We start from the raw sequence: 57,671 nt of genomic DNA on the forward strand, positions 1-57,671 counted from the left end.
ACCTTTAATGCCTTTTGGTGCAAAATTCTTAATGGAAAAATATCAAATTCCTGAGGGAAAAAATTTAGGCACCAAACTTAAAAATATTGAAGAGGAGTGGGTAAATAATAATTTTAAATTGTCTGAAAAGCAGATTAATAAAATAGTAAGCCGCTAGACATATTTAACGTCAATAATTTCAAAATTTTTTGTCCCTGCTGGGGTATTAATTTCAACAAGATCTTTTTTATTTTTTCCAATTAATCCTTTTCCTATGGGAGATTGAAAATAAATAAGTTTTTGTTTCAAATCAGCTTCGTCTCTTCCAACAATTTTATAATTAATTTTTTCACCCGTATCTAGGTTCTCTAGAAAAACAGTAGAGCCAAAAATAACCTTACCATCATTATTTAATTTGGTTACATCAATTACATTTGCTCTTGCAATAATGTCATTAATTTCTGTTATTCTTCCTTCATTATGAGATTGCTCTTCTTTCGCAGCATGATATTCAGCATTTTCTTTCAAATCTCCATGAGATCTAGCTTCTGCAATTGCAGCAACTATCTCAGGTCTTTTTTTTTCTTTTAAGTAAACTAATTCTTCTTTAAGTTTTTCTAACCCGTTAAGTGTTATTGGTTCTTTATCCATTTTATTTCCATTTTGCTATAGGGGGAAGGGACATCAGAATTCCTTCCACATTACCTCCGGTTTGTAATCCAAATTTTGTACCTCTATCATATAATAAATTAAATTCAGTATATCTACCTCTTTTGATAAATTGTAATTCTTTATCTTTTAAAGTCCATTTTCTCTTTAATTTTCTTCTTATAATTTTATTAAAAAGCATTTGAAAAGTAACACCAGTATCCCTTACAAATTTAAAATCTTTTTCAAAATTATCATTTTTATAATCAAAAAAAATTCCACCTATACCCCTTGGTTCTTTACGATGGGGTAAATAAAAATATTCATCACACCATTTTTTATATTTTTTATAATAATTTTTGTTATGTCGATTACACATTATTTTTAGATCATTGTGAAAATCTTTTTTTTCTTTTTCATCTTTTTTAGATGGAGTTACATCCATTCCGCCACCAAACCATTGTTGTGTTGTAGAAATAAATCTAGTGTTAAAATGCATTGCTGGTATTAAAGGATTTTTCATGTGCATCACTACTGATATACCAGAAGCCCAGAATCTTGGATCTTTACTTGCACCCCGTATATTTTTTTGAAATTTTTTAGGAAATTTTCCGTAAACTTTTGAAAAATTTACCCCAACTTTGTCAAATATTTTTCCATTTCTTAATATTCTATACTCGCCTCCACCTTCGTCTTTATTTGGATTTCTTTTCCATGTTGTTGAAATGAATTTTGTTTTATTATTTTCTAATTTAGCGATATCATTACAGAAAGCATCTTGAAGTAGCTTAAACCAATTACTTGTAAGATCTTTTTTAATATCTAGGTCCATTTTGTTTGCTTTAAGCATTCTGCTAAAATAATTGCAACAGAAGATGCTAAGTTTAATGATCGTTTATTAATTCCCATTGGTATTTTTAACCTATGCTCTATAGTTTTGTGGACTTTCTCAGGCACTCCAGCACTCTCACGTCCAAATAGGATGGTGTCATTTTTTCTAAACTTAAACTTTGTATAAGATATAGAAGCCTTAGTGGTCATTAGTATAATTCTATCTTTTTGTTTCTCAGTAAAAAATTGATCTGCACTTTGATAAAAATTGATATCTTTTTCATCCATATAATCCATCACAACTCTTTTAAATCTCTTATCTGATAGTAGGAATCCACATGGTTCTATAATCTCCAGTTTGGCTCCAAGACATGCGCATGTTCTTATTATAGCAGCAGTATTTTGGGGTATATCAGGTTCAAATAATGCAATTTTTACCCCTTGATAACTTGAATTATGTGTCATTGTATCCATAGAAAAAATACTATTTTATTATAAATATTCATATATTAACTAACTCTAATTTAAATTCTAGATGTCTGAAAAAAAACCAGAGAGAAGAGATTTTTTATTTACTGCAACGTATGCCATTGGCGCTGTAGGTGCTGGTGCTGTTGCCTGGCCATTAATTGATCAAATGAATCCAGACGCTTCAGTTAAAGCGCTAGCAAGCACAGAGGTTGATGTAAGTAATGTGAAACCGGGTAAAACAATTACAGTTTTATGGAGAGGTAAACCAGTTTTCATTAGAAGAAGAACACAAGAAGAAATTGCTGAAGCAAGAGCAGTTAAAATGGAAGATTTGATACATCCTGAAAAAGATGAAGATAGAGTTCAAAATCCAGAGTGGTTAGTGATGCTTGGTGTTTGTACTCATCTTGGTTGTGTGCCTTTAAACGATAAAGGTGATTATGATGGTTGGTTCTGTCCATGTCATGGTTCTCATTATGATACATCTGGACGAATTAGAAAAGGTCCAGCACCATGGAATATGGAAGTTCCAAAATATGAATTTGTGAATGCTAACACGATTAAAATTGGATAAAGAAAGACAAGTATGAGTGATCACGATTACACGCCAAATTCAAAAGTAGGTAAATGGTTTAATGATAGGTTACCATTACTTACTTTAGCAAATCATTTAACAGACTATCCAACTCCAAAAAATTTAAACTATTGGTGGACATTTGGTGGAATATTAACTTTTTGTTTAATTACTCAAATTGTTACAGGGTTAACCTTAGCAATGCATTACATTGCTCATGCTGATATGGCATTCGATAGTGTAGAGCATATTATGCGAGATGTTAATTATGGATGGTTAATTAGATATATACATGCAAATGGTGCTTCAATGTTTTTCCTAGCAGTTTATATTCATATTTTTAGATCACTTTTTTACGGCTCTTATAAAGCTCCGAGAGAAATTATATGGATTATAGGTATTGTTATTTATTTGTTGATGATGGCAGCTGCTTTTATGGGCTATGTTTTGCCATGGGGGCAAATGAGTTTTTGGGGAGCAACGGTAATCACGAATTTATTTAGTGCAATTCCTCTAGTTGGTGAGGGGATTGTTACTTGGTTATGGGGTGGCTATTCAGTAGACAATCCAACATTAACTAGATTTTTTACGCTGCATTATTTAATTCCGTTTTTGATTTTAGGTTTAGTTGTTTTACACATCTGGGCTTTGCATGTTCCTGGAAATAATAATCCAGTAGGAATTGATATAAAAAAACCATCAAAAGATACTGTACCTTTCCATCCATATATTGTTATTAAGGATGGATTTGCATTATTAATGTTTATGATTGTTTTTGCATTTTTTGTTTTTTACACTCCAAATATATTGGGACACGCAGATAATTACATTGAGGCAGATCCACTAGTAACGCCTGCACACATAGTTCCAGAGTGGTATTTGTTACCATTTTATGCAATTTTAAGATCGGTACCTGATAAACTTTTAGGAGTTGTTGCAATGTTGTCAGCTATTTTAATTCTAGCTGCACTTCCATGGCTTGATACTTCAAAGATTAGATCTGCTGTATTCAGACCTCTTTATAAACAGTTTTATTGGATATTAGTCGCAGACGTACTTATTCTAGGTTACATGGGAGCTATGCCAGCAGAGGGACTTTATTTATTGATTGCCAGAGTTGCAACAGCTTATTATTTTTTACATTTTCTAGTCATACTTCCAGTTCTTGGCTTTAAAGAAAAAACATTACCAGTTCCATTAAGTATTACTGAGCCAGTTTTAGGTGGGTCACCAAATATGGCTGCTGCAAGAAGTAAAGAAAGTTCAAATAACTAAAGTGAAAAATTTATTTAAAATTTTATTTATTTTTTTATTTACCTTTAATTTTACATCATTGAATTCTGCTGAAAAAGTTGAGTATTTAAAAACTGACTGGAGTTTTAAAGGATTATTTGGAAAATTTGATAGAGGAGCTCTGCAAAGAGGCTATCAAGTTTATACTGAAGTATGCGCCTCATGTCATTCAATGAAATATTTAAGTTATAGAAACTTAGCAGAGAAGGGTGGACCAGAGTTTACTGAAGCTGAGGCAAAAGTGATTGCTGCATCTTTTGAAGTAACTGATGGACCTAATGCAGATGGTGAAATGTTTCAAAGACCAGGAAAGTTATCAGACAAGTTTGTAATGCCTTATGAAAATGTTGAAGCCGCTAAAGCTGCTAATGGAGGTGCTTATCCACCAGATATGTCTGTGCTAATCAAGGCAAGAGGTGGTGGGGCAGATTATATATACTCATTGTTACAAGGATATGAAGAACCACCAATAGGAATAACTTTAGACGATGGTGTTTATTATAATAAGTTTATGTACGGAAATATGATCAAAATGTCTGCACCATTGTCTGATGGTGCCGTTGAATATTCAGATGGAACTCAGGCATCGGTACAGCAGATGTCAAAAGATGTGACAACATTTTTAATGTGGGCTGCAGAACCGCATTTAGAAGCACGTCATCAAATGGGTTTCAAAGCAATTGTATATTTAATTATTTTAACTGTATTAGTTTATTTCAGTATGAAAAAAATATGGTCACGTGTTGAATCTGAAGTTTAATACATCACCATCTTTAACTATATAGTCTTTACCCTCAAGCCTCATTTTGCCATTTGTTTTAGAATTAACCCATCCATCATTTGCAATAAAGTCTTCATAAGATACAGTTTCAGCTCTTATAAATCCTTTTTCAAAATCTGTATGAATTTCTCCTGCTGCTTTAGGAGCTGTACAGTTTTTTTCGATAGTCCATGCTCTTGTTTCTTCAGGACCAGAAGTAAAGTAAGTATCTAATTCTAAAATTTTGTAACCTTTTTGAATTAATAGATCTAAACCTGTTTGATCTAAACCAATCATATCCATATAATTTTTACGTTCATCTTTATCTAATTCGTTAATCTGATTTTCAATATCTGCAGATATAATTAGAGTATTTTCTTCACCAAATTTATTTATAAAGTTTTTTGTATATTCATTTCCATTTTGAACACTTTGCTCGTCAACATTACAAACGTAAATTTTAGGTTTTATTGTTAACAAGCCACTTTGATTTAAAGTTTTTTTGTCAAATTTTTCTTTTAAAACTGATAAATCTTTATCATTATTGATACAATCTTGAGCAATTTCTAATATCTTCAATTGTTCTTCATCAACATTTTTTTTGTTACTTTTTTCAAGTCTTTTTTGTACAGACTCTAAATCTGCTAACATCATTTCTGTTTCAATTATTTCTAAATCTCTGATGGGGTCTACAGTGGGGTTAACGTTTTGAATATCATCAGAGTCAAAACATCTAATCATATGTATTATCGCATCAACTTCTCTAATATGGGATAAAAATTTATTTCCCAGTCCTTCTCCTTTAGATGCTCCTTTTACTAATCCAGCGATATCAACGAAAGAAATAGTTGTATTAATTATTTTTTTTGATTTCGATACACTTGCAAGATTATCTAATCTTTTGTCTGGTACTGGAACTACCCCAACGTTGGGATCAATAGTACAAAATGGAAAATTTGCAGCTTGCGCTTTGCTAGAGTCTGTTAATGCATTAAAAAGTGTGGACTTACCAACATTAGGTAGACCCACTATACCACACTTAAAACTCATTTTTTATTATTTACTGTACTTGAAAATAGATCTAATTTTTTTTTAATTAGAACTCCAATAGAGTCAGTTATATTTTCAGAAATTTTATCAATACCTACAAGTTCCTCTTCATCAAAATTCTGAAGAACAAAGTCACCAATTTCAATAGGTGTTTTTGGTTTTCCAATTCCAATTCTCACTCTTGAATAATCTTTGCCTATGAACTTATCAATTGATGCAATACCATTATGACCTGCGCTAGACCCACCAAATTTTGCTTTAATTTTTCCGAATTCAACATCTAAATCATCATGAAAAACAATTACTTCTTCAGCATCAAATTTGAAATACTCTAGGAGTTCTCTTATGCATATCCCAGAATTATTCATAAAGGTAAGAGGTTTTATTGCATAAATTTTTTCACCTTCAATCTCACCTGTGGTAAGTAGCCCTTTAAATTTCGGCTTTTGTTTAGATAAACTAAATTTTTTATTTATTGCATCAATAATTTTAAAACCAACATTATGTCTATTATTTTCGCTGTCTGGTGTTGGGTTACCAAGACCTACAAATAAAAGCATAATTTATTGGAATTTAAATCTTTGATTAATTGATTATTTTTTTTCTTCAGCAGGTTTTTTATCTTCACCTTCTTTTTTCTCACCTTCAGCTGCACCCTCAGCTGCTGCTCCCTCAGCTGGTGTTTCACCCTCTGCAGCCTCTGCTTCAGCAGGTTTTTCTGGTTCCTTCATAACAGTTGGTGCTGCTAATGTAGCAATTACGAAATCTCTTCCTTGAATAGTTGGAACAACATCATTGTCTAAATTAACAGATGAAATTTTAAAACTTTCACCAATTTCAATTCCATCTAAATCAAGAGTTAATTTTTCTGGAATTTTTTCACTTGGACATTTTAATTCAACTTTTCTTCTAACAATATTTAATACCCCGCCTTTTTTAAGACCTGGAGATTTTTCATGGTTTATAAATTCAACTGGAACTTCTATTCTGATTTTAACACCCGGCACAACTCTTAGAAAGTCTACGTGAATAGGTTCATCAGTAAGCACATCATAAATTACTTCTCTAGGTAAAACATTCTGATTTTTACCATTGCATGAAAGAGTAATAATACTTGATAGGAAATTTTCCTTTTCAATTGTTGATTTTAAAATTTTTTTGGAGATAGAAACTTTCTCATTTTCTTCTTTTCCACCGTAAATAATAGCTGGCACGTTACCACTTGATCTAATGGCACTTAACTGACCTTTGGTCTTGTTGTCTCTTACAGTAGCTTCTAGTGAAATCATAAAAACACAGGTTTTTAGCCCAAGTTAAAGAATAACTCAAGGTAATTATTTGAATAAATCAGATACAGAGGTTGAATTTGATATTCTTTTGATAGCCTCTCCCATCAATCCAGAAATTGATAAAACCTCAATATTTTTAGCACTTTTAACTTTTTCCAAGTTATCGATTGTGTCAGTGATTACTAAATTTTTAATTACTGAATTTTTGATCTTTTTGACAGCTTCTCCACTAAGCACACCATGAGTTATATAAACATATACTTCTTTAGCCCCTCTGTCTTTAAGAGCTTTTGCAGCATTTACTATAGTGCCTCCGGAGTCTATTATATCATCAACAATAATACATGTTTTATCTTTTACATTTCCAATTACGTTCATCACTTGAGATTGTCCTGGCTTAGGTCTTCTCTTATCTACAATAGCTAAACCCACATTTAATAATTTTCCAAGCGCTCGCGCTCTTTCTGTACCACCTACATCTGGTGCAACACATAGTAAGTTTTTACTTTTAATTTTTTTCTTTACATGTCTTGCAAATATTGGAGTTGCAAATAAATTATCAACTGGAATATCAAAAAATCCTTGAATTTGACCTGCATGCAAATCGACAGTTACTACCCTGTCTGCGCCAGCTTTAGTTATCAAATTAGAAACTAGTTTTGCGGAGATTGAAGTTCTTGGCACAACTTTTCTATCTTGTCTTGCATAACCAAAGTAGGGGATTACCGCTGTAATATTTTTTGCCGAGGATCTTTTTAAGGCATCAATACAAAGTAATAATTCCATTAAATTATCATTCGCTGGTGAGGATACTGATTGGATAATAAAAATACTGTTGCCTCTAATATTTTCATTAATTTCAATATAAATTTCTCCATCAGAAAATTTTCTAATGCTAGAGTTTACAAGTTTAGATCTTAAAAACTTGGCAATTTTTTTTGAAAGTGGTTTGTTGCTATTTCCGGATAATAATTTCATTAATAACTCAATTAATCATAATTACAGATATATTTCTACCATAATCATCATTTTTTAGTTTTAAAGATCTTCTAGCGCTAAAAAAATTATTTTTTTTCACATAAGTATCCTTATCAATCAGATCTATTTTATTAATTAAATTTAATTTAAGTTCACTTCTAACATAACCCTTTAAATCAAAATAAATCATTTTTTTTTTAGAGGAAAAAAATTTATTGTTATTTTTATTCTTTATTAAAAATTTTTTTTTAAACTCCAACCCAACTTCATAGTTTTTCTGGGATATTGCGGGTCCAATAGCTGCTATCATGTTTTTAGTTTTACAGCCTTTTTTTGTCATAAAGTGAATAACTTTTTTTATAATATCTTTATAAGCTCCACGCCAACCAGCGTGAATAGCAGCAATCATTTCTCTTTGATGATCGTAAACTAAGATTGGAACACAATCAGCAGTTAGAACTGCAACAGGGACTCCTTTTTTTTCACTTACAATAGCATCACCAGTTATAGTTCTGGTTTTGATTTTAGAATTTTTGTTTAAGTATATAAATTTATTACTGTGATATTGTTTAACTAGAAAGATTTCTTTTGTTTTAGATCCAAGTTTTTTTTTTATAATTTGAAGATTTTTTTTGACATTAGTTTTTTTGTCTTTTGATCCAATACCACAATTTAAACTTTTATAAATTCCGTCAGAAACACCACCACTTCTATTAAAGAATCCATGTTTAATTCTTAAAAAAGGAGATAATTTTTTTGACTTTATCAATTTTCAAACCCTAACTGAGATTCTATATCAGAATTTTTTATTAACATTATCTTAAATAAATCACCCATTTGGTTACTATCTGTAAGTCTTTTTACTCGATAAAATATTTCGGCTTTTTCTGAAAATTTTTTATTTTTACTTAAAATTTCTGCTCTTTGAAAAATTCCTAAATTAGTCAAAAAATTTCTTTGTGTAGTATAGTTATAATCTAGATCTTTATAATTTTTTATAATCTTATCAAATAAATAGTAATTAATATTGTAGGTAATATCCGACTTACCAATATTTTCTAAAATATCTGAATGATTTTTATCGTATATTGCTTTTAATGTATTTTTAAATTTGCTTTTAAAATAACCATAATCAATAATTAACAATCCGCCTTTACACTTTTTAATAATCTTTATTAACGCTTTTAAATAATTTATTCCTACGGGTGAGTATTCAATAAAATTTAGTTTATTTGAAATTTTAAAATTAATTTTATTATCTAGAATACTAATATTTTTCTTTTTTTTACTAAAACTAAGATCATTGTTTTTTGATACTTTTACATATCTTTCATACCAAAAATTTCTCTCTTTCAAATATTGTTTAATTGGTATTGCATCAAAAAACTCATTAGCCAAAAAAATACATGGTAATTTATTTAAATTCTTAAAATCTTTTACCCATTTAACATTTTTATGTTGAATTTTATTTTTTTGAACTTCAATTAATTTTGGGCTCTTTTCATGAATGATTATATTGCATCCATCTAAAAAAATTGGAAATTTTTTAAAACTTTCAATCATAATTTTCATCATTTCCCCATTACCTGCTCCAAGTTCAATTAAATTGAATTTCTTAGGACACCCTAAGTTTTCCCAAAAATTAATTGTCCAGATAGCAAGCATTTCAGAAAATAATCTTGAAATATTTGGAGCTGTAATAAAATCACCAGTTACTCCAAATGGATTTTTAGTCATATAATATCCATTTTTTTTATCGTATAGACAATACTCAATGAATTTATCTAATGTTAAACTATGATTTTTTTTGAGCATTAATTTTTGAATAAAATAAAAGTATTCCAGCTAAAAGAAATAAAACACTTATCATTTGACCCATAGTTGCATTTAAAATTAAATAACCTAATTGCTCATCTGGGACTCTGAAGTATTCTATCGTAAATCTAAAAATTGAATAAAAAATTAAAAATAGAGAAGATAAAATTCCAGCATTTTTTAAGCCTTCTATCTTTCTGCAGAATAGAAGTATTAAAAATAAAACAAAACCTTCAAAAAAAGCTTCATACAATTGAGTTGGATGTCTGTATAAATCATCTATTTTTATAAATTTGACACCCCATGGCAGGTTTGTTTCATGGCCATATAGTTCAGAATTAATAAAATTTGCTAGTCTTCCAAAAAATATACCGATAGGGGACACAATTGCAATGACATCAAGGTATTCAAAAATATTATCTTTGTTTTTTTTAGCAAATAAAACAGTTGCAATAATTATTCCTATAACTCCACCGTGAAATGACATACCCCCTTGCCATAATTTGAAAATATCAAAGGGATTTTCAATATAAAAACTGAGATTATAAAATAAAACATAACCAAATCTACCACCTAAAATTATTCCTATGATTACAAACGTTATGTAATCATCAAATCTTGCATAAATATCTTTATCTTTTAAAAATCTTTTAGCTAAAAACCATCCTAGCAGAATACCTGCTATGTATGAAAGTGAATACCATCGTATTTCAATAGTAAAAAATTCAATTGCTACCGGGTCAAAATTATTGATGAACATAATTAATATTAAATATAAGATATAGTTATATTAACATAATAAATAAATATATGAAAAATTCTAAATTCGTATTTGATAAATTTGCAAAACTATTTGAGCAAGGTCTTGTTTCATCTAGGGATATAGCAAATGAACTAATGACAATTTTAAAATCCAAAAGAGATGAAATTGTTTTTAAAATGAAACTTACAAGCAAAGATGAATTTGAAGTGCTATCTAAAAGGGTAGAAAGTTTAGAGAAAAAAATTGAAAAATTTCAATCACCAAAGAAAAAAAAAACTAAACGGGTAAAAAAATCCTAACTTCAAGCCCATTTAATTTAGATTTTTCTAATTTAATGTTTCCTCCATGGGATCGAACAATATCTGAGGCAATTGAAAGTCCTAAACCAACACTAGATTTTGAATCGCCTCTTCCTTTATCTATTTTATAAAAAGGTTTGAATACATTGTCGTATTCTTTTTCAGGGATGCCAGGTCCATCATCTTCAATTTTGATAAAAATATTTGAATTTTTCTTGGAAAGTTCAATGTGAACATTTTCACCATATTTTAAAGCATTATCAATTAAGTTATTTATACATCTATTAATTAAATTTTTTCTCCCACTAAAATAAATTCTTTCAATAATATTTTTAGATATATTGTGATTATTATATTTATTGATTATTTCTTGAAGTAATTCACTCAAATTAAATAATTCATCTTTTTCAAGATAAGTTGAACTTGTAAACTGAAGATATTCATTAAGCATTTTTTCCATTTCATTAATATCATCTACTAATTTGCTTGAGATATCTTGATCCTTGATGAAGGCCGTCTGCAATTTCATTCTTGTTAATGGAGTTCTGAGGTCGTGACTTATGCCAGATAACATTTCTGATCTTTGATTGAGATGTCTTAATATTCTTTTTCTCATTCGATCGAATTCTAAACCAGCCTGCCTTATTTCAGATGCTCCTGAAGGTTTAAATTCCTCTATTTCTTCCCCTTTGCCAAATTGTTCAGCTGCCTTAGCAAGTGCAGTTATAGGTCTTGTTTGATTTTTTAAAAATATGAGAGATATAATTACCATTATAAATGCTGGGACGGTTATCCATAAACCAAATATTCTTGCTGATGAACTAGTCAGTCTATCTTTTGGAACAAGAAATTTAAAATAGCCATCTTGATATTTTATTCTTAAATCTATTAATTCTTTGTAATTTGTAGTGCTGAACCAATACTGCCCAAGATTAAATTTTGATTTTAATTCTCTTCTTAATGTTCTATCTATTGGACTAAACCATCTTTCATTATACTGATTTTCAAATTCATCTTCTTTGATAAATTCAATATTTAAATCTTGATATACTGAAAAAAGATTGGTGATCTCATCTTTGTCATAATCATCATTACTATAAACTTCAATAAAAGTTTTAATTTCATTAACCAAAGCTCTTGTCATACCTTGGTTGGTTTTAATCCAAAGACTATCAAAGAAAACGATAGTGATGATTAATTGTATAACAATTACTGGTACAGCAACAATCAGCAATGCTCTATAAAATAATCTTTTAGGCAATAAATTTTTTATAAATTTATTCAATCCATAAAACATAACCAGCACCCCTTATTGTTTGTAGAAATTTAGGATTTTTTGGATCTAATTCTATTTTTTTTCTTAAACGAGTAATAATGACATCAATTGATCTTTCTTTGTCTAAATCAATCAATTTACCAATTTCCAATCTTTCAAAAGTTTTACCAGGATTGTTTATCATTTTCTCTAGGATGATTTTCTCAGTATTGTTTATTTTATATTCTATATCATTTTTGAATATTAATTGTTTATTTAGGTCAATTTTAATATTTTCAAATTCAATTACTCTTTTTTGATCAATTTTTTTTGTTTTACTTAAAATGTTTTTAATACGCAGAAGAAGTTCTTTTGGTTCAAAAGGTTTTGGTAAATAGTCATCTGCACCAACTTCTAGACCTTCAACCCTTTCGTCTGACTGTCCTTTTGCAGTTAATAGAATTATTGGTGTATCTAAATCTTTTTTATTTTCTTTTATAAAATCTAATCCACTTTTACCTGGCATCATAATATCTAGAATTATTAGATCGAATTTTATAATTTTAACCTTTTCAAAGGCATCTTCCGCACTACTCGCAGTATTAACTAAATATTGATTTTCATTTAGATACTTCTTTACTAATGATCTTATTCCCTCATCATCATCAACAACAAGAATGTGAGCTAAATAATTATCCATTTAAGATTTTATGTAAAACACTATCAAAGTTTAATACTTCCTCTGATTTTGAATTAAGTAGAGCATTATATATTCTCTTTTTTTGTGCCTGAAATATCTCTTCCGAGATAGTTTTACCCTTATCATTTAAAAAAACATGTTTTACTCTTGTATCCTGATCATCTTTTTTAAAATCAACTATTTCTAATTTGATTAGATCTTTAAGCACTCTATTTAAACTTTGTTTAGTAACCTTAAGCCTTTTTAACAAGTCAGAAATAGAGATACCTTCATACATTGACAAGAGATGTATGACTTTATTGTGGGCTAGACCAATTGAATACTTATCTAGAACTTTTTTAGAGTCTAAAAAGATTTCTCTATAACTAACAAATAATTTTTCAATCAGATCCTTTAGTTGATCATCTTTTAAATATAAAAGTTCTTTCATGATGGGTAAGTTATATTGACATATTACAGATACAAAGATAATTTTCAGTAATAATTTTTAATTCATAAATGATACCGTACGATAAAAGATCTGGAAAAATTTGGTATAATAGTGAGCTTGTAGACTGGGCTGATGCTAAAATTCATGTTTTAAATCACGGCTTACATTATGCTAGTTGTGTATTTGAAGGTGAAAGAGTTTATGATGGATCAATATTTAAATTAGAAGAACACACCTCAAGACTTTTTTATTCAGCAAAGAGAATGGGGATGACTATCCCTTATTCAGAAGCAGAAATTAATGATGCTTGTAATAAAATTATCGCAGTTCAAAAAGTAGAAAATGGATATGTAAGACCTACTATTTGGAGAGGAAGTGAAATGATGGCTATCTCAGCTCAACAAACAAAAATTCATGTTGCAATTGCTACATGGGAATGGGGGTCTTATTTTGATCCAAAGTTAAAAGTTGAAGGTATAAAATTAAACATTTCAAATTGGAGAAGACCTGCACCAAATACTATTCCCTGGGATACGAAAGCGTCAGGACTTTATATGATTTGCACTTTATCAAAACATGAAGCAGAAAAACAAGGTTACACAGACTCATTAATGTTAGATCATGAAGGAAATGTTGCTGAAGCTACAGGAGCGAATATTTTTTTTAAAGACAAGAATAATGAGATACATACTCCAATTCCAGACTCGTTTTTAGACGGAATTACAAGACGTACAGTTATTGATATTGCAAAATCAAAAAATATCAAAGTGCACGAAAGAAAAATTAATCCATCAGAACTTTCTAATTTTATTGGTTGTTTTTTAACTGGAACAGCTGCAGAAGTCACACCAGTTTCATGTATTGCAGACAATCAATTTAAAGTATGTGATCTGATTATAGATTTAAATGAAAGTTATCAAAATCTAGTTAGAAAGAAAAAAGCAGCTTAATCCTTATTATCTTCTGATATTGCGTGATCAATGCCCTTACGCATATATTCATATCCAGTAAACAAAGTTAACGCAGCTGCTAGCCACAATAATATTATACCTATAGTTTGTGCATTATAATCTTGAAAATTTAAAATTCTATTTCCAGTATCTCCGGATAATAACAATGCGATAGAAACCATTTGTAAAATTGTTTTTAATTTTGCAAGATTTGAAACTGGTAATTTGATTTTACCTTTTGCAAGAAACTCCCTAAGACCTGAAATTAGTATTTCTCTTGTTAGTATTATAATTGCAGCAATGACTTCATAATTTTTTATAGTTCCATCCATTACTAAGAGTATAAGAGCAGCCGCAATAATAATTTTATCAGCGATTGGATCTAATAGCTCTCCAAGCTTAGATTCTTCGCCTAACATTCTTGCTAACATGCCATCTAAAAAATCAGTGAAAGATGCGATTATGAACAAAACTAGAGCTGTTAAATCTCCATAAAACCCTGGAAGATAAAAAGCTAAAACAAAAAATGGTACAATTATTATTCGCCCAATTGTAAGAATATTTGGAATTTTTTTTAACATAATTACTCGTGAAAAAAGTTATATATCTTTTTTGCCACTTTTTCTTCAACACCTTCTACTGATTTAATTTCATCCAAGCTCGCAGATTCAACCGATCTTGCTGATCCAAAGTGGTTTAATAAGGCTCTTTTTCTGATAGCACCAATACCTTCAATCTGATCTAATAAGGATTTACTGATACCTTTCTTCCTTTTTGCTCTATGGGCACTGATTGCGAACCTATGTGACTCATCTCTTATTCTTTGAAGAAAAAATAAAGTTGGATCATTTTTAGAAAATTTAAATTCTTTTCCATTGTGGAAAAAAGTTTCATTTCCACTATTTCTAAATTTGCCTTTTGCAATTGCTATAATAGGAATATCGTGAAGACCTAATTCGTTTAAACTTTCTCTAGCAACTGAATATTGACCTTTTCCACCATCTACCATGACTAAATCAGGAAAGGATAGGGAGTTATCTTTTTCTTGAACGGCTCTTTTAAACCTCCTGCTCAACACCTCTCTCATCATTCCATAATCATCTTGTTCATTTTCTTTATTTTTAATATTAAACTTTCTATATCTTTTTTTAATAAAGCCTTCGTCACCATAAGCTATCAAAGCTCCAACGCTATTTGTTCCTTGAATGTGACTATTATCGTAGACTTCTATTAGATTAATACTTGTCTCAAGATTGAATTTTTTTGCAATTTGATCAAAAAGTTCTTTGTTATTCTGACTTTCATAAAGCTTTCTATTTAAGCTATCTTTAGCGTTTTTAATTGCTTGATTGACAACTTTGAGTTTTGATCCTTTTTTAGCAACAGTAATGCTTATTTGTTTGCCTTCTTTTTCAGTTAGAGTTTTTTCAATTAAAATTTTTTCTTTTATTTCTTCTGATAGAATTATTGCTGAGGGTACACTTTTATTTTCATAAAACTGAGAAATGAATGAATTCAAAATTTCACTTAAATTTTCATCTGGATCATGTTTTGGAAAAAAGGCTTGATTTCCCCAGTTTTGCTTTGATCTATAAAAAAAAACTTGAATACATGTTTTGCCTGACTCTTTATAACCAGCAATTACATCTGCCTCTACTAAATTTGCTTCATTAATTCTCTGAGAAGATTGAATAATATTTAGTGCTTTGATTCTATCTCTTAGAATTACAGCTTTTTCAAAGTCCAACTCTTCACTAGCTTTCTCCATTTGATTTGATAAATTTTTTTGTATCTTCCTTGATTTGCCAGACACAAATTCGATTGCATCATCAACTGTCTGCTGGTAGTCATTTTTTTCTACATAACCAACACATGGTCCCGAACATCTTTTGATTTGATAAAGAATACAAGGTCTTTCTCTATTTTTAAAAACAGTATCATCACAAACTCTGAGATGAAAAATTTTTTGTATCATTTTAATAGTCCAATTTGCAGATCCTGCGGATGCAAATGGACCAAAATAAAAACCTTCTTTTGATTTTTTTCCCCTATGTCTTTTTATTTGCGGCCATTTATCTTTGTTGCCAATGAATATAAATGGAAAGGATTTATCATCTCTTAATAAAATATTAAATTTAGGTTTAAATTTTTTAATTAAGTTTGCCTCTAAAAGTAATGCTTCACTCTCATTTGAGGTAGTTGTAATTTCAAGTTTTCTCGTCTGAGAAAGCATTCTTTCGGTTCGAATAATATGATTTTTTTCAGCAACATAACTTTTAAGTCTATTGGGTAGATTTTTGGCTTTACCAACATATAGAATATCGTTTTTCTCATTTAGCATCCTATAAACACCTGGCAGTTTAGGAACTAAAGGGAGCTCTTTTTTAATTACTTCTTTTCCAATTTCAGAGCTTATCATGACTTCTTTTTTTGGTAATTTGGATACCAACGGACGAGCATTGTTTTAAAATTTCTAATTTTTCAATTTTCAACATTATTTTAGCAATTCTTTTGTCTTTAAATAATTCATCAAAAACTGCTTCAGCTAAAGTCTCAAGGAAGTTGTAGTGTTTTTTCTTAACAAGCTTTGTTATTAACTTTACAATTGTACCATAATTTACAATTGATTTTATATCTTTATCATTTGATGGCTTCTTATCCTCGTAATCAATTTCTAAGCTAAATTTTACTTTTTGGGTTTTATTTTTTTCAAAGTCGTAATAACCAAGTTTTAAATCTAATACCAATTCATTGATTAATATTTTTTTTTCGTAGTTGAATAAACTTTTATTCTTATCGATTTTTACAACGTTTAGATTATTTTTTTTCATTCTTTCGTCATAATATCAGGTGTTTTCCAATTTAGACTTTGCCCACTATCTACAGCTAAGACTTGACCGGTAATAGATATATTTTTTATAAAAAAGTCAACAGCATTACAAATTTGCTTTACATCAACTTGTTTTTTTAGAGGGGTTGCTAAATATTGTTTTTTAAAGTGTTTTTTAGATTGCCTTTGATTTTTAATAGTTGGCCCAGGCGCAATTCCGTTAACTCTAATTTTTGGAGCTAAACTCATCGCACTTGTTTTGGTAAGTGTATAAAGTCCAGTTTTACTTATAGTGTAAGAAAAAAAATAAGGAGTAAGCTTAAAAACTCTTTGGTCTATTATATTTATAATATTATTATTTAAACCCTTAGCATTTTTTGCAAAACTTTTAGACAATAAAGCTGGTGATCTTAAATTTATATTAATATGTTTATCCCAACTTTTTGAAGTAAAGTTTTCTAATTTATCATTTTCGAATAACGAAGCATTATTTATTAAACAGTCAAAATATTTAAGTTTTAATTTTGAAAATTTCATTATTTTATTAATGTCATTTTCTTTTTCCAAATCACCTTTAATCAAATAAATTTTAGTACCATTTTCTGATAATTCTTTTTTTAATTTTTCAGCTTTAGACCTAGATTTATTAAAATGAATAACAATCTCTTTATTGGGACCAGATAATTTCTTTGCAATTGCAGCACCAATTCTTGTTGCCCCACCTGTAATTATTATTTTCCGTGCTTCCATTTTTTGTCTCTTTTTTTAGTAACCTTAGTTCCTGGCATACCCATTGTTGATCTACCTTTTGGATATAATTTATTTTTTACATCATATTGTCTGATTTTTGGATTTAATGTGATTTCTAATTCGGTACTTTCTAATTTTCTAATTTCATCCCTAATTTTTGCTGCTTCTTCAAACTCTAAATTTGATGCAGCCTCCTTCATTTTTTTATCCAATGCCTTAAGGTGTTTTTTAAGATTTCCTCCTACATTTGATCCTTCACTTATTTTTACATAATCTTTTTCGTAGACACTTTCTAATATATCACTGATTTCTTTTTTGACTGTTTTTGCATCAATCTTGTGTTTTTTGTTGTAAGCTAATTGTATGTTTCTTCTTCTGTCTGTCTCGGCAATTGCTTTTTTTATACTTTTTGTTTCCTTATCTGCGTAAAGAATTACTTTACCATCTACATTTCTTGCTGCTCTTCCGATTGTTTGTATTAATGAAGTTTCAGATCTTAGAAAGCCCTCTTTGTCTGCATCTAAAATTCCAACAAGTGCACATTCTGGAATATCCAATCCTTCCCTTAAAAGATTGATACCAACGAGCACATCAAACACGCCCATTCTTAAATCCCTCATTATTTCAATTCTCTCCAATGTATCAATATCTGAATGAAGGTATCGAACTTTAATTCCATTTTCGTGAAGATACTCAGTTAAATCTTCAGCCATTTTTTTGGTAAGTGTTGTAACTAGAACTCTATGATTATTTTCAATAACATGTTTGCACTCATGCATTAAGTCATCTACCTGATTTTTTGCAGGTCTAATTTCAACTACTGGATCAATTAATCCTGTTGGTCTAATAACTTGATCAATATATTTACCTTTTGTTTGTTCCAGCTCCCATGGTCCAGGAGTAGCAGAGACAAAAACAGTTTGGGTCCTCATCATGTCCCACTCCTCAAATTTCAATGGTCTATTATCCATACATGACGGAAGTCTAAAACCATATTCGGCCAAAGTGCTCTTTCTTGATCTATCCCCTTTATACATTCCATTTAATTGAGGGACGGTCACGTGACATTCATCTACAAATATTAAAGTATTGTCTGGAAAATATTCAAAAAGTGTTGGTGGGGGCTCACCAGGTTTTCTTCCAGATAAAAATCTAGAGTAGTTTTCAATACCAGCACAAGAGCCTGTTGCTTCAATCATTTCAAGATCAAATTTAGTTCTTTCCTCTAATCTTTGGGCTTCTAATAATTTATTTTCAGCTCTATGCTTTTTTAAAGTTACTTCTAATTCTCTTTTAATATTAATAACTGCTTGTTCTATGGTTGGTTTAGGAGTTATGTAGTGACTATTTGCATAAACTTTTACCAAACTTAATTCTCGTACTCTATCTCCAGTTAAAGGATCGAATTCCTCTATTTGTTCTAACTTATCTCCAAATAAAGAAAGCCTCCAAGCTCTATCTTCTAAATGAGAAGGAAAAATTTCTAGATATTCTCCTCTAGCTCTAAAAGTTCCTCTGTAAAAATTTTGGTCATTTCTTTTATACTGAAGAGCTACTAAAGATTTAATAATTTCCTCACGGTTATAATCATAATTTTTTTGAAGGGTTAATGTCATTTTACTATAGGCTTCAACTGACCCCAATCCATAAATACAAGAAACACTTGCAACAATTAAAACATCATCTCTCTCTAAAAGTGATCTTGTAGCTGAATGTCTCATTCGATCAATTTGCTCATTAATTGAAGCTTCCTTTTCAATGTAAGTATCTGATCTCGGAACATAGGCTTCTGGTGTGTAGTAATCATAATATGAAACAAAGTACTCAACAGCGTTATCAGGAAAAAAAGATTTCATTTCTCCATAAAGTTGTGCAGCAAGAGTTTTATTTGGTGCCAAAATAAGAGCTGGACGATTAGTTGCTTCAATAACTTTTGCCATTGTAAATGTTTTTCCCGAACCGGTAACGCCAAGTAGTACTTGGTTGAATTGATCTTTATTTGCACCATTAACAAGCTTTTTAATTGCTTCTGGCTGATCACCTGCAGGTTTAAAATCAGATTTAATTTTAAATTTTTTTCCACCCTCAAGTTTTCCACTGATTTTTGGATTTTTGTTTTGAATATCAGTAATTAAATCTTGATAAGTATTTTCCATATATTAAACAGCGTATTAGAATTATATTTTATTTCAATGAGCATAATATCAAACAGTTTAAAACGAATTAAACCATCTCCAACTATTGCTGTAACTCAAAAAGCAAGAGAGCTCAGAGCTGCAGGTAAAGATGTAATTGGATTAGGAGCTGGTGAACCAGATTTTGATACTCCTGATAATGTTAAGAGAGCTGCAATAAAAGCAATCAAAGATGGTGACACAAAGTATACGGCAGTTGATGGAACACCCTCTTTGAAAAAAGCAATTGTAAACAAATTTAAAAGGGAAAATAATCTAAAATTTACTGCTGACCAAATAACAGTCGGCACTGGCGGAAAACAGGTTTTGTATAATGCTTTTATGGCCACTTTGAATAAAGGTGATGAAGTTATAATTCCAGCGCCTTTTTGGGTTTCATATCCCGATATGGTTTTGCTTGCAGGTGGAAAGCCAAAAATTGTAAAGTGTGGTGAAGCCGATGGCTTTAAATTAACTCCACAATTATTAAGAAAAGCAATTACAAAAAAAACAAAATGGCTAATTTTGAATTCGCCATCAAATCCAACAGGTGCTGGTTATTCTAAAAAAGAAATTAATGATCTAGCAAAAGTGCTAGTGAAACATAAAAACGTACATATTTTGAGCGACGATATCTATGAACATATAAGTTATGATAAATTTAAATTTTATACCATTGCTCAAGTTTCTAAATTAAAAGATAGAACTTTAACTATGAATGGAGTTAGTAAATCTTATGCAATGACTGGTTGGAGAATTGGATATGCGGCAGGACCTAAAGATATCATTAAAGCAATTGGAAAAATTCAATCACAATCAACTTCAAATCCTTCATCAATAAGCCAAGCTGCTGCAGTAGAAGCTTTAAACGGAAATCAAAGTTTTATTAAAAAAAGATCTAAAGCATTTAAAGAAAGAAGAAATTTTGTTGTACAAAGTTTAAATGCAATAGAAGGAATAAGTTGTCTAACCCCTAATGGTGCATTTTATGTTTTCCCAAGTTGCAAAGGTCTTTTAAATAAAAAAACTGGACTAAAAACAGATACTGATTTTGTTCAAAAATTATTAGAAAAATCAAACGTTGCTGTTGTTCAGGGATCAGCCTTTGGATTAGATGGTTATTTTAGAATTTCTTATGCAACTTCTATGCAAAATTTAAAAAAGGCAATGGAAAGAATAAAATCTTTTTGTGAAAGTTTATAATTATCTTTTTAGTGAGATAAAAATTTTTCAGCTTCAAGAGCAGCCATACAGCCCATACCCGCAGCAGTTACAGCCTGTCTAAAGGTTTTATCTTTTACATCACCTGCAGCATAGACACCTGGAATATTTGTCTCTGTTGAGTCTGGTTTAGTGATTAAATAGCCTTCTTTATCCATTTCTAATTGTTCTTTGAAAAGTTGTGTTGCTGGATCATGTCCAATTGCAATAAATAAACCATCAACTTTCATTTCAGTAACTTCATTCGTTTTTAAATTCTTCACTTTGATACCTTTTACATTTTTAGGTTCATTGTCGCCAATTACCTCATCAACTGCACTGTCCCAAATAATTTCAATTTTTTTATTCTCCATTAACTTCTTTTGAAGCATCTTTTCAGCTCTTAATTCATCTCTTCTGTGAATTAGTTTAACTTTTGATGCAAATTTAGTTAGGAACATTGCTTCCTCTACAGCAGCATTACCACCGCCAACAACAGCGACCTCTTTGTCTTTAAAGAAAAAACCATCACAAGTTGCGCAAGCAGAAACACCAAAACCTCTGAACTCTTGTTCAGATTTTAAATTTAACCATCTTGCTTGAGCGCCTGTTGAAATAATTATGCTATCCGCTGTGTATTTTTGTCCACTATCTCCTACAGCTTCAAATGGTTGAGATTTTAAATTCACTGATGAAATGTGATCTTCAATCATTTCAGTTCCAACAGCTTTAGCTTGATCTTTCATTTGGTCCATTAACCAAGGGCCTTGAATTACATCTGCAAAACCAGGAAAATTTTCAACATCTGTTGTTGTAGTCAATTGTCCACCTGGTTGTGCTCCATAAACTAAAATTGGGTTTAACATTGCTCTTGCAGCATAAACTGCAGCTGTGTATCCGGCTGGACCAGATCCAATAATTAATACTTTTGTGTGTTTAGTTGGATTTTGACTCATACGAGAGGTATATAGTCATTAATGTCTAAATTAAAAGCTATTTTATTAACTGAAGGAATGCATGGTATGATAAGCCAAGTAGAAGGTTTAGCTAAAGCTCTTGATTTAGATTTTACTCACCACAAAGTTGAACTTGATAATTTTTGGAAATTACTTCCACCAAAATTAACTCCCATTTCTCAAAAAGTTTTTAAAAAAATTAATACAGATGATTTTGATGTAATCATATCATGTGGGAGAAAAAGTGTAATTCCATCTATTTATTTAAAAAAAAATTCACCAAAGAAAGTTGTAAATATCCATATTCAAGACCCTAAAGTTTCTCTTAATAATTTTGATTATATTATCGCTCCACAACATGATGGTCTTATGGGCAATAATGTTTATCAAACTAATGGTGCTATACATTATTTAACACAAGATGAGATTGATAGTCATTCAGACTATTTAAAAAGTAGATTAGATTTAGATAAAGATTATTTTTTACTTGTATTAGGTGGACCAACAAAACATTATGATTACTCAGAAAAAAATATTTCAAATGTTTTAAATATTTTTAATAACTTGGTAATTAAAAATAATCTTCAGGGGATAGTAATTCCCTCAATGAGGACACCAAAAAATATAATTGAATTATCTAAATTTAAACTTCAACAAAATAGCCTTGTGATAGATACTATTGATAAAAAAGCATATTTATCTGCTTTATCATTAGCAAAATATATTTGTGTTACATGTGATTCAACCTCAATGATATCAGAGGCAGCTTTAACTGGTAAACCAATCTATGTTGCTGATATTCCAACCAACAAAAATGATCAGAGAATTAGAAAGTTTAGAGAATTATTTGGCAAATTAAATATAATTAAGAAATTAGATAATAGTCTTGAAAGTTGGGACTATGAAAGACTTGATGAAACTAGTAGAGTCGCAAACGAAATTAAAAAACAATTATCATAATGTCATTTTTAAAAAGTATCACAGATCATTCAAAGAAACATAACTTTCCATTTGATCATTGGGAATATCAAGATGCATTAAATGATGGAGCTATTAACGAAATTGTTAGTGCAGATATACCAGATGTTAAACAATTTGATCTTAATTATGATGGCACAAGAGCAATCGATGGTGGTGCAGCAGAGTTTAGAGAAGGCAATCCATCAGGAGGTAAAGCAATAAAATTTAGATGTTTTGTTACAAAAGAAAATGCTTCTCAATTTCCACATTTAGTAAAATTTATAGAAGAACTTCAATCCAAAGAAGTGCATGAAAGAATTTCTAAAATGATTAATAAAGACCTGTCAAATTCATATGTGAGAGTAGAGGTAATCTGTGATAGAGAGGGTTTTTGGCTGAAACCTCATTGTGATATTAAAGAAAAACTAATGTCTGGCTTAATATTTGTGAATGATGCCAATGAATCTGAGGATCTTGGAACTGATTTTTATAATGAAAAATTAGAAAAAGTTAAAACAGTCCCATACAAACACAACTATGGCTATATGTTTACTAGTGGACCTAACACTTGGCACGGAATGGAAAAGAAAAAGATAATTAAAGAAAGACGATGTATTCAAGTCAATTATGTGACTTTTGAAACTGACTGGAAAGTTGAATAAATTTAACTGTTAGAGAAAAATAAGCCACTTAGTATTGAAAGTAACGCTCCAACATGGACAACCATAATAGCCTTATCTTTCCAAAGATATCCCGTAACAAACCATAAAAAAATACCAACAATGAAAAAATAAATATTTAAAGGTGTTAATCCCATTCCAGTAAGACCATATCCAATCAATTGAATTATTGTTGCAATCCACTTAATGATATCCACTGTTTTCATTTAAATATCCTGAAGAGAAGTAACTTCTAATTTCTTAGTCTTTAAAGATTTAATTCCCTCTAAGCAAGCAAGAGCTGTAGACATGTTAGTGCAATAAGGCACTTTATTTTTAAGAGTTGCCCTTCTTAGTGCTATTGCATCGTTTAATCTATGCTCACTATTTCCCCCGCCAGTATTAATAACTAAAGCAATCTTTTTAGAGTCTAAAACATCAACAATATGAGGAGAGCCGCTGCTTACTTTATTAATAATTTTACATTTCATTCCATATTTTTGGATGTATTCAGCTGTTCCTTTGGTTGCGCAAAGTTTAAAGTTTAATTTTATTAATTGCTTTGCAAGGTCTATCCCTTCATCTTTATGAGCATTTTTTAAAGAGATAAAAGCAAGACCTTTTTTTGGTAATGAATTAGCTGCAGCTATCTGACTTTTAGCAAAAGCCATACCAAAATCTTTATCAAACCCCATTACCTCACCGGTTGATTTCATTTCAGGTCCTAAAAGTAAATCACTGTTGGGAAATTTATTAAATGGAAATACAGCCTCTTTAACTGCATACATGCCTTTAGATTTATCTTTTAAATTGAATTTAGATAGTTTTTCTCCTGCCATGATTCTAGAGGCTATTTTTGCAAGGGGTAAACCTTTTGCTTTAGATACAAATGGGACAGTTCTACTTGCTCTAGGATTAACTTCGATTACATAAATTTCATCTTTTTTAATAGCAAACTGAATATTCATGAAACCTTTAACATTTAAAGCTAATGCTAATTTTTTAGTTTGATTTTCAATTTCCTTAATTAGATATGGTTTAATTGATACAGGAGGCAAGCTACAAGCAGAATCACCTGAGTGGATTCCAGCTTCCTCTATGTGCTGCATAATCCCTGCCACAAAAACATCTTTACCGTCTGAAATAGCATCAACGTCAACTTCCATTGCATGATCTATAAACTTATCAATTAAAATAGGGTTTTCTTCAGCAGCTTTAAAAGCTTCTTCAATAAAGTTTTTCAATTGATTTTTTTCATGAACTATCTCCATAGCTCTTCCACCTAAAACATACGAAGGTCTTACCATCAAAGGTAATCCAATTTTATCTGCAATTTGAATTGCTTGTTTGTAATTTTTAGCAATTCCACTTTCAGCTTGTTTTAAATGAAGTTTGTTTAAGAGATTTCTAAATCGGTCTCTATCTTCAGCAAGATCGATTGATGTATATTGTGTTCCTAAAATAGGTAATTTATTTTTATGCAAAAATTCTGCTAATTTAATTGGTGTTTGTCCTCCAAATTGAGCAATGACACCAAGTAGATTTCCTTTTTCTTGCTCTTTTTTGATAATGTTAAAAACATATTCCTCTTTTAAAGGTTCAAAATACAACCGATCACTTGTGTCATAATCAGTAGATACTGTTTCAGGGTTGCAGTTTACCATTATGGTTTCAAAACCCGCATCCTTTAATGAAAAACTTGCTTGGCAGCAGCAATAGTCAAATTCGATGCCTTGACCAATTCTATTTGGTCCACCACCTAAAATAATTATTTTCTTCTTTGAACTTGGATCTGCTTCACATTCTGAATTAATTGAAAAATTCCTTTGATATGTTGAATACATGTAAGGAGTAAAGGATTTAAATTCTGCAGCACAAGTATCTACTTTTTTATAAACAGGCAATATTTTTAAAGCTGTTCGTTTTTGTCTTACAATTTGTTCAGAAGTATTAGTTAATTCAGCAAGTTTTTTATCTGAAAAACCAATAGATTTTATTCTATTAAATTCATTAAATTCTTTTGGTAATCCTTTATTTTTGATTTTATTTTCAGTATCAACGATTTCTTTAATTTGGTTTAAGAACCAAAGATCAACTTTTGAAAGATTAAATATTCTCTTTAGATTTATTTTTTTTCTTATTGCTTCAGCAATATAAAGTAGCTTGTTTGGAATATTTTCTTTAAGTTTTTTTTCAATTTGCTTTGTATTTAGATCCAAAATTCTATCTAATCCAGAAAATCCAGTTTCAAGAGAAACTAAAGCTTTTTGTAAAGATTCTTTAAAGTTTCTACCAATTGCCATTGCCTCACCAACCGACTTCATTGAAGTTCCTAATGATGCAGGGGAAGTTGAAAACTTTTCAAAAGTAAATCTTGGAATTTTTGTAACCACATAATCAATGCTTGGCTCAAAAGATGCTGGAGTTACTTTTGTAATTTCATTTTTGAGTTCATCCAGTGTGTAGCCAACAGCAAGTTTTGCAGCAACTTTAGCTATCGGAAATCCAGTTGCTTTAGATGCTAGAGCAGATGACCTGGAAACCCTTGGGTTCATTTCAATCACTACCATTCTTCCATTTTTTGGATTAATTGCAAACTGAACATTAGATCCTCCTGTTTCAACTCCAATTTTTCTTAGACACGCAATGGACGCATTTCTCATCACTTGATATTCTTTATCTGTTAATGTTAGAGCTGGCGCAACTGTAACAGAATCTCCAGTGTGAATTCCCATAGGATCTACATTTTCAATGGAGCAAATTATAATACAGTTGTCTTTTTTATCTCTTACAACTTCCATTTCAAATTCTTTCCAACCTTCAAGACATTCTTCTACTAGAACTTGGCTCACAGGAGATTCGTGTAGTCCACTCTTAATTATCTTAAGATAATCTTTTTTATTTTTTGCAATTCCTCCACCTAATCCACCTAGGGTAAAAGCTGGTCTTATTATTGCAGGTAAACCAATTTGTTTTAAAACTTTTGAAGCTTGGTTGATATTGTTTACAATTTTAGATTTTGGTAAATCTAAACCAATATCAATCATATTTTTTCTAAATTTTTTTCGATCCTCAGCATTTGCAATTGCTTTTGAGTTAGCTCCAATTAACTCAATTTTATATTTTTTAAGAATTCCTTTTTTTTCAGCTTCCATTGCGAGATTTAAAGCTGTTTGACCACCCATAGTTGGAAGGATTGCATCAGGTTTTTCCTTCTGAATAATTTTTTCTAAAACCTCTAATGTAATAGGCTCAATATAAGTTTTGTCTGCAACACCTGGATCAGTCATAATCGTTGCAGGATTTGAGTTAATTAATATGACTTTATAACCTTCATCTCTAAGAGCTTTACACGCTTGTGTTCCCGAGTAATCAAATTCACAAGCCTGGCCAATAATAATTGGACCTGCTCCAACAACTAATATTTTTTTAAGATCTTTTCGTTTTGGCATTTTTTTTCATATTGTTAATAAATTCTTTAAATAAGTAGACACTGTCTTGAGGGCCAGGATTAGACTCTGGATGATATTGAACTGAAAACACTGGTTTATTTTTAAGTCTTATTCCTTCAATACAATTATCGAATAATGATTTATGAGTAATTTGAATATTTTTTGGAAGACTTTCTTTTACTATTTCAAAACCATGGTTTTGACTGGTAATTTCTACATTATCATGAATTAAATTTTTCACAGGATGATTAGCTCCACGGTGACCAAGTTTCATTTTTTTTGTTTTAGCACCAAGTGCCAATGCTAGAATTTGATGACCCAAACAAATTCCAAAAATAGGTAAGTTTTTTTTAATTAAATCTTTAATTATATCAATTGCATATTTGCCAGTTGCAGCTGGATCTCCAGGGCCATTTGATAAAAATATACCATTAGGCTTTAAAGATAAAATTTCTTTAGAACTAGTTTTGCAAGAAACGACAGTAACTTTACAGTTAAAATCTGAAAAATATCTTAAAATATTTTTTTTAATTCCATAATCAATAGTAACTACATGATATTGATTTTTATTATTTTTTATAAACCCACTTTCCTTTTTCCAGGTTTTAAAACCTTTCCAGATATAACTTTTTTTTGTACTAACATCCTTTGCAAGATCTAAATTTTTTAATCCTGACCATTTAACAGTTGTATTGGTAAGCTTGCTTATATTGAACTTTGCATTTTTTGAATAAGAAATTGTGCCTTTTGGTGCTCCCTTATCTCTAATAAAATTAGTTAAACTTCTGGTATCTAGTCCCGTAATTCCAACAATTTTATTTTTTTTTAACCATGCATCCAAATGTTGAAATGATCTATAATTTGAAGGATCAGTAATTTCAGAATTAAATATTACTCCTTTAGTCCAAACATGATCACTTTCATAATCTTCTTTGTTAGTTCCCACATTGCCAATGTGAGGAAAAGTAAAATTTATTATCTGTCCAGCATATGATGGATCAGATATAATTTCCTGATAACCAGTTAGTGAAGTATTGAAGCAAACTTCACCAGTTGCAATTCCTTGGTATCCAATACCAATTCCCTTAAAAACCTTTTTGTTTTCAAGAACTAAAATACCTGTATGAATTTGTGAGTTTTTTGAGTTTGTTTTTTTTGGTTTTTTCTTCAATTACAACTCATGAGTTAAAGGTTATTACAATAACTGGATTATTATCGCAACAGACATTTATTATAAAATTGTAAAAATACAATTTTTCTTTTGAACATTTTTGTCTTTGAAGTAAGTTGTGAAAATTATGTCATTAAAAGATACAATCGAAACTGAATATAAAAATGCATTAAAATCTAAAGATAAAACAAAGATATCAACCTACAGGTTAATTTTATCTTCGATTAAAGATTTGGATATTTCAAATAGATCAGGACCGAATAAAAAAGATACCGATGATGATGATATTAAAAAACTCTTAAAGAAGATGGTTAAACAAAGGGCCGAATCGATAGAAATATATAAAAAAAATAATCGAAATGATCTTTTAGAGGTGGAACAAAATGAATATGAAATCTTAACAAGTTTTTTGCCAAAGCAACTTAGTGAAGAAGATACCAAAAAGATATGTGAAGAAATCATTGCTAAATTGGGTGCAAATTCAATTAAAGATATGGGCAAGGTCATGGGTGCTTTAAAACAACAATATTCTGATGATTTAGATTTTGCAAAAGCTGGAGCTTTATTAAAGCAACTATTGAATAAATAATGAAATATCCAAAAGAATATCTTGATGAAATCAAGACAAGGCTAAAAGTATCTTCTGTAGTCTCGAAAACAGTAAATTTGAAAAAAAGAGGAAAAGAGTTTCTTGGATTGTCACCTTTTAAAAATGAAAAAACTCCATCCTTTACAGTAAATGATGAAAAAGAATTTTATCATTGTTTTGCAACATCTGAACATGGAAATATTTTTGACTTTGTGATGAAAACACAAAATTTGAGATTTGGTGAGGCAGTAAAATATTTAGCAAACCTTGCAGGTATGCAACCTTATATGTTTTCTAAACAAGATGAAGAAAGAGAAAAGAAATGGAAAGAATATGCGTTAATATTTAACAAGTATGTTGATTTTTATCATGAAGAACTTTTAAAAAATGAAAACTTAAATGTTGCAAGAGAATATTTAAAAGGAAGATCACTTAGTAAAGATCAGGTTAAAAAATTTAAGATAGGATATATTGAAAAAAATCCAAATTTTTTTGAGGAATTAAATAAAGAATTTAGCACTCAATCTTTATTGGACACGGGTCTATTTTATTTAGATGAAAAGAAAAATACTTATTTAGAGAGATTTAGAGGAAGACTTATTTTTCCAATTAATAACATCTCAGGCCAACCAATTGCACTGGGTGGCAGAATTATAGAAAAAAGTGATTTTTTAGCAAAATATATAAATTCACCTGAAACAAATTTTTTTAAAAAAGGTTCTAACTTATATAATTTAGATCAAGCAAGAAAACTTTCCAACAAACTTGATAATATTTATTTGGTTGAGGGTTATATGGATGTTGTTGGGTTAAGCAAAAGTGGTATTGAAAATGTAGTAGCTAATCTTGGAACTTCATTAACAGACAAACAAATTTTAACTTTAAATCAATTCTTTGATGACATTATTATATGTTTTGATGGTGATGAAAGTGGTTATAAAGCAGCTTTAAGAGCAGCTGAAAATTCAATTAAAGAATTAAGACCTGAAAAACAAATTTCTTTTTTATTTCTTCCTGATGGAGAAGATCCTGATAGCTATGTAAATAAAAATAGTAAAAATTTCTTTATAGATTTTACTAAGCAAAGTAAAATTTCAATTCATCAATTTATTTTCAGTCATTATAAAAAACAGACAGAAAATAATCCTTCTTCAATGGCAATTTTTGAAAAAAAATTAAGATCTATAGCCAATACAATTAAAGATGACTTTATTAAGAAATATGTCCTAGAATATTTTCTAGAAAAAATTGCAGAGCTAACTCCACACTCCAATCAAAATAAGAAGAATTATAATTATAAAAAAACAATAAAAACTCTAGATAGTACAAAAAAGATATTTAAAGATAGTCAATCTCTGACTGGAGTAGAGCTTAAGGAGTATTCATTATTATATTTAATGATTAATAACCTAAGTTTAATTCAAGAAAATTTACATTTATTAGAAAATATAAAAATTTTTACAGAAATGAATAAACAAATATTTGATTTAATAATTGAAAAATTAAAAACAGGAGAAAAATTAACAAGCAATGAACTAAATATAGATTTTCAAATTTTAGAAAGAATTAATAAATTTGCCCCAATTAAGAATATCTTTGAAAATAAATCTAAAGATGAGTATGAAGTAATTGAGTTGTTAGAGGATATAAGTAGAGATCTTATGAATTATGATTTAGAGCATCGGATTCAGGAGCTAGAATCTAAATTTTCCAAAGATCTAAGTGAAGCAACTTTTAACCAGTTAAAAGAGCTTAAAAAAAAGCAAAATATCAATTAATCGAATAAAATAAGTAATGGATTTTTAATAATTTGACATTATATAAGACTTCCAAACTTATATTGCTGTGGAACGAATTATTACTAAATCATTTGCTAGATTGATGGGTCGAGGAACCCACAGAGGTTTCATTACTTATGAAGAGCTAAGTAAATCACTAGGTAAAAGAAATCTTTCAGATGAAAATTTATCACAAGCATTTATTCACATCTTAGATGAAGGTGTTGCCCTTGTAGAAAAGAAATCGGACTACAAAGTTTTAAGAAAAAAAGAAACTTCATCAAAAGAAGAGGGTAAAACAATTGAAAAAAGTGACGATCCTATCAGAATGTATCTTCGTGAAATGGGAGGAGTTGAACTCCTTTCAAGAGAAGGTGAAATTGCAATTGCCAAAAGAATAGAAGCTGGAAAAGATGTAATGTTAATCGCATTATCTCAAAGTCCTCTTACTGCACAACAATTTTTTGAATGGAATGATCAATTACAAAAAGATGAAATTTTAGTTAGAGAAATAATTGATATCGATACAAATTATATGGAAGATGAAAGTACCGGACCTAGTGCTAAACAAAAAAATGCAGGTGAAACAGATAAAGAAGATGGATCATCAGATGATGATGATTTCAACCCAACACTTGCTGCAATGGAAACTGAAATTAAACCTAAAGTCCTTAAAACAGTACAAACACTCACAAAAGAGTATAATAAATTAATTAAATACCAAAAAGAAAAGCTCGAATGTGTTTTAAATTCACAAACTTTTTCTCCAGCAAAAGAAAAAGGTTATGAAAAAATAGTTAATGATATCTTAGAAAAAATAAAATCATTACAACTTTCCCCATCTGTTTTAGAAGAACTTGTTCAAAAACATTATACTGAAAATAAGAAAATCATTTCATTAGAGGGAAATCTTTTGAGATTTGCGATGGATCATAATATTTCAAGAAATGAGTTTATTAAGTTTTATATTGGTAATGAAATAAATCCTAATTTAAAAAAATTCTTAGATACAAATAGTATTTGGAAACAGTTTTTTGCAAAAAATAAAGATGAATTTAAAAATATTAGAGAAAGACTAATTGAAATTAGTCACAAACTTGGAATGTCTGTAACTGATTTTAAAAAATTGGTTAGCAGAGTTCAAAAGGGTGAAAAAGAATCTAGAATTGCAAAAAAAGAAATGGTTGAGGCTAATTTAAGATTAGTTATTTCAATTGCAAAAAAATATACTAATAGAGGTTTACAGTTCTTAGATTTAATTCAAGAAGGTAATATCGGCTTAATGAAAGCTGTCGATAAATTTGAATACAGAAGGGGTTATAAATTTTCAACTTATGCAACCTGGTGGATAAGACAAGCAATAACAAGATCTATTGCTGACCAAGCAAGAACAATTAGAATTCCTGTTCATATGATTGAAACAATTAATAAAATTGTAAGAACTCAAAGACTTATTTTAAGCGAATTTGGAAGAGAAGCTACCCCTGAGGAGTTAGCTCAAAAGTTGAGAATGCCTTTAGATAAAGTAAGAAAAGTTTTAAAAATTTCAAAAGAACCAGTTTCGTTAGAAAAACCAGTTGGTGACGAAGAAGATAGTAGTTTAGGAGATTTTATAGAGGATACAAAAGCTCTTGCACCATTAGAACAAGCAATTAAGTCAAATTTAGGTGAAGCAACTACTAAGATATTGTCAACACTAACACCAAGAGAAGAGAGGGTTTTAAGAATGAGATTTGGTGTTGGAATGAATACAGATCACACTTTGGAAGAAGTTGGATTGCAGTTTTCGGTAACCAGAGAAAGAATTAGACAAATTGAAGCAAAAGCACTTAGAAAATTAAAACACCCAAGCAGATCTAAACAATTAAAAAGTTTCTTAGAAAGCTAAAATCTCTAGGGCCGTTAGCTCAATAGTAGAGTACTGCATTGACATTGCAGGGGTAGTTGGAGCGTAACCAACACGGCCCACCATTAAAATATTTCTTTAATTGATAACCTTAAAAAAATGATATACTAAACAATGTCTTTTGGGCCTGTAGCTCAGTTGGTTAGAGCAGTACACTCATAATGTATTGGTCCCAGGTTCGAGTCCTGGCGGGCCCACCAAATTAAGCGGTTACTTCCTCTTTTTTATTCCAGCCAGCCTTTGAAGTAGATTGATCTCTGTTTCAGATAATCCTTTGCTTCTTTTTTCATTTATTATCTCTTTTTTAATATTAATAGCTGAAATAAAGCAAAAAATCAGCGCAAGCAATGGCAGCGCTGAATAATAAAAAAATTTAGGTAGAAAAATTATTAATAACAAAATCACACCAACCCAAATAATCATTATACCTGTGAGAATTAATTTTTGGCTTTTTAAGTCTTTTATTTTTACAAAGTAAAAAAATAAAAATGAGATAAAAATCATGACCCCACTAATTGTAAGCCATAATGATATAGAAATACTTGACGCATTTCCTCCTACAAAAGTATCTTCCATTGCCTTTTCTACAAAAAAAAGAATGACACCCTTGTAAGCTGCATATAAAGAAAATAGCAAAGATATTATGGAGGATATTATAAAAGAAAACTTTGGTGAGACTTTGAGTTTAAAACTCATTAAACTTTACTTATTAGAAAAGTTTTTAAGATTAGCAAAAAGTGCGTTCACATCCCCATCAGCACTCTGAATTATGGAGCTAAATTCCTCCTTCTGAGTTCTGGCTAAGCTTAAACCTTCAATGATCAAATCCCTAATCAAAGGTTTATCAGGATTTTTTGTGTAAATTCTCCATTCAATTTTTATTTCTGGTCTTTTATCTGTTGCAACTAGTGTGCTTGAAACAATTGTATAATTTTCATTTAGTTTTTCTTTTGAATTTACTTCAATAATTGGGTTAGAGTATTCAGCCAGTCTATCTGCAAAGCTTTTGAGGAAATAATTTTCAAAAACTTGATTATAAGTTTTTAGCTGTTCCTTGGTTAAACTTTTTCTAGTTGCTCCTAAGGAGTACATTCCTACTCCATATATATCAACCGTCTCCTTAGCTATTTTTTTTAGCTCTTCAACTCTTTGTTCTTTAGTAAGATTTCCTCCGAGAGTACTGGCAGCTCTATTAACAGTAGATTGAACAAAAACATCAGCTTCTATTGAATAAGATGTTGAATTAAAGTTAGTTATAGAAATTAATATCGCAAATATAGTTAAAAGTTTTTTAATCATGTAAATATGATTTAATTTTCTATTTCTTCCCAACCAGAGTCGTCCATTGACTCTATAACTTCATTTGAGTTAAGTATTTTTTGCTGTCTGTCTTGCAGATAAACGCTCTTAACAGATGCATAAAAATCTAAAGAATTTTTTTGTAGATTTTCAATAGAGTCATAATTTTTTGCTCTAAAATCTACTCCAGCAGTCACTCTTGAAGCATAATAATCAAATTCACTCACATACTGAGTATCGTTAGCAACTGTGATGTTGTACCAAGCATCACCACCCATGAAATTAAAAGTTGATGCTAAAGTATCCCTAGCAGTTTTGGGTCCTAAGACTGGTAGAACCAAGTAACACCCTGGTCCAACGCCATGTACCGCTAATGTTTGACCATAATCCTCTTTTTCATATTCTTCAAAGCCAATTAAGGTTGCAACATCTACAAATCCTAAAATTCCAACAGTAGTATTAATTATAAATCTACCAGTATTCACACCTGCTTTTGAAAATTCACCCTGCAAAATATTATTTGGTATAGTGACTACATTTGACAAATTATCTAATGAATTGCTCACGCCACTTTTAATTGGCGTTGGTAATGTTCTATAAACGCTCGCAACAGGTTTGAATATAACTTTGTCTAACCCTTGGTTTAAAGCAAAAGAAGCCCTATTAAAACCTTCCCAGCATTCTTTAACTTCTGCAGGATCATTTTTTTTTAATAACAACTCGCCATCTGATGATGCGTTTACATTTGCAATTAGCGTAATAGTTGCAATTAAAATTAATGTAATTTTTTTGATCATTTGGTCATTTATATATAATAATTTATCAACATGTAAATTAAGATTTTAACAATAATATAGCTTAAATGAGGCTTAAAATATCAAATTTTTACTCTCCAAACTTTAGTTTACCGAAAAGGAGAAAAAAAATGATCAAATTTATTGTGATTCATTATACGGGAATGAAAAGTGAGAGCTCAGCAATTAAAAGATTATGTGATGAAAATAAAAATGTTAGTGCACATTATTTCATAAAAAAAAATGGTCAAATAATAAATCTTGTTCCAGATTTATATATTGCTTGGCATGCTGGAAAGTCAAGTTGGCAAAAATATAAATCGATAAACAAAAATTCAATTGGTATAGAAATACAAAATCCTGGTCATGAAAATAGATATCAGAACTTTAAATCTAAACAATTAGGTTCATTAAAAATATTATTAAAAATATTAATTAGAAAATATGAAATTAATTTAAAGAATATATTGGGACATTCCGACATTGCACCCGAAAGAAAAAAAGATCCTGGGGAAAAGTTTCCTTGGAAAAATCTTGCTAATCTTAAACTAGCCATTTGGCATTCTTTAAAAGAATCTAGTCTAAAAAAAATTAGAAAAAAAAGATTAAATAAAGATGAAGAAATAATATTTATAAAAAATTTAAATAAAATTGGTTATGGAATTGTCAAAAGATTAAGTTTCAATTCAAATAAAAAATTTATAACTAAGGCTTTTCAAAGACATTTTAGACAAAATTTGGTGAATGGAATTCCTGATCAAGAATGTTATTTAATAAGTAAAAACCTTTTAAAATCATAATTAAAAACTGTTGTAAATTTTAAAACAAATTATAAATTCAATCTGCCAGATAAATGATTTATCGCTTTAAATTTATTTTAAAGAGGAAAGTCCGGGCTCCTCAAGGATACAGTGCCAGGTAATACCTGGCGGGGGAAACCCTAGGGATAGTGCCACAGAAAATATACCGCCATAACATGGCAAGGGTGAAAAGGTGTGGTAAGAGCACACCGGTTCTATTGGTAACAATGAACGCTGGAAAACCCCACTGGGAGCAAGACTAAGTAGAGGTGACATTGTGTAAAAACTAAAAGCCATCCTTGGCTCGTCATCAGGGTTAGTTGCTTGAGCTTGAGAGTGATCTTAAGCCTAGACAAATGATAGATTTAAATGACAGAACCCGGCTTACAGTTTATCTGGCAAAACTTATCAACACTTATAAATAATTTATAATTATCAAATGTTCTTGCTTTGATTCAAGTTTGAGACAATTTTGTTCTTTGAATTCAACCCAACTAAGAGAAAAAGACATTAGTTTAAATTATAACAAATAACCAAATACTTATTTAGTAAATTTGAAACAATAGGCTTAAAAACGCCTAAAATTCAACAATTGACAGGTTAATTAATAACCCATATATTCCCATATATTCCCAAATATGGAATTTTTGAATTTTAAATATTATGTTTTTATCTACTTACGAGAACAAACTGGACAAAAAAGGGAGGGTTTCAGTGCCTGCTAGTTTTAGATCTCATTTATCTAACCTAGGTTATAATGGTGTTATTTGTTACCCTTCATTTAATAATACATCTATTGAAGCTTGTTCTCAGGATAGAATTGAAAAAATTTCATCTGCGATAGACTCTTTAAATCCTTTTGAAGAAAAAAGAGATTTTTTTGCAACATCAATTTTGGCAGATAGTACAAATCTACAGTTTGATAGTGAAGGTAGAATAACAATATCAGAAAAATTACTAAAACATGCAAAAATTAAAAATAGCATGTTGTTTGTTGGTCAAGGTCAAACTTTCCAAATTTGGGAACCAGCAATTTTTGAAAAATTTAAGATCTCAGCTAGAAAAAAAGCAAATATCAATAGAGCTAGTCTTAAATGGGAAAAACATTTTATTAACAACGAGGGGAAATAAAAGATGACAATTAACTTTAAAGCACCAGAGATCAAAGAACTGCAACCAAGACTATTAGTAATTGGAGTTGGAGGAGCAGGCGGAAATGCAATTAATGAAATGATCGAAAATAATTTGCAAGGAGTTGAGTTTATAGCAGTTAATACTGATGCTCAGGATTTAAAATTAAGTAAAGCAAAAACTAGAATTCAATTAGGATTAAATTTAACTAAAGGATTAGGTGCTGGAGCTAAACATGATATTGGTCAAGCCGCAGCAGATGAATCTTTAAATGAAATTGTAAACACTCTACAAGGTGCTAACATGGTTTTTATTGCTGCTGGAATGGGTGGTGGGACAGGAACTGGTGCAGCACATGTCATAGCTAGAGCAGCTAAAGAGTTAAATATTTTAACAGTTGGTGTTGTAACACTACCGTTTTTATACGAAGGACCTTCAAGAATGAGAAGAGCACAACAAGGTCTTGAGGAATTAAGAAAACATGTAGATACAATAATTGTAATTCCTAATCAAAACTTATTTAAAATTGCTAATGAACAAACAACATTTGAAGAGTCATTTAATCTTTCAAATAATGTTTTAATGCATGGTGTTCAAAGTATTACAGATTTAATGGTAAGACCTGGTTTGATCAATCTCGATTTTGCTGATGTTGAAACTGTTATGGCTTCAATGGGTAAAGCAATGATGGGTACAGGTGAAGCCGAAGGTGAAGGAAGAGCAATCAAAGCTGCTGAGATGGCAGTAAGCAATCCTTTGATTGATGATTATACATTAAAAGGTGCAAAGGGTTTACTAGTAAACATTACTGGCGGCAAAGATCTTAAGCTTTTTGAAGTTGATGAAGCTGTAAATAAAGTAAGAGCTGAAGTTGATCCTGAAGCAGAACTAATAATAGGTGCAATAACCGACTCTGAGCTTGATGGTAAAATGAGGGTTTCAATTGTTGCTACTTCATTAGATGGTCAACAACCTGAAACCAAATCAGTTATAAACATGGTTCATAGAATACAAAATAGAAACACAGGTTATTCAGATTTTTCTAATGTTGGACCAACTGCATCATTTAATTTTACCACAAGTAGCTCAAGTCCAGTTTCTCATGGTGCAAATGCTTTAAAACTTGAAAATGAAGTAACCTCAGATACGGCTAACCAACAAGCTATTAAAGAAGAAGTTAATCAAGCCAATCATCAATACCATGAAGAACTTCTAAAAAATCAAGAAGTTGAAAATACTATTGAAGAGACTTCAAATGAGCAGGAAATTTCATTTACTGAAGAAGCTACAAGTGAAGAAAATTCTACAATTGAACAAGAAATTAAAAATGACTTAAGCGAGTTTGGAGTAGAGTCTGATGCTCCAGATTTATTCAGCAATGATAATGATACTTTAAATTCAAATGAATTGTTGTCTGCAGACAGCGATGATGAACAGGAAGATGATTTAGAGATACCAGCATTTTTAAGAAGACAAAAGAATTAATGGTCTTCAAAAAAATAAATGGAAGCCACCATAGTATCTGATGATGTAAAACATTATCCAGTACTGCTAAAAGAAATTATTAGCGTTATTACCCCTCAACATGGTGGCACATTTATTGATTGTACTTTTGGACAAGGTGGATACTCAAAAGAAATTCTAAAACATAAAAACACAAAAGTACTTGCACTTGATAGAGATATCGAAAGCAAAAAAAAAGCTGATCAAATAGAAGAAAAATATCCAGATCGTTTTAATTTCAAAAACTTAAAATTCAGCAAGCTTAATAATTTAAAATTAAAGAATGAAAATATAAAAGGAATTATATTTGATTTAGGTTATTCTTTAACTCAAATAAAAGATCCAAAAAAACGGCTATCATTTAATTCATTAGGAGAACTCAATATGATGATGGGCCTTAATGAATTTTCTGCAAATGATGCAATCAATAAATTAAACAAAGAAGACATTGAAAAAATTTTAAAATTTTTTGGTGATGAAAAAGATGCAAAAATAATTTCTAAAAATATTATTAAATTTAGGGAAAATAAACACATTAATACTGAAGATCTTGTAAATATCATTGAAAGATCAAAGAGAAAAAAAAACTTTAAAGTGCATAGTGCAACAAAATCTTTTCAAGCTTTAAGAATATTCGTAAATAAAGAGATTAGTGAACTAATATACGGTTTGATAAATTCTGTTAAGATTTTAAAAAAAGATGGTGTCTTAGCTGTAGTAACTTTTCATTCATTAGAAGACAAAATAGTTAAATATTTTTTTAAAAGTTTATCTGAGAACAAAAGTGTTTCAAGATATGAGCCAAAGGTTGATCAAAAAGAGTTATTTTTTTTAATGCCTCATAAAAAACCAATTATTCCAACAGATCAAGAAATTAGTGAAAACCAACCCTCTAGATCAGCTAAATTGAGATATGTCATTAAAAATAAGGAAACTTATGAAATAGAAACAGACATACTGGATAAATTTTCCAATTTGATAGAAATTGAAAACCTAGGGTCAATTTTATGACGAAGTTTTTAATTTTTGGGTTGATGCTTTCTTTAGTAATTAGCACCTCATTAATAAAAAACTCAACGCGAGATTTAGATGAACAAATTTATTCAATTCAGGAAAATTTATTATTTTTAGAAGATAGATTTAAAGATTCTAAATTAGAGTTTGACTACTTGAGTTCTTCTGAAAAATTACTTGAATACCAAAAATTGTATTTTGAAAATGCACTTATAAAAAAAACTCTTTCAGACCTAAAAATCTTAAAAGTTACTGATAATGGAATAATTACAGATGAGCTCAAAATCTTAGGTAATAAATGAATAATCAAAATAGATTTGTAATATATGAAAATGATGATCAATTTGATTTTGATCAAAAGGGCAAAAAAATTAATATAAAATTTAATCGTATTGCTTTTATATTTTTTATTTTTTTTGTTATCTCAATAATTTATTCTATTCACTTAATTCATCTTGGATCTAGAGGATTTAATAACGAAAATAGTGGTCAAAATAAAATTTATAACAAGTTAAAAAGAGCAGATATTGTTGATAGAAATGGTAATTTTTTAGCAAAAACAGTAAGTTCTATTGATATTGGAATTAACCCAGTTGAAATAATTGATCAAAAGAAATTATTATTAAATTTAGGCATTATTTTTCCAAATAAAGATTATCAATTAATAAAATCAAAGTTCAATAACAATAAGTTTTTTTGGTTTGAAAAAAAAATCTCTGATGCAAACTATGAAAAGTTAATGTTACTGGGAGATAAATCTATTAAACCTGAGGAAAAACTTACTAGAGTTTACCCCCAAAGAAATTTGTTTAGCCATATTATTGGACAAATTGATGATGATAATAATGGAATTTCAGGACTTGAAAAATCATTAGATGAAAAATTAAAAAAAAATAAAGATATTATACAACTCACTTTAGACAAAAATATTCAATTTCTAATTAGGGAAGAATTACTTAAATATAATCAAATTTTCGATACTAAAGGAAGTGCAGCTATTTTAATGGATGTAAATAATGGTGAAATTATATCCTTAGTGTCTGTTCCAGATTTTGATCCAAATCTACGAGAAAATATCACAGACGTTAATTATATTAATAGAGCAACTAAAGGTGTTTATGAATTTGGATCAGTATTTAAAACTTTCACAATGGCAGCTGCATTTAATGAAAAAATTTTTGAACCAGAAAGTGAATTTATTAATTTGCCAAAGTCAATAATGTGTGCTGGGTTTCCAATCAGTGAATATAATAAAGATATACCTTCAAATTTAACACTTGAACAAATTCTGGTGCGTTCTGGAAATATTGGCTCAGTTCGAATTGGCCAGGCAATAGGTGAAGAAAAATTTAGATCTTTTTTGCAAAAAATTGGAATAACTGGATCAATTAATTTTGACATAGAAGAAGTGGGAGTTCCAATAAAATTTAACTGGGGAAAATGTCCATTAGCCACAGCATCTTTTGGACATGGTATAACCACTACATTATTGCAAGTTGTTAAGGCATATTCAATCATTACAAATGGTGGTTATAATGTAAATCCTACTCTTATAAAAGGTGAAGAGGTTATAGAGAAAAAACAAATATTGGATGATAATGTTGCTAAAAAAATATTACCAATTTTAAGAAAAATAGTTTCTACCAAAGACGGAACAGCAAAATTAGCCAACGTAGAAGGCTATGAAATTGGTGGCAAAACAGGGACAGCTAATAAAATTATTGACGGAACATATTCAAATAAAAAAGTAAATACATTTGTATCAATTTTTCCAACCTCTAAACCAAAATTTGTTTTAGCGGTAATGTTAGATGAGTCTCAAAACAATAAAAATTATATTTACGAGTATAGAGATGGTTCAAATTTTAAATTAAAAGGAAGTCCCAGAAATACAGCTGGGTGGACTACTGTTGAAGTTACAGGTCATATAATTGATAAGATTGGGCCTATTTTAGCCACAAAATATAATGAAATTAATTAAAGATGTATCTTGGAAATTATATAAAAAATATAGAAAAAAAATATTCTAAGCTACAATTTTCTGGCATAGCCTTTGATAGCAGAAAAGTTAAAAAAGATTTCATTTTTTTTGCAATTAAGGGAAATAATTTTGATGGCTATGATTATATCAATGATGCTATTAATAAAGGTTCAAAAATTATAATTTCTGAAAAAAATATAAAGTTAGATAAAAAAAACATCACTTTTATTAAAAGTAAAAATCCAAGAAAACTACTTTCAGAATTAACATATAAATTTTTAATAAAAAAACCAAAAAAATTAGTTGCAGTGACTGGCACAAATGGAAAATCATCTGTATCAGATTTCTATTATCAAATATTGAGTTTAAATAAAAAAAAAACTGCATCAATAGGAACTATTGGTGTTCAATTTGAAAATAAAAATAAAGAAATAAGTAATACAACTCCTGATCCCATCAGTTTTAAAGAAACTATAAATTATCTATTAAAAAAAAAGATTGATAATATAATTTTAGAGGCTTCAAGCCATGGTTTAAAGCAAAATAGATTAGATGGCTTGAATTTTGATATCGGTATTTTTACAAATTTATCTCATGATCACATGGATTATCATAAAAATATCCACGATTATCAAAATTCAAAATTATATTTATTTAAAAAATTAATAAAAAAAAATGGTGTTATTATTACCGATAGCGCAATTCCACAATATAAGCTATTAAAGAAAATAGTAGAGAAAAAAAATATAAAATTACTAACAGTTTACAGTCGGAATTCTAATTTAGAATTACTTTCTCATAGATATAATAATGAACATCAAATTTTAAGCCTAAGATTAAAAAATAAAAATAAGATTATAAAATTTAAAATTAATTTAATTGGAAAAATACAAATAAAAAATATTTTAATGGCCATGTTGGCCGCAGAAAGAAGTGGCATAAATTTATTTTCCATGGCAAAATTAATGCCTAAACTTAAGCCTGCCGAAGGTAGGTTTGAAAATATTGGAAAGTTAAAAGATAATAGCAAAGTTATTTTAGATTATGCTCACACGCCTGACGCACTTAAAACGGTTTTAACCAACATCAAAGAGCAATTTCCATATTCAAAAATCAGACTAGTCTTTGGTTGTGGTGGTGAGAGAGATAAAACCAAAAGAGCCAAAATGGGCTTAATTGCATCAAAATATGCAGACATTGTTTATTTAACTGATGATAACCCAAGAGGAGAAAATCCTAAGACAATTAGAAATCAAATAATTAAAGGCATCAAACAAAAGAAAAAATTAATTGAGATTTCAAGTAGAAAAACAGCAATTGCAAGATGTATTAACGATCTTCAAAGTGGTGAAATTGCAATTATAGCAGGCAAGGGTCATGAAAAGACTCAAGAATACAAGGATAAGAAATTTTATTTTTCAGATCGAGAGGAAATTTCAAATTGTATAAAAAATAAAAATAAAAAATTATTTAATGATTATAGGTTAAATATAATTCAAGAAAAAACAAAAATATTACCTAAGAAACTTAAAATTAAAAAAGTATCAATTAATTCTAAAGATTTAAAAAAAGATGATATTTTTTTTGCAATTAAAGGAAAAAAAAATGATGGAAGCAAGTTTCTTAATGATGCTTATACAAAAAAATCATCTTTGATGATTACTCATAGATTGGTTAAAGCCATACCTTTATCTAAACAAATTAGAGTAAATGATACGCTTAATTTTTTAACAGAGTGTGCAACTGGTTATAGGAAAAATATAAATTCATATATAATTGGAATTACAGGTAGTTGTGGTAAAACCACTTTAAAAGAATTACTTGGTAAAAGTTTAGCCAAAATTACTAAAACATATTTTTCACCACAATCATTCAATAATAAATTTGGTGTCCCATTAAGTTTATTAAATTTAAAGCAAAATGTAAATTTTGGAGTATTTGAAATTGGAATGGATAGAAAAGGAGAAATAGATTATTTATCTAAAATTTTAAAACCCAACTTGGGAATTATTACAAATATCAGCTATGCTCATTCTAAGAATTTTAAGAATATTAAGGGTATTGCCAATGCAAAATCTGAATTAATTGATAACATAACTGATAATGGAAGTGTTATTCTAAACAAAGATGATCAATTTTATGATTTTTTAAAAAATAAATCTAAGAAAAAAAATTTAAATATTTATGCATTTAGTCTTAATAGAAATAACAAATGCTATGCAACCTTTGATAAAATTTTGATGATTAATAATAGGTATAAAATTTTTTTTAAAATTGGATCATTAAAAAAATTTTTTTACTCAAATAACAATTCTAAAAATCATATTCAAAATTTATTAGCAACATTAACAGCAATTAGTCTGTTCTTTAATTTAGAAAAAATTTCAAACAGAATTTTTTTAGATTTTCAATTACCAGATGGAAGAGGTGATTTATCTAAATTAAAATTTAATAAAAAAATTATTCATCTTATTGATGAAAGTTATAATTCTAATCCATTATCTCTAAAAACATCATTGATCAATTTTGCGAATGTTTATTCAAAAAATAGTTTAAAACATGTTTTGCTTGGAGATATGATGGAGCTTGGTCAAATTTCCTCTAGTCACCACAAATTAATATCAAAGTTAATTAATAAATTGAATGTTCACAAAGTTCATGTTTATGGAAAAGATATTAAAGACACCTACCGGGGTGTAGTGAAACATAAGAAAGGTTTAATATTAGAAAATCTTATCGATTTTGAAAATTTTATTAAAAAAATAGTAAATTCAGAGGATTATTTAATGATTAAAGGATCTAATTCCACTGGCCTGTACAAAAAAACCCAATTATTAAAGCAAGATAATCGTTATGGTTTATAATTTTTTACTAGAATTTGTAGATATATTTAGTTTTTTAAACGTTTTTAAATATATCACATTTAGAACTGGTTTAGCAGTTTTTACGTCATTAATATTAGTGTTAATTATTGGCGGACCATTTATTAAAATGGTTTCGAAAAAAAAAATTGTTAACCCAATTAGAGAAGACGGTCCTGCAGATCACATTGTAAAAAAAATAGGTACACCTACGATGGGTGGATTAGTTATATTAATGGGTATAATTGTTTCAATACTTATGTGGTCAGATTTGACCAATATTTATATTTTATTTTTGTTGTATATCTTAATCTCTCTGGGGTTACTGGGTGCCTTAGATGATTATAAAAAGATTACTAATCAAAATTCATCAGGTATCTCATTTAAATTTAAATTTTTTAGTCAAATTATTTTATCTGTGATTGGGATAAGTTTTTTGACATACTATTTGAACCATCAAGAGTTAACCAATTTATATTTTCCTTTTTTTAAAGATTTAGTTATTAATCTTGGTTGGTTTTTTATTCCATTTTCAGTTTTTATAATAGTTGGAGCTTCTAATGCAGTAAATTTAACTGATGGGCTAGATGGACTTGCAACTGTTCCAGTTATCTTAGTTGCAGCTTGTTTTGCTTTTATAAGTTATGTAGCTGGTAATATAATTTTTTCTGAATATTTACAAATAACTTACATTGAGGGTACTGGTGAAATTTCTATTTTTTGTGGAGCAATAATTGGTTCGTGTTTAGGATTTTTATGGTTTAACGCACCACCAGCAAAAATTTTTATGGGTGATACAGGTTCATTATCTTTAGGTGGTTCATTGGGCGCAATAGGAATTATAACAAAACATGAAATAGTTTTAGCAATTACAGGTGGTCTTTTTGTTTTAGAAGCTGTTTCAGTTATAGTCCAAGTTGTTTCTTTTAAATTAACAGGAAAAAGAGTTTTCAGGATGGCACCAATACATCATCATTATGAAAAAAAAGGATGGCCAGAGTCAACTGTTGTAATTAGATTTTGGATCATTTCAATAATATTAGCATTAATTGGATTGGCTACTCTTAAGTTGAGATAATGAGTAATAACTCGAATATCTTTAAAAATAAAAAAATTTTAATATATGGTTTAGGTAAAAGTGGTATTTCAACTTTTAATTTTTTAAAGAGATATAATGAAGTTTTTTTATTTGATGATTATCTAAAAAATAATTTATCAAGTAATGTTAAAAAAAATATTATTTCACAAAAAAAAATAGATAAGATTAAATTTGATTCAATTATATTAAGCCCAGGTATTGATATTAATAAATGTAAACTAAAAAAGTTTTTACTTATAAATTTAGGAATTATTTATACAGATTTTGATATTTTTTATTCATTTAATAAAAATACCTGTATCACTGTCACAGGCACAAACGGTAAATCCACTACTTGTAAATTACTTTTTGATGTACTTAAAAGTCAAAAATTTGATGTCAAACTTGTTGGTAATATTGGGTACCCAATTTTATCAGCTAAAAAGATAAAAAAAACATCAATTTTTGTAATTGAAGCCTCTTCTTATCAATTAGAATATAGCAAGCTGTTTAAATCAAAATATTCAATAATAACAAATATTTCTCCTGATCATTTAGAGCGACATCGAAATCTAAAAAATTATATTTCGGCAAAATTTAAACTTTTTAAAAACCAAGATAAAAATTCTATAGGACTTGTTCCAAAAAATAATCCTTTAATTCAATCTGTATTGAAGAAAAAAAAAATTAATGGAAAAATTATAAAGGTTAATAATGAAATAGATAAAGAGTTAATCAATTTATTTGATAATCAATATTTTTTATCAAATTCAAATAAAGAAAATTTGAGCTTTGTTATTAAATTAGCTAAAATTTTTAAAATTAAAAAGACAAATTTAATTAATGCAGTAAATAAGTTTAAAGGTTTAGATTACCGTCAACAAATCGTTTTTAATAAGAAAAATATTTTAGTTATAAACGACTCTAAATCCACTAGTTATTCCGCATCAATAGAAATGTTAAAAAGTAAAAATCAAATTTATTGGCTTATTGGAGGAATTCCTAAAAAAGGAGATCAGTTTAAATTATCTAAAAAATTTTATCAAAATATCAAAGGATACATCTTTGGAAAAAATTATAGTAAATTTGTAAATGATCTAAAAAATAAAATTAAATTAAAAAAATTTATTAATTTGTCAAAAGCATTAGATGCAGTGTTTCAAGATATGAAAAATGATGATAGTCCAAAAAAAATTATCTTATTTAGCCCTTCAGCAGCTTCATTTGATAGTTTTAACAACTTTGAAGAACGAGGTAAATATTTCAATAAACTGATAAAAAAATATTTATGATCAGTAAATTTTTTAGTTTTTTTTACTTTTATCAGTGGTGGAAAAATTTAGACAAATTTATTCTTTCAATTGTTATAACTCTTTTTATAACTGGATTATTTTTTTCATTAGTATCCACTTCGTTAATTGCTTCAGATAAATTGAATACAAACAGCTATTTCTTTTTTTTTAAACATTTAATTTTTGTTTTTTTAGGATTATTAATAATTTTTATATTCTCTTATTTAGATCAAGACAGTTTATTCAGAATTTCAATTTATATTTTCTTTTTTTCTCTTATACTTTTAATACTTGTCCCACTAATTGGAGTTAATGTAAAAGGGTCTAAAAGATGGTTAGATCTTTTTATTTTACCAAGAATACAACCTATTGAATTTGTTAAGCCATTTTTTATAATAATTATGGGATTAATTATTTCAAATAAAAAAATTTCAAACTTTACTCTTAAGTTTTTTGCTACTTTTTTGATCACTTCCTCAATTGCAATTTTATTAATTATACAGCCGGACTTAGGGCAAACATTGTTGATTGCAACTAGCTGGATATTGTTAATATTTATTTCTGGTATTAATCTTCTAACATTAAGTTTGTTGTCAATAGTTGGTTTGTCATCTTTGTTATATCTTGTTTTTTATGTTCCAAAATTTTTATATATAAAAAATAGAATATTTTCTTTTTTTGACAAAGAAACTGGCTCTTATAACTTTCAATCTGACAAAGCTATCGACTCAATAACAAGTGGTGGTTTTTTTGGGAAAGGTATTGGAGAGGGTACTCTTAAAAATCGAGTTCCAGAGGCTCATACCGACTATATAATTTCAGTAATTTCTGAGGAATTTGGGATAATAGCTATTATAATGATACTAATTTTATTTCTAACTTTTGTTTTTTCAGTGTTTAAGAAAGTAGAGAAAATAAACGATAATAAAGTTAAATTGATACTTGTAGGGTCTATTAGCTTAATACTATTTCAAGCAATGATACACATTGGTGTAAATATTCGTCTTTTTCCCACTACAGGTATGACATTGCCATTTTTAAGTTATGGAGGATCGTCAATTATTAGTGTTTCTTTACTTTCAGGGATAATCTTAAATTTGACAAAAAGAAAAGTTGAAATCTAATAGTGAGGAAAATTCTTATTACAACTGGTGGCTCAGGGGGTCATGTTATTCCTGCGAAAATTATTTATGAGCATTTAAGTAATGATTTTGATATTTTTTTTTCAACTGATTTAAGAGGGTTTAAATTTTTCTCATCTGAAAATTATAAAATAGAAATTATAAATACACCAAAAATTAGATTTAATATTTTTTTCCCAATTAATTTGATAAAGCTAATTTATCTAATTGCGAAATCAATTTTTTTTTTAAAAAAAGAAAAAATAGATAAAGTAATTTCTATAGGCGGATACATGTCTTTACCCGTCATTATCGCCTCAAAAATTTTAGGATTAATAATTATTTTGATAGAACCAAATATGGTTTTAGGGAGAGGTAATAGATTTTTTTTAAATTTTGCAAAAAAGATATTATGCTATTCAGATAATATTTATAATTTTCCAAAAAAACATATTCATAAAATTGAATTGATTAAACCTCTCGTTTCAAAAAGTTTTTATGATTTAAGAGCAGATAAAAACTTAAATAATAAATTTTGTTTTTTAATTGTAGGTGGTAGCCAAGGTGCAAAAATTTTTGATGAATTAATAAAAGACGTAATTTTTGATATTGCAAAAAAATTTTCCATAAAAATTATCCAGCAAACAAGCAAAGAAAATATTGATAATCTTAAAAAATTTTATGATGATAAAAATATTGAAAATCAAATTTTTGATTTTGAGAAAAAATTTCACCAAATAATTAATTTTTCTGATTTATGTATTACAAGAGCAGGAGCCTCATCGCTTGCAGAAATGTCCTTATTAAATAAACCTTTTATAGCAATACCACTTCCTTCAGCAAAAGACGATCACCAATTAGAAAATGCTAATTTTTATCTAGGAAAAGGATGTTGTTGGGTCTTAGATCAAAAAACACTTTCTCACGATAAATTATTAGAATTTCTTTTAAATTTATTGAATAATAAATCAGAATTAGTTGATAAAAAATCAAATTTAGAAAAATTAAATTACAATAATTCTTGGTCTGATATAAACAAGAAATTAGTAAGAGCTATTAATGAAAATTAAAATTGCAAAAAAAGAAATCATTCATTTTATTGGAATTGGTGGAATAGGAATGAGCGGCCTATCTTTAATAATGAATAGCCAAGGCTTTAAAGTACAAGGAAGTGATATAAATATTAATAAAAATATAGAAAGATTAAAAAAAGAGAAAATTAAATTTTTTTTGGGTCAGTCAAAAAAAAATTTAAAAAAAGCTACGATAGCAGTTGTTTCTTCAGCAATCAAAAAAGATAATCCTGAATTTATAGAAGCTAAAAGAAGAAATATCCCAATTATTAAAAGAGGTGAAATGTTGGCTAATTTAGTTTCTCTCATGAAAAATATCGTAGTGGTAGGTTCTCACGGCAAGACAACAACAACATCACTCCTAGCAACTATATTTCAAGAAACAAAAATCGATCCTACAATAATTAATGGCGGAGTTATAAATGCCATAAAAAATTCAGCAAAACTTGGAACAAGTGATTGGTCTATTTTGGAAGCGGATGAGTCGGATGGAAGCTTCATCCATATCTCGCCAACATATGCAATTATTACTAATATTGATCGTGAGCATATGGATTTTTATAGATCTATGTATGAACTAAAAGATTATTTCTCAAGATTTGTAAATAAGGTCCCATCATTTGGTAAATCATTTATTTGTAGTGATGATAAAATTAACAATGAGTTAATTAAATCTTTAAAAAATAAGAATTATTATACATACGGCCAAAAAAATGACTCTGATTTAAGAATTATAAACATAAAACAAAATAAATTTTATTCTCAATTTGATATTAATATTAATTTTTCAAATGAAAAAAGTCAGATAATTAAAAACATAAAGATACCTTTATTGGGAATTCATAATATACGAAACTCAGTTGGAGCAATTGGAGTAGCATTGTCTCTTGGTATTCCTGTAAAAAATATTAAAAGAGGTCTGAAAAATTTTAAAGGTGTTGAGAGAAGATTTAATAAGATTTTTACTTATAATAATATTGATGTTTATGATGATTATGCACATCACCCAACAGAAATAAAAGTTGTCTTAGAGGGTATCAAAAAAGTTTTTCACACACATGAAAAAATATGTGTTTTTCAACCACATAGAATATCAAGACTAAAAGATTTGAAAAAAGAATTTTCTTCAGCATTTAAAGATGCTGACACTGTTATTCTGTGTCCAATTTATACTGCTGGTGAAAAAATTAAATTAGGTTTTAGTTATGAGAGTTTTGCGAAATTATTAATTAAAAACTCTAAAATTAAATTATTAATGATTGAAAATAAAATTGAATTAGCGAAATATTTAAAAAATAGTATGTACGGAAAAAAATTAATTGTAGGGATGGGTGCAGGATCTATTTCTTCCTGGATTAGAGATTTGCCAAAGTTAATTAGATGAAAATTAATGAATTGAAAAAGATACTTCAAGAGTTTGAAGAAAATGTCATATACGATGCAGATTTAAAAAAAAAAACTTGGTTTAACATTGGCGGTAAGGCAAAAGTTTTTTTCAAAGCAAACGATCTTAAAGATCTTGTAAAATTCTTGAAAATTCTAAATAACAAAGAAAAAATTTACCTAATAGGTGCAGGATCAAATACATTAATTACAGATGAAATCTTTGATGGAGTAGTTATTAAACTTGGTAAAAATTTTAATAGGTTATCTATTCTTAATTCAGATGTGATTATCTCAGGTACAGGTGTGAATGATAAAAAATTATCTGAATTTGCAGCAGATAATAGTTTGAGTGGGTTTGAGTTTCTATTTTGCATACCAGGCACAGTTGGTGGTGCTATTAAAATGAATGCTGGTTGTTTCGGAAAAGAAATTAAAGATATATTAATTTCAGTACAAGCTTTAGATAGAAAAGGAAATATCATCACAATACCAGCCAAAGAAATTAAATTTGAATATAGGGGTAATAATTTATCAGAGGATCTAATTTTTTTAAGTGCATCTTTCAAAGGTATAAAAATGAATCATGAGCAAATAAAAGAGAATATGTTTAATTTAAAAAATAAAAAGGAATTAAATCAACCTACAAAAATCAAAACTAGCGGAAGTACTTTTAAAAATCCAATTGATAAGACATCTAAAAAAGCTTGGCAGTTGATAAAAGAATCAGTTGCTAGTGATTTAAAATTTGGTGATGCTTGTATTTCAGAAAAACATTCAAATTTTTTTATTAATAAAGGTAATGCTACATTTGTAGATATGAAAAATTTAATTAATTTTGTGGAAAAAAGTGTATTCAGTAAAACAGGAATTCAATTAGAAAAAGAAATAAAAATTTTAGAAAATTGAAAACAAAAATATTAGTTATCTCTGGAGGATTCTCTAAGGAACGTGAAATAAGTATTCAGACTGGAATACAAGTAGCCAGAGAATTAAAAAAAAATGGATATATAGTTAAAGTTTGTGAACCAGATCATGAGATATATAAAATCATTAAAAAATTTAGACCAAATAAGATATTTAATGCTCTGCATGGACAGTTTGGAGAAGACGGTTATTTTCAAACAATTTTAGAAAATATTGGAATTCCTTATACTCATTCTGGAGTTGAAGCTTCAGCAAAGGCAATGGATAAAGAAGTGTCAAAAAAATTATTTATAAAAAATAAAATTTTAACTCCAAGATATTTAAAATTTAATTTTGATAGATCTTATTCGTTGTTGCGAAACGAAATACAAAAAAAATTTGGATTTCCAGTGGTAATTAAACCCATTGCTGAAGGCTCAAGTGTAGATGTTTTTATATGCAACAAATTGAATTTTAAGAAAAAAATTAAGTTACTTGAAAACTATAAGAAAATTTTAATTGAGGAATTTATAGCTGGAAGAGAGATACAAGCGGCTGTTTTAAGTAAAAAAAAATTAGGCGCAATTGAATTAAAACCAAAAAGAAAATTTTACGATTATGAAGCAAAGTACAACTCTAAAGCAAAAACAGAACATATAATTCCAGTAAATATTAGCAAACAACAATTAAATACGCTTTTGAATATTTCATTAAAGGCACACAATCTAATAGGTTGTAGAGGTGTAACTAGATCAGATTTCAAACTATTCAAAAATAAATTCTATCTTTTAGAAATTAATACACAACCAGGAATGACCAAACTTTCTTTGGTGCCAGAAATATGTGCTTATAAGGGGATAAGTTTTATTAAATTAATTGAGCAGTTGTTAGATGATGCATCAATCAATAAGTAGAAAAATACTAATTTGTTTTTTCTTATTAATAATTTTAACATCAGTTAATAATTTAAAGTATATAAATTTAGAATTTTTTAAGATTAATCAAATAAATGTTTCAGGATTAAAAAATGAGGAGAATTTAAGTTTATATAATAATATTAAGAATAATGAGAAAAAAAATATTTTTTATTTAGATGATTTTGAAATAACTAAAAAAATAAATTCAAACAATCTTGTTGAGCAGTTTCGTGTCTTTAAAAGATATCCATCAACTATTAACATTAATCTTACTAGAACGAATTTTTTAGGAATAACCAAAATTAATAATGATGATTATTTGATAGGATCAAATGGAAAATTTATAAGGAAAACAGATGATCAATTAAATGATTTACCCTTTGTTTTTGGTAGCATGGATATTAATAATTTTTTAAAAATAAAAGAAATTTTAAAAAATTCTAAAATTGAATTAAGTAGAATTGAAAGTTTATATTATTTTAAATCAAACAGATGGGATATTAAATTTAAAGATGGTTTGATTATTCGCTTACCATCTAAACTTGATGTTAATATATTAGATAAGATTTTTAAAATTATTGAGGACGAAAGATTTAAAAATCTAAAAACTTTAGATTTTCGACAAAAAAATCAAATCATCACCTATGAATAAGAATCTAAATAATAAATATTTTATTATTTTGAATAAAGATGAAATTATTTTTAAATGTCTCAATTATAATAATAAAATTTCATTAACAAGAAATTATACTTTAAAAAATAATCCAGATAATTTATTAGAGGAACTTACAAATTTTTTTAATCATAATCTTATTGAGTTAGAAAAAAGTTTAAAGAATTTCATAAAAGAAATTTATATAATTATTGATACAGATGAGAATTTGAGCGTTAATCTTTCTGCTAAATATAAAGTTCAAAGTGAAAAAATTAATGGGCAAAAAATAAATGACCTATTAAGTACTTTGAAGTATCAATTTACTAAATATAGCAATGACCAAAAAGTAATTCATATGATGATTAGTAGACTACTAGTTGATGATGAGGAGAAAGATTTTCTATTTTTTAAAGAAGCTTCAGATAGTTTAACTTTAGAAGTTAATTTTAAATGTTTAAAAAATAAAACAGTACAATTTATTAAGAAACTATGTTCAAATTATCAAATTTCGGTTAAAAAAATTATGTTAGTTAATCATTTGAGACAGTTTATTGAAAACCATACAGATGATGTTGTTATTATAGCAAACAAAATTCTAAGTGGTGAAGTTAAAAATGAAGTTTTTTGGATTACTAAAAAACCTATTAATCATGGTTTTTTTGAAAAATTTTTTAAGTTTTTTAACTAAATTTGTATTTTAATGTAACATTTCTTGTTTTCCTCTAAATGTTTCAAAATACTATATAAGGGCGTGTCATTACTAAACCAAAAAACAATCAAAAAACCAGTAAAATTTCAAGGTGTTGGTTTACATAGTGGCAAAATTGTAAATTTATGTATCAAGAGTTTAGAGCCTAATGCTGGAATAATCTTTAAAAGAATTGATTTACAAAACAATAATTTAGTTTATCCAAATTTTAATAACGTTACAAATACCTCTTTAAATACCACTATATCAAATGAATTTGGAGTTAAAGTTTCTACTATAGAACATTTAATGGGTGCATTATTTGGACTTGGCATTGATAATGCTTTAATTGAAATAGACAATGAAGAGGTTCCTATTTTAGATGGTTCAGCGAAAGAATTTATAGAAAAAATTTTGCTTTCTGGATTTGAAGTTTCTAATCAACCAATTAAAATAATCAAAATTCTTAAAAAGGTTGAGTATAGTGAAGGTGATAGATTTATCTCTATAGAGCCTTCAAAAGTAAGTTTAGACATAAAATTTGAGCTTAAATACGAAAATCAAATTATTGGAAACCAAAAAAATAAAATTAATGTTTATGAGGATGACTTAGTTGAAATTTATAATTCTCGAACATTTTGTTTATATGAAGATATAGAATTTATTAAAAAAAAAGGTTTAGCTAAAGGCGGTAGTTTAGATAATGCAATAGTTGTAAAAGAGAATGAAATCCTAAACAAGGAAGGATTAAGAAATAACAAGGAATTTGTAAATCATAAAATATTAGATTGTATAGGAGACCTTTATACATGTGGTTATAGAATTATTGGAAATGTAGAGTGTTCTCAAGGAGGTCATTATTTGACTAATCAAATTTTGAGAAAAGTTTTCTCAGATAATAAAAACTTTTCTATAATAGAAATTCAAGAAAGAAATTTACCCCACACGTTGATTAATAAAAGTTTATTGAAGTCTATAGCTTAATAAATAAATTCAACTTTATAATTCTAATTTTAAACTGTATAAAACTGTAATGTTTGGTTTTAAACTTATCCTTATTTTAATCTTTATTTTAAATACAGCTTGTTCAAAGAATGAAAAACAAGTTTCAATTATTAAAGAAAAGGATTTAAATTCACAATTATATGAGGCCTATAGTGAGGGAATAGAGGCTTTAGAAAAAGGGGATGTTATTTTTGCAGCAAAAAAATTCAATGAGGCTGAAATCTTATACCCTCAATCAGAGTGGGCTCCAAAATCTTCCTTAATGGCAGCATATTCTTACTATGTACAAGATTATTATTCAGACGCCATAGCAGAATTAGAACGTTTCATTAAAGTATATTCGACTCATAAAAATTTAGACTATGCATATTATCTATTGGCAATTTGTTATTATGAACAAATTGTAGATGAAAAAAAAGATTTACAATCAATTATTCAGGCAAAAAAATATTTTATACTAATCAAGAATAACTACCAAAATTCTGAATATGCACTTGATGCAGATTTTAAGATAGATTTAATTAACGATATTATTGCATCTAAAGAAATTTATTTAGGAAGATATTATTTAGAAAAAAAAAAATGGATTGCTGCAATAAATAGATTTAGAACTGTTATTGATGAATATGATACAACAATTTATGCGGAAGAGGCATTACACAGACTTGTAGAAGTACATTATCTTTTGGGTTTAAATGAAGAGGCAGAAAAATATGCCAAATTATTAGGTTATAATTACCAATCGTCCAGATGGTATGAGCAATCATATAGTTTATTTGATAAGAATTATGAAATTAGAAATAGAGAAATAAAAAAGGATAAAGATAGTAAATTAATAAAAAGATTTAAATCTATTTTTAAATAAGGTGGATAAAAAAAAAATTTTAGCAGACTATAATCATAAGATTAGCAGGATTAATGAGCTAAACAAAAGTTATTATCAACTCAATAAGACAATAGTACCAGACTTTGAATTTGATCAATTAAAAAAAGAAATCCTAGAATTAGAAAATCAGTATGATTTTTTAGATCACAAAAATTCTCCCTCAAAAACAGTAGGATACAAACCTTCAAGAAATTTTGAAAAAATTAAACATAAAGTCCCAATGCTTTCGCTCTCAAATGCATTTTCAAAAGAAGATTTGGAAAATTTTTATAAAAAAATTCAAAATTATTTGGAATTAGATAGTTCTCAGATTATAGATATAAGTGCTGAACCTAAAATTGACGGAATATCTGCATCTTTAATTTATAAAAATAGACAGTTTGTGACTGGTCTCTCAAGGGGAGATGGAAAAGAGGGGGAAGATATTACTGAAAATCTTAAGACTATTATTGATATACCAAAAAATATTAAAGACCCTACTTTCCCAGACGAAATTGATATTAGAGGAGAAGTTTTTATTCAAAATAATGATTTCAAAAATTTATCTGATAAATTTAGTAATCCAAGAAATGCTGCATCTGGTTCGTTAAGACAGAAAGATTCAACAGAGACAAAAAAAATTCCTTTAAAGTTCATTGCATATACATTTGGATATGAAAAAGGTTTAAAAGTAAATTCTCAAGAAGAGTTTTTAGATAGTTTAAAAAAATGGGGATTTAAAACCAATCATCTTAATAAAACATTTAATAACATCACAGACTTATTAAAAAATTATAAACATATAGAAGAGAAAAGAAATGAACTTACATTTGATATTGATGGTATAGTTTATAAGGTTAATGATTTTAAATTACAGAAAAGACTTGGCTATGTTGCAAATTCACCTAGATGGGCAATAGCACATAAATTTTCAGCATTTAAAGGAGTTTCCAACATATTAGATATTGAAATTCAAATTGGAAGAACAGGTGCATTAACTCCTGTAGCCAAAATAAAACCAATTAATATAGGAGGTGTTATTGTTTCTAATGCAACATTGCATAATGAGGATGAAATTATCAGAAAAGACATAAGAGTTAACGATACCGTGTTAGTTGAGAGAGCAGGAGATGTAATTCCTCATATCATTTCTGTAGACTTAAAAAAAAGACCAGGTAATTCAAAAAAATTTGTTTTTCCAAAAAAGTGCCCCTCTTGTGGTTCGATTACAATTAAAGAATTTAATAAGACAACAAAGAAAACGGACGCAGTTAGACGATGCTCTAGTGAAGGATATGAATGTGAAAAAGTTTCAATTGAAAAAATAAAACATTTTGTATCAAAGGAGGCTTTCAATATTGATGGTCTAGGCAAAAAGATTGTAGAAAAATTTTGGCAACTAAATTTAATTAGATATCCTTACGATATATTTAAACTTGATTACAAAAAAATTGAAAACCTAGATGGTTGGGGAAAGCAGTCAATGAACAATTTAAAATATTCAATTGATCAAAAAAAAAATATCTCATTTGAAAGATTTATATATTCATTGGGTATTAGACATATTGGTTTTGAAGGGGCAAAATTGATTGCAAAAAACTTAAAAAAATCAAAAAATTTTTTAACATTATTAAACAAAAAAAAAATTGAAGAATTAAAAAATTTAGATGGTATTGGAGAAACTCAAATTAAATCAATCAAAGATTTTTTTGCTAATTATACCAATTCTCAAATTGTTAAATCTTTATTTAATCTAATTTATATTGAAGATTTCAATAGTATTGATGAAAATGGAGTATTAAAGGGGCAAACATTTCTTCTAACAGGTAAGCTTGAAAAAATGAGTAGAGCAGAAGCCAAAGCATTAATTGAAAAAAATTCAGGAAATGTAGTCAGCAATGTCTCTAAAAAATTAGACTATCTTATAGTTGGTGAAAAACCTACAAAAAGAAAAATTGAAAGTGCAAAAGAATTTAAAGTAAAAATTATTAATCAATCGGAATGGTTAAAAATGTTAAATTTGACTGGCTAACCATTTCTTTTCTTGAATGTTTAAGTAAGGTGAAATTTTTGAATAAACTTCCATGTGATATTTAAAAAGATAATTTTTTTCTTTTTGAGTTAATTGACCAAAATTAATTAGATCTTTTTCGATAGGAGCAAGTGTCAGATTTTCAAAATAAAAATTTTTACCAACTTTTTTAGCATAAACTAAGTTTTCAATTCTTATTCCAAATTTTTTTTCTTTATAATACCCTGGTTCGTTACTTATTATCATGCCTGGTTTTATTTTAATTGAATTATATTTAGAAATTCCTTGAGGGCCTTCGTGAACATTTAAGAAATAACCTACACCATGTCCTGTGCCATGTCCGTAGTCTAGACCTTTATTTTTTAAGAATTTCCTCGCATTAATATCAATTTTTTTTCCAACATTAATTTTATTAAGGTTAGTAGTTGCTACAGTTATATGTCCTTTAAGCACATCAGTAAAAATATTTTTCACTTTTGAATTTTGTTTTGAAAAACAAATAGTTCTTGTGACATCTGTTGTTCCATAATTATATTGCCCACCAGAGTCACATAAAAATATATCTTTAGGCTTAATTACTCTGGTATGATTTTTTTTAGCTCTATAATGAACAATAGCAGCGTTTGGACCAGCACCAGCAATTGTATTAAAACTTGGAAACACATAATTTTTATTTTTTTTTCTAAATGTTTCTAACTTATTTTGCGCATCAACTTCGGTTATCTTTTTTTTATTTTTATTTTTTATCCAAAATAAAAATTTC

57 protein-coding genes, 2 tRNA genes and 1 other RNA gene (2 of these 60 cut by a window edge) are annotated in these 57,671 nt (G+C 28.3%); 34 read left to right on the forward strand and 26 right to left on the reverse strand.

What is annotated here, in order from left to right; all coding sequences use genetic code 11:
* On the forward strand, positions 1-157 hold the final stretch of the coding sequence (locus B9N70_RS00320; RefSeq protein ID WP_085113830.1) for a CCA tRNA nucleotidyltransferase. The gene continues 1,118 nt to the left of window position 1, outside the view; 157 of the gene's 1,275 nt are visible here — the last part of the coding sequence; its start codon lies off the left edge, out of view; the stop codon is at positions 155-157.
* On the opposite strand, the gene greA is transcribed toward B9N70_RS00320, so the two are convergent.
* The 3 genes from greA to B9N70_RS00335 are packed head-to-tail and all read right to left on the reverse strand — an operon-like array spanning position 154 to position 1,923.
* Complete coding sequence (gene greA, locus B9N70_RS00325; RefSeq protein ID WP_085113831.1) at positions 154-630, reverse strand: transcription elongation factor GreA; 477 nt, start codon at positions 628-630, stop codon at positions 154-156. The two genes, B9N70_RS00320 and greA, sit on opposite strands and share 4 nt — an antisense overlap.
* Before the next feature lies 1 nt (position 631).
* Positions 632-1,459: an oxygen-dependent coproporphyrinogen oxidase gene (hemF, locus tag B9N70_RS00330; RefSeq protein WP_085115097.1), complete on the reverse strand. Its 828-nt coding sequence runs from the start codon at positions 1,457-1,459 to the stop codon at positions 632-634.
* A complete protein-coding gene (locus B9N70_RS00335) occupies positions 1,450-1,923 on the reverse strand; it encodes a tRNA (cytidine(34)-2'-O)-methyltransferase (RefSeq protein WP_085115098.1) in 474 nt (157 codons plus the stop codon). The genes hemF and B9N70_RS00335 overlap by 10 nt, the downstream gene beginning before the upstream one ends.
* A gap of 70 nt (positions 1,924-1,993) precedes the next feature.
* Between B9N70_RS00335 and petA the strand changes: the two genes are divergently transcribed.
* Genes petA through B9N70_RS00350 form a run of 3 tightly spaced genes read left to right on the forward strand, consistent with a single transcriptional unit; the run spans position 1,994 to position 4,556 of the window.
* On the forward strand, positions 1,994-2,503 hold the full coding sequence (gene petA, locus B9N70_RS00340; protein WP_085113832.1) for a ubiquinol-cytochrome c reductase iron-sulfur subunit: 510 nt from the start codon (positions 1,994-1,996) through the stop codon (positions 2,501-2,503).
* A gap of 12 nt (positions 2,504-2,515) precedes the next feature.
* Positions 2,516-3,778: a cytochrome b gene (locus B9N70_RS00345; protein ID WP_085113833.1), complete on the forward strand. Its 1,263-nt coding sequence runs from the start codon at positions 2,516-2,518 to the stop codon at positions 3,776-3,778.
* 1 nt (position 3,779) lies between these two features.
* On the forward strand, positions 3,780-4,556 hold the full coding sequence (locus B9N70_RS00350) for a cytochrome c1 (RefSeq protein WP_085113834.1): 777 nt from the start codon (positions 3,780-3,782) through the stop codon (positions 4,554-4,556).
* On the opposite strand, the gene ychF is transcribed toward B9N70_RS00350, so the two are convergent.
* The 7 genes from ychF to lgt are packed head-to-tail and all read right to left on the reverse strand — an operon-like array spanning position 4,533 to position 10,448.
* The gene (gene ychF, locus B9N70_RS00355; RefSeq protein ID WP_085113835.1) at positions 4,533-5,606 is read right to left on the reverse strand and encodes a redox-regulated ATPase YchF; all 1,074 of its coding nucleotides are present in this window, start codon (positions 5,604-5,606) and stop codon (positions 4,533-4,535) included. The genes B9N70_RS00350 and ychF overlap by 24 nt on opposite strands.
* Entirely contained in the window at positions 5,603-6,166 is a 564-nt protein-coding gene (gene pth / locus B9N70_RS00360; protein ID WP_085113836.1) for an aminoacyl-tRNA hydrolase, read from the reverse strand. Before pth ends, ychF begins: the two co-directional genes overlap by 4 nt.
* Positions 6,167-6,199: 33 nt before the next feature.
* Entirely contained in the window at positions 6,200-6,895 is a 696-nt protein-coding gene (locus B9N70_RS00365) for a 50S ribosomal protein L25/general stress protein Ctc (RefSeq protein WP_085113837.1), read from the reverse strand.
* A 45-nt stretch (positions 6,896-6,940) separates the two neighbouring features.
* A complete protein-coding gene (locus B9N70_RS00370; RefSeq protein ID WP_085113838.1) occupies positions 6,941-7,873 on the reverse strand; it encodes a ribose-phosphate pyrophosphokinase in 933 nt (310 codons plus the stop codon).
* A gap of 7 nt (positions 7,874-7,880) precedes the next feature.
* The gene (gene pgeF, locus B9N70_RS00375) at positions 7,881-8,642 is read right to left on the reverse strand and encodes a peptidoglycan editing factor PgeF (RefSeq protein ID WP_085113839.1); all 762 of its coding nucleotides are present in this window, start codon (positions 8,640-8,642) and stop codon (positions 7,881-7,883) included.
* Positions 8,639-9,688, reverse strand: coding sequence for an SAM-dependent methyltransferase (locus tag B9N70_RS00380; protein ID WP_231909400.1), 1,050 nt, complete (start codon positions 9,686-9,688; stop codon positions 8,639-8,641). Before B9N70_RS00380 ends, pgeF begins: the two co-directional genes overlap by 4 nt.
* Positions 9,669-10,448, reverse strand: a complete 780-nt coding sequence (gene lgt, locus B9N70_RS00385) for a prolipoprotein diacylglyceryl transferase (protein ID WP_085113840.1) — start codon at positions 10,446-10,448, stop codon at positions 9,669-9,671. Before lgt ends, B9N70_RS00380 begins: the two co-directional genes overlap by 20 nt.
* Before the next feature lie 50 nt (positions 10,449-10,498).
* Here lgt and B9N70_RS00390 point away from each other — a divergent pair, with 50 nt between their 5' ends.
* Positions 10,499-10,750 carry a hypothetical protein gene (locus B9N70_RS00390; protein WP_085113841.1) on the forward strand — a complete coding sequence of 84 codons (252 nt, stop codon included), beginning with the start codon at positions 10,499-10,501 and terminating at the stop codon, positions 10,748-10,750.
* On the opposite strand, the gene B9N70_RS00395 is transcribed toward B9N70_RS00390, so the two are convergent.
* Genes B9N70_RS00395 through B9N70_RS00405 form a run of 3 tightly spaced genes read right to left on the reverse strand, consistent with a single transcriptional unit; the run spans position 10,728 to position 13,135 of the window.
* Positions 10,728-12,047 carry an ATP-binding protein gene (locus B9N70_RS00395; protein WP_085113842.1) on the reverse strand — a complete coding sequence of 440 codons (1,320 nt, stop codon included), beginning with the start codon at positions 12,045-12,047 and terminating at the stop codon, positions 10,728-10,730. The genes B9N70_RS00390 and B9N70_RS00395 overlap by 23 nt on opposite strands.
* A complete protein-coding gene (locus B9N70_RS00400) occupies positions 12,028-12,705 on the reverse strand; it encodes a response regulator transcription factor (protein ID WP_085113843.1) in 678 nt (225 codons plus the stop codon). The genes B9N70_RS00395 and B9N70_RS00400 overlap by 20 nt, the downstream gene beginning before the upstream one ends.
* Entirely contained in the window at positions 12,698-13,135 is a 438-nt protein-coding gene (locus B9N70_RS00405) for a MarR family winged helix-turn-helix transcriptional regulator (protein ID WP_085113844.1), read from the reverse strand. The genes B9N70_RS00400 and B9N70_RS00405 overlap by 8 nt, the downstream gene beginning before the upstream one ends.
* A gap of 68 nt (positions 13,136-13,203) precedes the next feature.
* Between B9N70_RS00405 and B9N70_RS00410 the strand changes: the two genes are divergently transcribed.
* Positions 13,204-14,085, forward strand: a complete 882-nt coding sequence (locus B9N70_RS00410) for a branched-chain amino acid aminotransferase (RefSeq protein WP_085113845.1) — start codon at positions 13,204-13,206, stop codon at positions 14,083-14,085.
* Here B9N70_RS00410 and pgsA read toward each other — a convergent pair.
* The 5 genes from pgsA to uvrB are packed head-to-tail and all read right to left on the reverse strand — an operon-like array spanning position 14,082 to position 19,821.
* A complete protein-coding gene (gene pgsA / locus B9N70_RS00415) occupies positions 14,082-14,666 on the reverse strand; it encodes a CDP-diacylglycerol--glycerol-3-phosphate 3-phosphatidyltransferase (protein WP_085113846.1) in 585 nt (194 codons plus the stop codon). The genes B9N70_RS00410 and pgsA overlap by 4 nt on opposite strands.
* A 2-nt stretch (positions 14,667-14,668) precedes the next feature.
* The gene (uvrC, locus tag B9N70_RS00420) at positions 14,669-16,504 is read right to left on the reverse strand and encodes an excinuclease ABC subunit UvrC (RefSeq protein WP_085113847.1); all 1,836 of its coding nucleotides are present in this window, start codon (positions 16,502-16,504) and stop codon (positions 14,669-14,671) included.
* A complete protein-coding gene (locus tag B9N70_RS00425) occupies positions 16,491-16,916 on the reverse strand; it encodes a dihydroneopterin aldolase (protein WP_085113848.1) in 426 nt (141 codons plus the stop codon). Before B9N70_RS00425 ends, uvrC begins: the two co-directional genes overlap by 14 nt.
* Positions 16,913-17,665, reverse strand: coding sequence for an SDR family oxidoreductase (locus tag B9N70_RS00430; protein ID WP_085113849.1), 753 nt, complete (start codon positions 17,663-17,665; stop codon positions 16,913-16,915). The genes B9N70_RS00425 and B9N70_RS00430 overlap by 4 nt, the downstream gene beginning before the upstream one ends.
* The gene (gene uvrB, locus B9N70_RS00435) at positions 17,647-19,821 is read right to left on the reverse strand and encodes an excinuclease ABC subunit UvrB (protein WP_085113850.1); all 2,175 of its coding nucleotides are present in this window, start codon (positions 19,819-19,821) and stop codon (positions 17,647-17,649) included. Before uvrB ends, B9N70_RS00430 begins: the two co-directional genes overlap by 19 nt.
* 36 nt (positions 19,822-19,857) lie before the next feature.
* Here uvrB and B9N70_RS00440 point away from each other — a divergent pair, with 36 nt between their 5' ends.
* Positions 19,858-21,042, forward strand: coding sequence for a pyridoxal phosphate-dependent aminotransferase (locus tag B9N70_RS00440; RefSeq protein WP_085113851.1), 1,185 nt, complete (start codon positions 19,858-19,860; stop codon positions 21,040-21,042).
* 8 nt (positions 21,043-21,050) lie between these two features.
* Here the strand turns inward: B9N70_RS00440 and trxB are convergent, their stop codons facing one another.
* Positions 21,051-21,995 carry a thioredoxin-disulfide reductase gene (gene trxB / locus B9N70_RS00445; RefSeq protein ID WP_085113852.1) on the reverse strand — a complete coding sequence of 315 codons (945 nt, stop codon included), beginning with the start codon at positions 21,993-21,995 and terminating at the stop codon, positions 21,051-21,053.
* 21 nt (positions 21,996-22,016) lie between these two features.
* Here trxB and B9N70_RS00450 point away from each other — a divergent pair, with 21 nt between their 5' ends.
* Entirely contained in the window at positions 22,017-22,955 is a 939-nt protein-coding gene (locus tag B9N70_RS00450; RefSeq protein ID WP_085113853.1) for a mitochondrial fission ELM1 family protein, read from the forward strand.
* Positions 22,955-23,617, forward strand: a complete 663-nt coding sequence (locus B9N70_RS00455) for a hypothetical protein (protein WP_085113854.1) — start codon at positions 22,955-22,957, stop codon at positions 23,615-23,617. Before B9N70_RS00450 ends, B9N70_RS00455 begins: the two co-directional genes overlap by 1 nt.
* A 2-nt stretch (positions 23,618-23,619) precedes the next feature.
* Here B9N70_RS00455 and B9N70_RS00460 read toward each other — a convergent pair whose 3' ends face one another.
* From B9N70_RS00460 to carA, 3 genes are read right to left on the reverse strand one after another with little or no spacing between them, the layout of a single operon-like run.
* Entirely contained in the window at positions 23,620-23,841 is a 222-nt protein-coding gene (locus tag B9N70_RS00460) for a DUF6552 family protein (protein ID WP_085113855.1), read from the reverse strand.
* The gene (gene carB, locus B9N70_RS00465) at positions 23,842-27,066 is read right to left on the reverse strand and encodes a carbamoyl-phosphate synthase large subunit (RefSeq protein ID WP_085113856.1); all 3,225 of its coding nucleotides are present in this window, start codon (positions 27,064-27,066) and stop codon (positions 23,842-23,844) included.
* On the reverse strand, positions 27,044-28,237 hold the full coding sequence (gene carA / locus B9N70_RS00470) for a glutamine-hydrolyzing carbamoyl-phosphate synthase small subunit (RefSeq protein WP_085113857.1): 1,194 nt from the start codon (positions 28,235-28,237) through the stop codon (positions 27,044-27,046). The genes carB and carA overlap by 23 nt, the downstream gene beginning before the upstream one ends.
* 127 nt (positions 28,238-28,364) lie before the next feature.
* Between carA and B9N70_RS00475 the strand changes: the two genes are divergently transcribed.
* The 5 genes from B9N70_RS00475 to B9N70_RS00495 all read left to right on the forward strand — a co-directional run bounded on the left by B9N70_RS00475 (position 28,365) and on the right by B9N70_RS00495 (position 32,710).
* Complete coding sequence (locus tag B9N70_RS00475) at positions 28,365-28,826, forward strand: GatB/YqeY domain-containing protein (protein ID WP_085113858.1); 462 nt, start codon at positions 28,365-28,367, stop codon at positions 28,824-28,826.
* The gene (gene dnaG, locus B9N70_RS00480) at positions 28,826-30,604 is read left to right on the forward strand and encodes a DNA primase (protein ID WP_085113859.1); all 1,779 of its coding nucleotides are present in this window, start codon (positions 28,826-28,828) and stop codon (positions 30,602-30,604) included. Before B9N70_RS00475 ends, dnaG begins: the two co-directional genes overlap by 1 nt.
* Before the next feature lie 67 nt (positions 30,605-30,671).
* Complete coding sequence (rpoD, locus tag B9N70_RS00485) at positions 30,672-32,492, forward strand: RNA polymerase sigma factor RpoD (protein ID WP_085113860.1); 1,821 nt, start codon at positions 30,672-30,674, stop codon at positions 32,490-32,492.
* Between the two features lie 8 nt (positions 32,493-32,500).
* Positions 32,501-32,575: transfer RNA gene (locus B9N70_RS00490), tRNA-Val, on the forward strand.
* Between the two features lie 58 nt (positions 32,576-32,633).
* Positions 32,634-32,710 (forward strand) — tRNA-Ile (locus tag B9N70_RS00495).
* 10 nt (positions 32,711-32,720) lie between these two features.
* Here B9N70_RS00495 and B9N70_RS00500 read toward each other — a convergent pair.
* From B9N70_RS00500 to B9N70_RS00510, 3 genes are read right to left on the reverse strand one after another with little or no spacing between them, the layout of a single operon-like run.
* The gene (locus B9N70_RS00500) at positions 32,721-33,206 is read right to left on the reverse strand and encodes a hypothetical protein (protein WP_085113861.1); all 486 of its coding nucleotides are present in this window, start codon (positions 33,204-33,206) and stop codon (positions 32,721-32,723) included.
* Positions 33,207-33,212: 6 nt separating this feature from the next.
* Positions 33,213-33,809, reverse strand: a complete 597-nt coding sequence (locus tag B9N70_RS00505; RefSeq protein WP_085115100.1) for an MlaC/ttg2D family ABC transporter substrate-binding protein — start codon at positions 33,807-33,809, stop codon at positions 33,213-33,215.
* Between the two features lie 11 nt (positions 33,810-33,820).
* Positions 33,821-34,606, reverse strand: coding sequence for an MlaA family lipoprotein (locus B9N70_RS00510; protein ID WP_231909401.1), 786 nt, complete (start codon positions 34,604-34,606; stop codon positions 33,821-33,823).
* A 128-nt stretch (positions 34,607-34,734) separates the two neighbouring features.
* Here B9N70_RS00510 and B9N70_RS00515 point away from each other — a divergent pair, with 128 nt between their 5' ends.
* The 20 genes from B9N70_RS00515 to ligA all read left to right on the forward strand — a co-directional run bounded on the left by B9N70_RS00515 (position 34,735) and on the right by ligA (position 56,908).
* On the forward strand, positions 34,735-35,403 hold the full coding sequence (locus B9N70_RS00515; protein ID WP_231909402.1) for an N-acetylmuramoyl-L-alanine amidase: 669 nt from the start codon (positions 34,735-34,737) through the stop codon (positions 35,401-35,403).
* Between the two features lie 45 nt (positions 35,404-35,448).
* Positions 35,449-35,806, forward strand: an RNA gene (rnpB, locus tag B9N70_RS00520) — RNase P RNA component class A.
* A gap of 260 nt (positions 35,807-36,066) precedes the next feature.
* Positions 36,067-36,534, forward strand: a complete 468-nt coding sequence (mraZ, locus tag B9N70_RS00525) for a division/cell wall cluster transcriptional repressor MraZ (RefSeq protein ID WP_085113863.1) — start codon at positions 36,067-36,069, stop codon at positions 36,532-36,534.
* Positions 36,535-36,537: 3 nt separating this feature from the next.
* The gene (ftsZ, locus tag B9N70_RS00530; RefSeq protein WP_085113864.1) at positions 36,538-38,019 is read left to right on the forward strand and encodes a cell division protein FtsZ; all 1,482 of its coding nucleotides are present in this window, start codon (positions 36,538-36,540) and stop codon (positions 38,017-38,019) included.
* A gap of 18 nt (positions 38,020-38,037) precedes the next feature.
* A complete protein-coding gene (rsmH, locus tag B9N70_RS00535) occupies positions 38,038-39,048 on the forward strand; it encodes a 16S rRNA (cytosine(1402)-N(4))-methyltransferase RsmH (protein WP_085113865.1) in 1,011 nt (336 codons plus the stop codon).
* On the forward strand, positions 39,045-39,353 hold the full coding sequence (locus B9N70_RS00540) for a hypothetical protein (RefSeq protein WP_085113866.1): 309 nt from the start codon (positions 39,045-39,047) through the stop codon (positions 39,351-39,353). The genes rsmH and B9N70_RS00540 overlap by 4 nt, the downstream gene beginning before the upstream one ends.
* Positions 39,350-41,032 carry a peptidoglycan D,D-transpeptidase FtsI family protein gene (locus B9N70_RS00545; RefSeq protein ID WP_085113867.1) on the forward strand — a complete coding sequence of 561 codons (1,683 nt, stop codon included), beginning with the start codon at positions 39,350-39,352 and terminating at the stop codon, positions 41,030-41,032. The genes B9N70_RS00540 and B9N70_RS00545 overlap by 4 nt, the downstream gene beginning before the upstream one ends.
* Positions 41,033-41,034: 2 nt before the next feature.
* Positions 41,035-43,896 carry a UDP-N-acetylmuramoyl-L-alanyl-D-glutamate--2,6-diaminopimelate ligase gene (locus B9N70_RS00550; protein ID WP_085113868.1) on the forward strand — a complete coding sequence of 954 codons (2,862 nt, stop codon included), beginning with the start codon at positions 41,035-41,037 and terminating at the stop codon, positions 43,894-43,896.
* The gene (gene mraY / locus B9N70_RS00555) at positions 43,886-44,971 is read left to right on the forward strand and encodes a phospho-N-acetylmuramoyl-pentapeptide-transferase (protein WP_085113869.1); all 1,086 of its coding nucleotides are present in this window, start codon (positions 43,886-43,888) and stop codon (positions 44,969-44,971) included. Before B9N70_RS00550 ends, mraY begins: the two co-directional genes overlap by 11 nt.
* Entirely contained in the window at positions 44,971-46,263 is a 1,293-nt protein-coding gene (murD, locus tag B9N70_RS00560) for a UDP-N-acetylmuramoyl-L-alanine--D-glutamate ligase (RefSeq protein WP_085113870.1), read from the forward strand. Before mraY ends, murD begins: the two co-directional genes overlap by 1 nt.
* Complete coding sequence (locus B9N70_RS00565; protein WP_085113871.1) at positions 46,260-47,387, forward strand: FtsW/RodA/SpoVE family cell cycle protein; 1,128 nt, start codon at positions 46,260-46,262, stop codon at positions 47,385-47,387. Before murD ends, B9N70_RS00565 begins: the two co-directional genes overlap by 4 nt.
* A 2-nt stretch (positions 47,388-47,389) precedes the next feature.
* Positions 47,390-48,454: a UDP-N-acetylglucosamine--N-acetylmuramyl-(pentapeptide) pyrophosphoryl-undecaprenol N-acetylglucosamine transferase gene (locus tag B9N70_RS00570; protein ID WP_231909403.1), complete on the forward strand. Its 1,065-nt coding sequence runs from the start codon at positions 47,390-47,392 to the stop codon at positions 48,452-48,454.
* A complete protein-coding gene (gene murC, locus B9N70_RS00575) occupies positions 48,444-49,841 on the forward strand; it encodes a UDP-N-acetylmuramate--L-alanine ligase (protein WP_085113873.1) in 1,398 nt (465 codons plus the stop codon). Before B9N70_RS00570 ends, murC begins: the two co-directional genes overlap by 11 nt.
* Positions 49,838-50,749 (forward strand): UDP-N-acetylmuramate dehydrogenase, encoded by a 912-nt coding sequence (gene murB / locus B9N70_RS00580; protein ID WP_085113874.1) that lies wholly within the window; start codon positions 49,838-49,840, stop codon positions 50,747-50,749. Before murC ends, murB begins: the two co-directional genes overlap by 4 nt.
* Positions 50,746-51,660 (forward strand): D-alanine--D-alanine ligase, encoded by a 915-nt coding sequence (locus B9N70_RS00585; protein WP_085113875.1) that lies wholly within the window; start codon positions 50,746-50,748, stop codon positions 51,658-51,660. Before murB ends, B9N70_RS00585 begins: the two co-directional genes overlap by 4 nt.
* On the forward strand, positions 51,641-52,315 hold the full coding sequence (locus B9N70_RS00590) for a cell division protein FtsQ/DivIB (protein ID WP_172819932.1): 675 nt from the start codon (positions 51,641-51,643) through the stop codon (positions 52,313-52,315). Before B9N70_RS00585 ends, B9N70_RS00590 begins: the two co-directional genes overlap by 20 nt.
* Positions 52,308-53,006, forward strand: coding sequence for a hypothetical protein (locus B9N70_RS00595; RefSeq protein ID WP_085113877.1), 699 nt, complete (start codon positions 52,308-52,310; stop codon positions 53,004-53,006). Before B9N70_RS00590 ends, B9N70_RS00595 begins: the two co-directional genes overlap by 8 nt.
* A 63-nt stretch (positions 53,007-53,069) precedes the next feature.
* Entirely contained in the window at positions 53,070-53,990 is a 921-nt protein-coding gene (lpxC, locus tag B9N70_RS00600; RefSeq protein WP_085113878.1) for a UDP-3-O-acyl-N-acetylglucosamine deacetylase, read from the forward strand.
* Positions 53,991-54,039: 49 nt separating this feature from the next.
* On the forward strand, positions 54,040-54,876 hold the full coding sequence (locus B9N70_RS00605; protein WP_085113879.1) for an outer membrane protein assembly factor BamD: 837 nt from the start codon (positions 54,040-54,042) through the stop codon (positions 54,874-54,876).
* A 1-nt stretch (position 54,877) separates the two neighbouring features.
* Positions 54,878-56,908 carry an NAD-dependent DNA ligase LigA gene (gene ligA / locus B9N70_RS00610; RefSeq protein WP_085113880.1) on the forward strand — a complete coding sequence of 677 codons (2,031 nt, stop codon included), beginning with the start codon at positions 54,878-54,880 and terminating at the stop codon, positions 56,906-56,908.
* Here the strand turns inward: ligA and B9N70_RS00615 are convergent.
* On the reverse strand, positions 56,891-57,671 hold the end of the coding sequence (locus B9N70_RS00615) for an aminopeptidase P family protein (protein WP_085113881.1). 911 nt of this gene lie beyond the right edge of the window; only the last 781 of its 1,692 coding nucleotides appear in the window; the start codon falls outside the window, past its right edge; its stop codon occupies positions 56,891-56,893. The genes ligA and B9N70_RS00615 overlap by 18 nt on opposite strands.

The organism is Candidatus Pelagibacter sp. HIMB1321, from assembly GCF_900177485.1.
In the GTDB taxonomy this organism is placed as follows: Bacteria; Pseudomonadota; Alphaproteobacteria; order Pelagibacterales; family Pelagibacteraceae; genus Pelagibacter.

Coding starts and splice junctions, on each gene's coding strand:
- B9N70_RS00515 (WP_231909402.1), top strand. CDS start 34,735: ATGATCAAATTTATTGTGATTCATTATACGGGAATGAAAAGTGAGAGC.
- B9N70_RS00505 (WP_085115100.1), bottom strand. CDS start 33,809: ATGATTAAAAAACTTTTAACTATATTTGCGATATTAATTTCTATAACT.
- B9N70_RS00410 (WP_085113845.1), top strand. CDS start 13,204: ATGATACCGTACGATAAAAGATCTGGAAAAATTTGGTATAATAGTGAG.
- B9N70_RS00380 (WP_231909400.1), bottom strand. CDS start 9,688: ATGCTCAAAAAAAATCATAGTTTAACATTAGATAAATTCATTGAGTAT.
- uvrC (WP_085113847.1), bottom strand. CDS start 16,504: ATGATAAGCTCTGAAATTGGAAAAGAAGTAATTAAAAAAGAGCTCCCT.
- B9N70_RS00540 (WP_085113866.1), top strand. CDS start 39,045: ATGACGAAGTTTTTAATTTTTGGGTTGATGCTTTCTTTAGTAATTAGC.
- lgt (WP_085113840.1), bottom strand. CDS start 10,448: ATGTTCATCAATAATTTTGACCCGGTAGCAATTGAATTTTTTACTATT.
- B9N70_RS00450 (WP_085113853.1), top strand. CDS start 22,017: ATGTCTAAATTAAAAGCTATTTTATTAACTGAAGGAATGCATGGTATG.
- dnaG (WP_085113859.1), top strand. CDS start 28,826: ATGAAATATCCAAAAGAATATCTTGATGAAATCAAGACAAGGCTAAAA.
- B9N70_RS00370 (WP_085113838.1), bottom strand. CDS start 7,873: ATGAAATTATTATCCGGAAATAGCAACAAACCACTTTCAAAAAAAATT.
- B9N70_RS00335 (WP_085115098.1), bottom strand. CDS start 1,923: ATGACACATAATTCAAGTTATCAAGGGGTAAAAATTGCATTATTTGAA.
- B9N70_RS00395 (WP_085113842.1), bottom strand. CDS start 12,047: ATGTTTTATGGATTGAATAAATTTATAAAAAATTTATTGCCTAAAAGA.
- mraY (WP_085113869.1), top strand. CDS start 43,886: ATGGTTTATAATTTTTTACTAGAATTTGTAGATATATTTAGTTTTTTA.
- hemF (WP_085115097.1), bottom strand. CDS start 1,459: ATGGACCTAGATATTAAAAAAGATCTTACAAGTAATTGGTTTAAGCTA.
- uvrB (WP_085113850.1), bottom strand. CDS start 19,821: ATGGAAAATACTTATCAAGATTTAATTACTGATATTCAAAACAAAAAT.
- B9N70_RS00430 (WP_085113849.1), bottom strand. CDS start 17,665: ATGGAAGCACGGAAAATAATAATTACAGGTGGGGCAACAAGAATTGGT.
- B9N70_RS00455 (WP_085113854.1), top strand. CDS start 22,955: ATGTCATTTTTAAAAAGTATCACAGATCATTCAAAGAAACATAACTTT.
- B9N70_RS00345 (WP_085113833.1), top strand. CDS start 2,516: ATGAGTGATCACGATTACACGCCAAATTCAAAAGTAGGTAAATGGTTT.
- B9N70_RS00475 (WP_085113858.1), top strand. CDS start 28,365: ATGTCATTAAAAGATACAATCGAAACTGAATATAAAAATGCATTAAAA.
- rsmH (WP_085113865.1), top strand. CDS start 38,038: ATGGAAGCCACCATAGTATCTGATGATGTAAAACATTATCCAGTACTG.
- B9N70_RS00400 (WP_085113843.1), bottom strand. CDS start 12,705: ATGGATAATTATTTAGCTCACATTCTTGTTGTTGATGATGATGAGGGA.
- B9N70_RS00545 (WP_085113867.1), top strand. CDS start 39,350: ATGAATAATCAAAATAGATTTGTAATATATGAAAATGATGATCAATTT.
- B9N70_RS00510 (WP_231909401.1), bottom strand. CDS start 34,606: ATGATCAAAAAAATTACATTAATTTTAATTGCAACTATTACGCTAATT.
- ftsZ (WP_085113864.1), top strand. CDS start 36,538: ATGACAATTAACTTTAAAGCACCAGAGATCAAAGAACTGCAACCAAGA.
- B9N70_RS00460 (WP_085113855.1), bottom strand. CDS start 23,841: ATGAAAACAGTGGATATCATTAAGTGGATTGCAACAATAATTCAATTG.
- pth (WP_085113836.1), bottom strand. CDS start 6,166: ATGCTTTTATTTGTAGGTCTTGGTAACCCAACACCAGACAGCGAAAAT.
- B9N70_RS00405 (WP_085113844.1), bottom strand. CDS start 13,135: ATGAAAGAACTTTTATATTTAAAAGATGATCAACTAAAGGATCTGATT.
- B9N70_RS00595 (WP_085113877.1), top strand. CDS start 52,308: ATGAATAAGAATCTAAATAATAAATATTTTATTATTTTGAATAAAGAT.
- pgsA (WP_085113846.1), bottom strand. CDS start 14,666: ATGTTAAAAAAAATTCCAAATATTCTTACAATTGGGCGAATAATAATT.
- murD (WP_085113870.1), top strand. CDS start 44,971: ATGAGTAATAACTCGAATATCTTTAAAAATAAAAAAATTTTAATATAT.
- B9N70_RS00365 (WP_085113837.1), bottom strand. CDS start 6,895: ATGATTTCACTAGAAGCTACTGTAAGAGACAACAAGACCAAAGGTCAG.
- trxB (WP_085113852.1), bottom strand. CDS start 21,995: ATGAGTCAAAATCCAACTAAACACACAAAAGTATTAATTATTGGATCT.
- carB (WP_085113856.1), bottom strand. CDS start 27,066: ATGCCAAAACGAAAAGATCTTAAAAAAATATTAGTTGTTGGAGCAGGT.
- greA (WP_085113831.1), bottom strand. CDS start 630: ATGGATAAAGAACCAATAACACTTAACGGGTTAGAAAAACTTAAAGAA.
- mraZ (WP_085113863.1), top strand. CDS start 36,067: ATGTTTTTATCTACTTACGAGAACAAACTGGACAAAAAAGGGAGGGTT.
- B9N70_RS00565 (WP_085113871.1), top strand. CDS start 46,260: ATGATCAGTAAATTTTTTAGTTTTTTTTACTTTTATCAGTGGTGGAAA.
- B9N70_RS00425 (WP_085113848.1), bottom strand. CDS start 16,916: ATGAAAAAAAATAATCTAAACGTTGTAAAAATCGATAAGAATAAAAGT.
- B9N70_RS00390 (WP_085113841.1), top strand. CDS start 10,499: ATGAAAAATTCTAAATTCGTATTTGATAAATTTGCAAAACTATTTGAG.
- B9N70_RS00440 (WP_085113851.1), top strand. CDS start 19,858: ATGAGCATAATATCAAACAGTTTAAAACGAATTAAACCATCTCCAACT.
- ychF (WP_085113835.1), bottom strand. CDS start 5,606: ATGAGTTTTAAGTGTGGTATAGTGGGTCTACCTAATGTTGGTAAGTCC.
- B9N70_RS00590 (WP_172819932.1), top strand. CDS start 51,641: ATGCATCAATCAATAAGTAGAAAAATACTAATTTGTTTTTTCTTATTA.
- B9N70_RS00605 (WP_085113879.1), top strand. CDS start 54,040: ATGTTTGGTTTTAAACTTATCCTTATTTTAATCTTTATTTTAAATACA.
- B9N70_RS00500 (WP_085113861.1), bottom strand. CDS start 33,206: ATGAGTTTTAAACTCAAAGTCTCACCAAAGTTTTCTTTTATAATATCC.
- B9N70_RS00550 (WP_085113868.1), top strand. CDS start 41,035: ATGTATCTTGGAAATTATATAAAAAATATAGAAAAAAAATATTCTAAG.
- murC (WP_085113873.1), top strand. CDS start 48,444: ATGAAAATTAAAATTGCAAAAAAAGAAATCATTCATTTTATTGGAATT.
- murB (WP_085113874.1), top strand. CDS start 49,838: ATGAAAATTAATGAATTGAAAAAGATACTTCAAGAGTTTGAAGAAAAT.
- petA (WP_085113832.1), top strand. CDS start 1,994: ATGTCTGAAAAAAAACCAGAGAGAAGAGATTTTTTATTTACTGCAACG.